The following is a 55,623-nucleotide window of genomic DNA, read 5'->3' on the forward strand; positions in this document are numbered from 1 at the left end:
GCAGCAGCAGCGCGACGGCGAGGTTCTGCCCGGGCAGGTGCGCGGCGACCACCTGACCGCCGGCCACGGCGCGGCGGACCACCGGCGGGAACCGGTACGGGCGAGCGGCACCCGGGCCGGGACGGACGGCGATCAGCGTCATGGGGTCTCCTCGGGCAGGTAGGTCAGGGTCACCCGGTTGGCGGCGTCCAGCACTTCGGCGGCGGCCTCGGCGATCTGCTCGGCGGTCACCGCGAGCCAGCTGGGCAGCCGGTCGGCGGCCCGGGCCGGGTCACCGAACTGGGTGGCGTACCGGCCGAGCGTGTCGGCGCGGCCGTCCACCGTCGACATCTGCCGCCACCACGCGGTGCTCAGCAACGCCTTGGCCCGGTCCAGCTCGGCGGCAGTGACCGGCACGGTGGCCAGTTCGTCGACGACCTCGGCCAGCCCTTCGGCCAGCCGCTCGGCGCTCACACCGGGGCGGGCGGTGGCGGTGGCGATCAGCGGCGCCGGGGCGTGCGCGAGGTCCACGCCGTACGCCCCGACCAGGTCCGGTTGGGCGATCCGCTCACCGTCGGCGAGCCGCTGGTAGAGGCGGCTGCCCCGGCCGCTGCCGAGCACGGTGGCGAGCACCGTGAGCACGTCGTACCCCGGGCTGCCGAACGGGTAGCCGCGGTGCGCCACGTACACCCGGGGGGCCGGCACGTCGGTGGTCACCGTCTCGGCGGCGGGTCGCCCGGTCGCCGGGACGCTCCGGCCGTCCGGGGCCGGCGGGATGTCGTCGCGGGCGGGCAGCGCGCCGAAGTACTTGTCGGCCAGCGCGAACACCTCGGCGGCCGCGGCGTCGCCGACCACGGTGAGCACCGCGTTGTTGGGCGCGTAGTACGTCTCGTGGAACGCCTGGAAGGTGGCGAGGGCGGCGGCGTTCAGGTCGGCCATCGAGCCGATCGTCGAGTGGTGGTACGGGTGCCCCGGCGGGTAGAGCAGCGGCAACAGCCGCAGCCACGCGTCACCGTACGGGACGTTCTCGTAACGCTGCCGGCGCTCGTTCTTTACCACGTCGCGCTGGTTGTCCAGGGTTTCCTGGGTGAGCGCGGGGACCAGGCCGCCCATCCGGTCGGCCTCCAACCAGAGCGCCAGCTCCAGGTGCTCGGCCGGGACCGTCTCGAAGTAGTTGGTCCGGTCCGGGTTGGTGGTGGCGTTGAGCGAGCCGCCCGAGCCCTGGATCAGCTTCATGTGCTCGGTCTTCGCCACGTTCACCGAGCCCTCGAACATCAGGTGCTCGAAGAGGTGGGCGAAGCCGGTCTGCCCTTCCGGCTCGTGCCGGGAGCCGACGTCGTACCAGAGGTTGACGGCCACGGCCGGCGCGGTGCGGTCCTCGCTCACCACCACGCGCAGGCCGTTATCCAGTCGGGACGTCTCGATGGGCCAGGGGTAACCGCTGTCGGGCATGGCACGACGCTATCCGATCTCGCGGGCGGAAAGGTGACGCGTGGTGGGTCGGCGAGCCGACCGCGCCACCGCGGCCCGGGGCGGACGCGCCGCGCCTGGTGCTCGCGGTCGCGTCCGCGTGGGCCGTGGCCGCCGGTCAGTCCGGCGGCTCGACGGCGACCACCGTCTGATCCGAGGTGCGGTGCTCCAGCACCGTGTCCGGGGCCGCGTTCTGGTCCGCCTCGCGAATATCCGACTCGGTGAGGATGGCCTCCGCCTGCGCCTCCGCGTCGTCGCTGCCAACCGCCGCCTCCTCGGGTAGGAGGTGCGCCCGGGACTCGACCCGGTCCTGATCGCTCTGCTCTTCTGTCATGGCACCCCTGTTACCCCCGCCTCGGCCCCGCCACGCGGTGATCGTCCAGCCTTCTGGGACGACCCGCTCAGCTTCACGGCCCGGTCGGGTACGCTGGGCCCGTGACGCGTTCGTATCGATGGTTTAGGCAGCCGGCTCGCACGCCGGTGACTTCACCATGATCTGACGTCACCACGGACCGAGCCGGCTGGGCAGGAGCTATCGTTCCTGCCCTTTTGCGTACGAGCAGCCGGCTCGTCCCGGGCACCGGCCCCGGGCACGGTCGGCGGAAGGATTCCCACCGTGACGACCCCGGAGACCGATCGGGTCAGCGATCAGCGGATCGACCGTGTCGTGCCGCTGACCACGCCCGCACTGCTGCACCACGAGCTGCCCCTGGACGCCCCGCTCGCCTCGGCCGTGCTGACCGGCCGACGCGCGGTGGGTCGCGTGCTGGACCGCGAGGACGACCGCCTGCTGGTGGTGGTCGGCCCCTGCTCGGTGCACGACCCGGTTGCCGCCCTCGACTACGCCCAGCGGCTGCGCGTCGCCGCCGACCGGGTCGCCGACGACCTGCTGATCGTCATGCGGGTCTACTTCGAGAAGCCGCGGTCCACGGTGGGCTGGAAGGGCCTGATCAACGACCCGGGGCTTGACGGCAGCGGGGACGTCAACACCGGCCTGCGGCGGGCACGGGCACTGCTGCTCGACGTGCTGCGCCTCGGCCTGCCGGTGGGCTGCGAGTTCCTCGACCCGATCACCCCGCAATACATCGCGGACACGGTGGCCTGGGGCGCGATCGGAGCGCGCACGGTGGAGAGCCAGGTGCACCGGCAGCTCGCCTCCGGCCTCTCCATGCCGATCGGCATGAAGAACCGCCCGGACGGCAGCATCGGCACCGCCGTGGACGCGATCCGCGCCGCCGGAGTCCCGCACGTCTTCCCCGGCATCGACTTCTCCGGCACCCCGGCGATCATGCACACCCGGGGTAACACCGACGGGCACCTGGTGCTGCGCGGCGGGGGTGGCCGGCCCAACTACGACGCGGAGTCGGTGGCCGGCGCGCTCGACCTGCTCCGCGCCGCCGGGCTGCCGGAGCGGCTCGTGATCGACGCCAGCCACGCCAACAGCGGCAAGGACCACCGCAACCAGCCGCTGGTCGCCGCCGATGTGGCCGCCCAACTGGCCGCCGGCCAGCGCGGGATCACCGGCGTGATGCTGGAGTCGTTCCTGCTGCCCGGCCGCCAGGACCTCGACCCGACCCGGGAGCTGGAGTACGGCCGCTCGGTCACCGACGCCTGCCTCGGCTGGGACGACACCGCCGAGGTGCTCGATCACCTGGCCACCGCCGTCCGGGCCCGGCGGGCCACCCTGCCGACCCCGGCCTGACCTGCCGGTCGCTGTGACGGCGACCACAGGAAAGGGCGGAACAGCGGTGGGGGTCCGCTCGTTGACTGGGGTGTCGGTGTGTCCAGTGTCCCCGGGCCTCACCTAAATAGCCTTCGCGGAATACCGTCCGGCTGGAGCCGCGTAGTGCCACTCGCCGAGAGGCGACCTGCACACCGACACCAGCGCCGCCCCCGGCCCAACCGGCCGGGGGCGGCGCTGTCGTATGCCCGCCACGGCCAAGCGCGGGGCCACCCGGCGCGACGTTTGACCGATTACCGCCCGGGTAGCTGATCGGCGTGACCGACGACGCATCCGTGGCCGGCGAGCCGGACACCCAGGCCCTCGACGACCTGCTCGACGACATCTACCGGGGTCAGGAACGGGTCACCCAGGCGGAGATCTACCGCCGGGCAGTGGCCGCCGAGCTCCCGCCGGACCTGCTGGCCCGAATCGACTCGCTGCCCGAGGGCGAGTACGCGGTGGACGAGGTCAGCGACCTGCTGGGCGGCTCCGTCGGGTGAGCGCGCCCGCCACCTCGCACCCCGACCCCGAGCGCGCCGACGACCTCTGGAGGGACACCGACATGACGCACCACGAGGACCACGACGAGAAGGTGGCGGCGCTGGCCCAACCGCCGAAGGGCAGGGACACCACGCCCGAACCGGACTTCGCCAACGAACATGACAAGACGGCGGTGGACCGGGACATCATCACCGGGGCCGACGAGGACGAACGGGAGCCGGAGTCGCCGCACGGCTGGTCCGGCATGCAGCGCTGACGCGCACGACAGCGGGGGCCGGCAACCGCCGGCCCCCGCTGCGCTTGTCACGGATCAGTCGTCGTCGTGCCCGCCCTCGGCGGCCTGCTGCGCCGTCGCGTACGCCATCTGGAGGAAGTCGGACGCGGCGACCGCGGTCAGCGCGGTGGCCACCAACCGGGTCAGCCGGGGCGCGAGCACCAGGCCCCCGGTCAGCCCGGTGGCGACCCAGACCGCCAGGCAGAACGGGCAGCTCAGCAGCTCCCCGATGGCGTGCCGGGTGGAGCTGCCCGAGTCGCGGACCTGCTCCATCACCTCGCCGCTACCGATCGGACGGTCGTACCGGGTGAACGGCGCCCGCAGCGGGCTGGTCACCGCGTCCTTGGACAGCAGCCGGCTGAGCTTGTGCGTGGCGATGGAGAGCAGCACCACGTCGGCCGGGGCGGGACGCTCTGGCACCGGCCGTCCGGTCGCCTTCACCAGGCCGGCGAGCGCCCCGGTAACCCCGGCATAGGTGCCCATCGCCACCAAGTAGCCGCCGAGCGGGCGGTGCTCGTGCGGCGCGTACGCCCGGCGCAGTCGCGCCGCCTTCTGTCGCAGGCCAGTGGGGGTCACCCGGTCTCCTCGCGTGTCGTGGTGGTGCGGGCTTGGCCGTCCCGCGCGGCTGGTCGGGGATCGCAGGCCCGCTGCCGGGGCGCCGGCCGGGTTCGGGCCGGCGGAGGTCTCAGCCGGCCTGGAGGTTGTCGGCGACCTCGCGGATCAGGTTGCTCAGCGCCTCGTCGGCCAGCTGGTCCGGCTCCGGCCCGCCCGACCTGTCAACCAGGTCGAGCTGGATCCGGGCGCCGCCGGAGTCCGCCGGCTCCACCCGGATCTCGGCGGACCAGGCGGCGTCGTCGCCGTCGCCCCAGCGGGCCCGCAGTTCCTCGCCACTGATCTCCGCTGCGGGGCTGCCGTCGCCGCGCAGCGGCTCCGGCAACCACGCCGACGCGCGGGCGGGGTCGGTGGCCGTGTTGAAGACCACCTCGGGTGGCGCGGACATGCCGCGCACCGCACGCGCCGGCATCACACGCCCCGCAGGCGGCTCGGGTCGATCTCCCGGCCCGGGTGGCGGGCCAGGTACTCGGTTTCGAGCTCCGCCGTACGCCGCAGGTGGTTGGCGAGCGCGGAGTCCGCCGCGTGTCGAAGGGTGTCCAGCCGGGTGCGGTGCAGGCTGTGCATCTCGCGGATCAGATCCTCGTCGGTCAGCTCCGTCGGGTCGACGCCGAGCAGGTCGCCGTCGGGATCCGGGCCGTCGCCCGTCGGGTCGGCGAGGTGGTCACCGCCCCACTCGGGCACCCGCTGCTCCGGGCTCATATCCCTGTTACCGCTGGACGGAAAGCCGTCCTCGCGTACCGATCCGGTCATCATCGCCCCCCTGGTCTCGTTTGGGCTGGCGTCTAGACGGATGCCCACACCGGGTAATGCCAAACCATCCCCCGCCGTGCGACAACTACGACACGGTGTCGGAGAGCGGCAGCGTGCCCGGTACCCTCGATGCCATGAGGTGGCTCTGGACCCCGGCGTGGATCGCGCGTCACGTGGCCATGGTCGTGCTGGTCGTGGGCTTCCTCGGGCTGGGCTGGTGGCAGATCAGCCGGGCCACCGCCGGCAACAGCATCAGCTGGGGGTACGCGGTCGAGTGGCCGATCTTCGCCGGCTTCGTGGTCTACGTCTGGTGGCGCGAGGTGCGGCTGGCCCACCGGGCCGCCGCAGCGGCCGACGCGCCGCCGGTTGACCCGGCCGCCGAACCTGAGCCGACCGTCACCGCCGGGTCCCGACCGGCGGTACGCCGACCTGTGCGGGTGTCCCGGGTGCCGGCCGGCGGCGAGGCCGTCGACGACTCGGACCTGGCCGCCTACAACCACTACCTGTCATGGTTGAACGCCAACCCGGGCGCTCGACCCGGTGACTATCCCGGCTGAGCCGGGCTCGGAAGGACGGACGAAGGTGGGCGCAGCCCTTACCCGGTACCGCGTGATCGCCTGGATCGTGGGCGTGGCACTGATCCTGCTGGTCGTGATCGGCATGCCGCTGAAGTACGCGTTCGACAATCCGGTCGTGGTCGAGACGGTGGGGCAGGCGCACGGCTTCCTCTACATGGTCTACCTGCTGGCCGCGTTCGACCTGAGCCGTCGGGCCGAGTGGCCGCTCAAGCGGATGCTTCTGGTGATGCTGGCCGGCACCGTGCCGTTCGTCTCGTTCTACGCCGAGCGCCGGGTCAGCGGCTGGCTGGCCGCACCGCGGCAGGAGCAGACCCCGGAGCCGGTTCTCCCCCGATGACGGTGCGCACGGCTTGACGGTCGGGATGTTCCGACCTTCACGCCGCGCGGCGGGTGAGCAGCCAGCCGGCCAGGGCCAGCGCGGCACCGACCGCAACCAGTAGGACCGAGTCGACCGCCACCAGTCCCACCAGAATCAGCAGCGCCCCCGCTACCGACAAGGCGTACGCCTTTGGGTTGCGGGCACCGGACGGTCGCCACCCACCTCGTTTGACCGGTTTCGTCATGTCATCTCCCTTTGTGGTCGGTGGGACGGTGCGTCTGGCTCCGCTTGTCGGATCTCACCAGGGCGAGCATCAGGCCGCCCACGATGACAAAGAGCACGCCGACCGGAACGAGGGACCAGGACATCAGGGGGAACAGCGAGCCGTCGGTCCGGTCGTTCTCCGCCACGAAGTGCTCCGGATCGCTCGGATCCACCCAGATGGTCAATGCCTGGGGCGGCTCGCTGCGGCAGGCTGCCAGCTTGGCGCAGGGGATCCAGTTGTGGTGCTGCTCCCCGTCGTACATGTAGTAGACCTCGATCCGGTCGATGCCGCTGCCTCGGGCACTGCCGCCGGCCCGGTCGGCGAGCGTGGCCGGGACCTGCACGCCCTCGACGCGCAGCCGGTCCGCCTCGGAGGAGTCCCACCACCGGTAGCCGAGCGAACCCACGGCCAAGCCCAGACCGACCAGGAACATGGCCAGCCCTCCGCGGGCCGTCTGTCGCCGGGCTGCTGCTTGCTCGCTGGATGGCGCGCCGGAAACCGGCCGCCGCTTCTTCGTCACGACATCCCCCGTCGACCATCCAGCCAAGGCCCACAACCTTCAATATCGAAGATCAGCGTATTCGACTGGATCAACAATCGAATTGCGGTCGGTTGGGGGTAACCGCTGCCCGCGCCGGATCAGCGGCTGGGCCGCCACGGGTCGGCCGAGGCGAGCGGGTCCACCCAGCCGCCGTAGCGGTTCACCTCCCGGGCGCGCAGCAGCGCCCGGGTGACCTGGCCGAACTGCCGCTCGTCGTCGGCGCTGAACAGCAGCACCTCGGCACCCCGGTGCCACCCCCACAACTCGTACGGCGGTGGCCGCCAGCGGTCGCCGACCAGGGCCAGCGCCGCCGGAAGCAGGAACACCGCACCGAGGATGAGGTACGCCCCGGCGGTCAGCCGCTGCAGGCCGCCGGTGAAGCCGAGCAGCAGCCCGACACCGCCGATCATGGCGGCGGTGATCGCGACGGCCCGGACGGCGATCCGGTCGTGCGGGCCCCGGGTGGTACGCAGATGGGTCAGGTCGGCGACCCGGTAACTCGTCCGGCCGACGGTGAACCGGTCGACGGTCACGATGATGCCGGGTCGCGCGTACAGCAGGGTCGACCTTGCGCCCGGCACCGTTCGCGGCGGTCGCGTCTTTGCGCCTTCACGATTCACGGTTCCTCCCGCGGGGCGGTTCGCCGGGCTGGCCTGCGGGTGAGGCATCGCTGCCTGTCGACGGGATTCCCGGCTCCGGCCTACATTGTGTTGTGGCGCCGCCAGCCCACCGGGCAAGTTACGGCCTCCCGACAGCTCACCCGGCCGGGGGACATCGTCGCGAAACAGCATCCATTTCAGGGTTTTATCGGTTATGGCGCACTGGTATCCGGCGTCATACGCCCGGAACGACGAAGGTCGTATATCCGTCAATCGACCCAGAAAGGGATCGCGCCGGAAGGCTCGTCGCGCGTCAGCAGCCCCGCTAAAGCCACCTGCCGCAGCGCTACTTCCCGCCACTTTGCCAACATTCGCCCCTGCTTCAACTGCGGGCGACATCCGTCCCGGGTTAGGTTGGGCGGGCCGGTCCGGCCCAGTGCCGTCCGCCCGGGTGGCCCCGGCCGGTGTCGCCGAGGGCATCAGCAGCCCCGTCGGCGGCCGTGGGAGAGGAGCCTTCCGCTCTTGTCATCCCTGAGAAACCTGCTGCGCACCGTGGCGCTGGTCGGCATGTCGGCCGCGCTGATCGCACCGACGGCGGCGGCATACGCCGAGCCGTCACCCGCTGACCTGACCCGCCGGATCGAGACGTCCTCGGCCGAGCTGGAGCGGGTCGTCGAGTCATACAACAAGCTCCGCGAGGAGATCAAGACCAACAAGACGGCAGCGGGCCGATTACAGGCCCGCATCGGCCCGCTCGAACAGCAGGCCGAGCAGAGCCGGGCTGACGTCGCCGAGCTGGCCACGACCGCGTACAAGAGTGGTGGTCTGCGGACCGCGGACGCGCTGCTGCGTCCCGGCGGCTCGGCGGCGCTGCTGGACCGGCTCGGCGCGCTCGATCAACTGACCCGCCAACGGCAGGAACGCATCTCGGGCTTCACCGCCACCCAGCAACGGCTGCTCGATGAGAAGAGCCGCCTGGACGCCACGCTGACCCGGCAGGCCGCGCAGGCCCGCCAGCTCTCGGCGGCCAAGAAGCAGATCGAGAAGGACCTGGCCAACCTGTACGAGCTGCGCCGGCAGGCGTACGGGGCGGCCACCGAGCAACCCGCGCCCAGGGCGGCGGCCACCGAGGCCGCGAACGTACCCGCCGTCGCCGGTGCGGCCGGCGTCGCGGTGCGCTACGCCTTCGGCGCGCTGGGCAAGCCGTACGTCTGGGCAGCCGACGGGCCGAACGGCTACGACTGCTCCGGGCTGACCTCGGCGGCCTGGCGGGCGGCTGGGAAGTCGCTGCCGCACAACACCCGGATGCAGTGGGGTGCGGTCGCCCACATCGGTCGGGGCGACCTAAGCCCGGGAGATCTGGTCTTCTACAGCGGGCTCGGGCACGTCGCCCTCTACGTCGGCGGCGGCCAGGTGATCGACGCACCGAGCGCCGGCCGCAACGTGCTCAAACGGGGCATGAACATGATGTCCATCCAGGGCTACGGCCGGGTCCGCTAGCCGGACCGGATACGGCGAACGGCCGGCGTCCCCCTATCGGACGCCGGCCGTTCGCCGTCATTACTAGCAGGTCAGGCTGCCTGCAGCCCCTCTGCCCGGGCCAGCTCACGGAGCCGGCCGAGGGCCTGGATCTCCAGCTGCCGGATCCGTTCGCGGGACAGGGAGAACCGGGACGCGACCTCGGTGAGCGAGTGCTCGCGGCCGTCCTCAAGCCCGTACCGGGCCCGCATGATGCCGGCCGACCGGTCGTCGAGGTGGTTCAGCAGCCCCTCGATGCGCTGCCGCTCCAGGCCGCTGAGGACGATGTCCTCCGGCGACGGCGCGTCACTGTCGGCGACCAGGTCACCGAGGTTCGTGTCGCCGTCGTCGCCCACCGGGGTGTCCAGCGAGACGGTGTCCTGCGACCAGCGGCGTAGCTCGTTGACCCGCTCGACGGTGACGCCGAGGGCGGCCGCGATTTGGTCCGGCTCCGGGTCGCCACCCAGCTCACGGGTGAGCTGCCGGGCCACGTTGCGCATCCGGTTGACGTCCTCCACGAGGTGCACCGGAAGACGGACCGTGCGCTCCTGCTGGGCGATCGCCCGGCTGATGGCCTGGCGGATCCACCAGGTGGCGTAGGTGGAGAACTTGTAGCCGCGCTCGTAGTCGAACTTCTCGACCGCCCGGACGAGGCCGGTGTTGCCCTCCTGGATCAGATCCAGCATGGGCATGCCCGAGCGCACGTAACGGCGGGCGATTGACACGACCAGTCGCAGGTTGGCGCGGATGAAGAGGTCCTTCGCGCGCTCCCCCTCGACGACCAGCCACTCCAGGTCAGCCCGGTCGACACCGGCGGGGACGCGGTCCTCGCCGAGCAGGTGCTCAGCGTAGAGGCCGGTCTCGATCGCCTTGGAGAGATCGACCTCCTTGGCGGCGTCCAGCAGTGGCGTCCGGGAGATCTCGTGCAGGTAGACGCCGACCAGGTCGCGCTCCTCGGCAACCTCGTCGGTGCGCATGCCGATGTTCTTGTCCACGTTGCCCACGGTCCCCTCGCTCGCGCCGGTTGCCCGGTTCCTTGCCGTCCCCACGTCCGTCAGCCCTTCCCCGGTAACCTTCTGTTGTGCCCACCGGTGCTGACACCTACACAACAGATGAGACGTGTCAGGGATTCCATGTCCAGAGTCGAAAGTGTCACGAATGCCTGAGTAGTAGCTGAGAGCACGGTCCACGTTTGCTGTCAGCACCCGCCGGGTGGCTCGCCTCTGGGCACCACGTACGGGTTGGCGGGTCGACGAATCGCCGAACGCCCGCAACTATGGCAACACCGCCCGCCGCGGGGGCACAGCGACCCGGGTCACCACCGAGCTGCGATCCTGGTCACTGCCAGATACGCACCGGTGGACCGGTCGGTTCATCTACGGAGGTGGTATTACCCCCCGGCCAGATGAACAATCCGGAGCCCCGTTCGCTTCCCATCCGTCGGTACGGGGTTTGGGGGCTAGGAGGCGAGCAGGGCCAGCGCGCCGCGAACCTGGTCGGCAGAGCGGGCCAGAGCGGCCCGGGCGGCGGCGACCTCGGCACCGGAGACCAGCGAGACCAGCGCGGTCTTCAGATCGCCGTCGGCCTCGTTGAGGGCCCGCCGGGAGATCTCCTCCGAGCAGCCGGTGGCCTCGACCAGGATCGAAATCATCCGCCCACGGAGTTTCGCGTTGGTGGCCACCATGTCGATCATGAGGTTCGAGTAGACCCGTCCCAGGCGCACCATGACGGCGGTGGAGAACGTGTTGAGCACCAACTTCTGCGCGGTGCCCGCCTTCATCCGGGTCGACCCGGTGACCACCTCCGGTCCGGTGTCCACCCCAATGAACACGTCGACCGACCGGGCGGCCTCCGCCTCCGGATTGGCGCAGAGCAGCACCGTCGAGGCACCCGTGGCGCGGGACGCGGCGAGCGCCCCGAGGACGTACGGGGTGCGTCCGCTGGCGGCCAGACCGACCACCAGGTCGCCGGCGTGCACACACCCGGCCGCATCGACCGCGCCGCCCCGCTCGTCGTCCTCGGCGTCCTCCACGGCCCGCCACATCGCGTCCGGCCCACCGGCGAGGTGGGAGCAGAACCAGTGCCGGGGCGAGTTGAAGGTCGGTGCCAGCTCGGCCGCGTCGAGCACACCCAGGCGGCCAGAGGTGCCGGCCCCGAAGTAGTGCACCCGATGGCCGCCACGCAGCGCCGCGACCGCCAGATCGACCGTTGCGGCGATCTCGTCGAGCACCGCGGCGACCGCCGCCGGTACCCGTCGGTCGGCCTCGTTGATAACGGTGAGCACGTCGCGGGTCGACATCAGGTCGAGGTCGACGCTCAGCGGGTTGCGCCGTTCGGTCGGGGCACCCACCCGGACCGTCGGGCGGGCGGGGCGTGCTGGCGTGTCCTCGTCGGGCTCCACGCCGGCCGTCATCCCCGCCTCCGGTTGGCGCCCACCCGGTGCGACTGGACCGCTTCCGCCGTCGCCTCGAGGGCCTTACGCGCCTTGGACCGATTGCGGGCGGCCACGCCCACGAAGAGGCAGTCGACCACCGTGAGCTGGGCCAGTCGGCTGGCCGTCGCGCCGGAACGGTAGGTGGTCTCGCGGGCGGCGGTGGTCAACACGAAGTCGGCCACGTCGGTGATCGGCGAGCGCGGGAAGTTGGTCAGTGCCACGGTGGCGGCGCCCCGCGTCCGCGCCTGCTCCAGCACCTCGATCACGTCGGAGGTGGTGCCGGTGTGCGAGATGCCGATCGCCACGTCGCCGCGACCGAGCAGGGCCGCCGAGGTCAGCGCGGTGTGCACGTCCGGGAAGTAGAAGGCGATCCGGCCAATGCGGTGCAGCTTCTGTTGGAAGTCGGAGGCGACGAACCCGCTGGCCCCGGCGCCGTAGATGTCGATCCGGCCGGCGTTGGCGATCGCCTCGACCACCTGCTCACAGACGGCCGGGTCGAGTTGCTCGGCAGTCTCCTCCACCGCGCGTGCGTCGTTGAAGGCGATGGTGGCGATGATCTGGGCGAGGTCGGCGCCGGGCGGGATGTCACCGCCAACCACCCGGGCGTCCGGCGGCTCGATCCGGCGCGCGGCCTCCGCGGCGAGCCGGATGCGCAGCTGCGGGTAGCCGTCCATGCCGACCGACCGGCAGAACCGGATGACGGTCGCCTCGGATGTCTCGGCCGCGGTGGCGAGGTCGGTGATGGTCCGCCGGGCGGCGGCGGCCGGGTCGGACACGACCAGACGGGCCACCCGCTGTTCGGCTGGCGACAGCGACGGAAGCAGGCCACTGATGTGGACGATCAGCCCACCGGGCTCGTGACTCGCGGAAATCTTCGGACTCTTCGCCACGGATGAAACTTACTTTCATGAGGCGTGAGCGTCAACCATGACTGGCCGTGATGGGAAAAGTACCGTCGATCGGGATCACCCGTCCTGCACAGCGTGCCACTCCCCCAGGAGCGCCGCCTCATCCGCCGGGTCCAGTCCGCCCTGCCGGACGGCGGCTGGTTGTGCGGCCATCCAGGTCGCGGTCGCCCGAACGGTGTCGGACAGCGGCCGGACCGCCAGTCCGGCGTCGAGCGCCGGTCGGACGTCCCGGTCCATCAGGCCGCCCCACTCCGGCAGCCGCACCCACAGCGGTAGTGCCCGCTCCCCCGACCACTCGCGTACGTCCCGGGCCAGCAGAAAATCCTGGTCGACCCAGGTGAGGAGCGGATCGGCGACGCCCAGCCCGGCGGCCACCCCGGCCAACAGTTCAGCCCGGGACAGCGCCGGGCCGCTGCCGTCGTACGTGCCGGTGAGGCGGGTGCCGGCGGCATGCAGTAGCCAGCCCGCCAGATCGGCGACGTCCACGAACTGCACGCGGTCGGTCGGGCGTCCGGGCGCGAGCACCTCCCCACCGGGCGACAGCCGCCGCACCCAGTACGGAAAGCGGTCGCTCGGATCTTCCGCCCCCACGATCAGCCCCGCCCGGCAGATGAACGAGCGGTCCTCGCCCATCCGCTCCCGGACCAGCCGCTCGATGCTCACCTTGCACTCGCCGTACCAGCGATTGTCCGCGCCGACCGGCCCGTCCACGTCCGGCGGGGCGGGTGCCAGCACCGGCGCGTCCGCCGCGTTCTGGCCGGGGGTGGTGTTGTCGGCGTACACCGAAACCGTCGACACGAACGACCAGTGGCCGACCTGGTTGGCCAGCGCGGCCAGCGCGTGCCGGGCATGACTGACCTGGCGGGTCACGTCCACCACCGCGTCGAAGCCCTCCCTGGCGAGCGGTGCCAGGCCGTCCGGGTCGTCCCGGTCGACCGGCACGAACCGGGCCTCGGCCGGGGCAGTACCGGAGACGCCCCGGGCGGCGCAGGTCACGTCGTGCCCCTGCGCGACGGCGAGCTGGGCCAGTGCCCGGCCGAGGAACCGGGTGCCACCGAGAATGAGGATCCGCATCCGCTGATGCTGCGCCGCTGGTGGGCTGTTCACCAAGCCGCTCTGCTCTCGGCAGAGCGCTCCCGCAGCCGGCCCGCAGCCGGCCCGCCGCCGGAGTGGCCGCTAGCGTGGGCGCATGGCAGATCGCAGTGTGCTGGTGACCGGAGGTACGGGCGGGCTCGGCGGGGCGGTCGTCGCCACCTTCTTGACGGCCGGCTGGCGGGTGGTCGTACCGGAACGGGAAGCCCGGCCCGGGTCGGAGCTGGCAGTGGACGGGCCGGTCCGGCTGGTCGCGGACCTGACCGACCCGGCCGGCGCGGCACGGGCGGTCGAGGCCGCCGCCGGTGAGCCGGCGGCGCCACTGCGGGCGGTGGTCAACCTTGTCGGGGGGTACGCCAGCGGCGGGCTGGTGCACGAGACACCGGTCGAGGAGTTCGAGCGGATGCTCACCGCCAACCTGCGGCCGACCTACCTGGTCACCCAGGCCGCGCTGCCGCACCTGGTGTCGGCTGGCGGCGGCGCGGTGGTCTGCGTCTCGGCCCGCGCGGCGGTCGCCCCGTTTCCCGGCGCGGCCGGCTATGTCACGGCCAAGGCGGCGGTGCTCGCCTTCGCCAACGCGGTCGCCGTGGAGTACCGGTCCCGCAATGTGCGCTGCAACACCATTCTGCCCAGCGTCATCGACACCCCGGCGAACCGGGCCGCGCAGCCCGACGCCGACCACTCCCGCTGGGTGACCCCGGCCGAGATCGCGCCGGTGATCCACTTCCTCGCGTCGGCGGAGTCCGCACCGACCAGCGGCGCCACCGTCCCGGTCTACGGGCGGGCCTGAGCCACCAGCGGCCCGGCGGGATAGCGACCGCTCTGCTCCCCCGCCGCCGGCTCGGCGGACGTGGTCACGACGGGTGGCGGCGACGCCGACGGCTCCGGCACGGACGGCTCAGGCGGCACGTCGGACGGCGGCGGGACGGCCGACGGACGGGCGGGGTCGGGACGGGCGTCGGGCGGCAGCCAGGTCGCCAGGTGCGCCTGGATCTGCTCGGTCACCTCCTCGGCCGGGCGGCCCGCGTCCACCAGCACGAAGGTCGGGTACTCGGGCAGGGCGCGGTAGGCGGTGTCGGCCGCGGTCAGCCAGCCCATCGTCTCGTGGTCGGTGCCGCGCTGTTCGATCCGTCGGTACGCCTCGGCCGGGTCGACGGCGAGCAGGAAGGTCACCTGGGGCGTCGGGAAGCACCGGTAGCCGGCCCGGGCCAGCCGCTCCCAGCGGTGCCCGCCATGGGCCCGGATGCTGGCGTACTGGCAGGCCGAGTACCGGTCCATCACCGCCGTCCGGCCGGTGAGCAGGCAGCTGAGCAGCGCGGCTGCGATGGCGAGCCAGCGCAGCACGGACTCCACCGCCAGCATGCCGTCGCGCCCGACAAGTCGCTGGGCGTCGGGGCGGCCGAACCGGTGGGCGACCCGGCCGAGCCAGCGGCGCCCGCTCGCGTTGCGCCGGTACTTGGCCGGGCGGCCAGCGGCGGTCAACGCGTCGGCCAGCCGGTGCGCCTGGGTGGTCTTGCCCGAACCGTCAATGCCGATCAGGGCGACGGTGCGCAACCGGGCCCTGCTGCGTCGCATCCCCGTTGATCTGGCCACCCTCGACAGGTTATCCGACCCGCGCTCCGACTCGGCGAGGTTTATGGTGCTTCATCCCGGTTGGCACCCGCCCGCGACCGGACCAGGTGTGGCCGACCGGAATGCCGGGTACGGGAGATTCAAATCCAACCGCCTGTCCACCCACCTGACCGACGGGAGAACCAGATGGCTGAGCGCGGGGACGAGAGTCTGGTGCACACCCTCAAGAAGGTCGCCGCCGTGCTCAAGCAGTCCGAGATCCCGTTCGCGCTCGGCGGCAGCTTCGCCGTCTACGCCCACGGTGGCCACTCCAGCGACCACGACGTCGACTTCCTGATCCGGGAGGCCGACGTCGAACGGTCGCTGGAGGCCCTGGTGGCCGCCGGCTTCGTCGCCGAGCGTCCCCCGGAGGACTGGCTGGTGAAGGTCTTCGACGACGGGCGGATGGTGGACCTGATCCACCGGCCGATCGAGACGCCGGTGACCGAGGAGACGTTCGGCGACACGGTCATCCGGCCGGTCGACGCGATTCACATGCCGGTTCTGTCCGCCACCCAGCTGATGGTGCACAAGCTGCTCAGCTTCTCCCAGCACTACTGCGACTTCGCCCGCGGCCTGCCGCTGGCCCGGTCGCTGCGGGAGCAGATCGACTGGGAACGGGTACGCAAGGAGACGCAGCACTCGCCGTACGCCGAGGCGTTCCTGGTGCTGCTGGACCGGCTGGAGGTGGTGCCGGAAGCCGGCACCCAGGCAGGAGAGGGGACACCGTGACCCACCATCGCGACAGCGGCGCCGGACCGCCGGACGAGTACGTCGAGGCGGAGATCCACCGGCTGCTGGCCGAGGACCCGGCCGTCGCCGAACAGGGGATCACCGTGGTGCGGCGGGAACGCGCCCTCGTGCTCTACGGCGAGGTGGAGAGCCCGCACCGGCGCGAGGAGATCCTGCGCCGGGTGGCCGAGCGTTTCCCGGACGTGCCGATCACCAGCGACATCGGGGTGATCCGTGTTCAGGCGCCCACGGAGATCGAGCAACTGCCCTGAGGGAGGTTCCATGGTGATCCGGATCGCCGCCGTGGGCGACGTGCATCTGGACGAGGACGTGGTCGGCCGGTTCCGCCCCGCGCTGGAGGAGCTGCCGGAGTGCGCCGACGTGCTGCTGCTGGCCGGGGATCTGACCCGGCACGGCACCGAGGCCGAGGCGCGCTGCGTCGCGCAGGAGTTCGGCGGGTTGGCCGTGCCGGTGGTGACCGTGCTGGGCAACCACGACCACCAGTGTGACCAGGTGCCGCAGGTGGTCAAGGTGCTCGAGGACGCGGGCATCACCGTGCTGGAGGGCAACGGCGTCGTACTGGACTGCGCGGGCGGGCGGCTCGGCATCGCCGGCGTCAAGGGGTTCGGCGGCGGGTTCGCCGGTCGGTGTGCGAGCGACTTCGGCGAGCCGGAGATGAAGGCGTTCGTCCAAACCACCAACGACAGCGCGGACCGGCTCGGTGACGCACTGCGCTCGCTGGACTGCGACATGCTAATCGCGCTCACCCACTACTCACCGGTGCCGGACACGTTGGCCGGCGAGCCGCTGGAGATCTACCCGTTCCTCGGCTCGTACCAACTGGGGCAGGCGATCGACTCGGCCCCCACCGCGCTCGCCCTGCACGGGCACGCGCACGCCGGCACGGAGCGCGGCACCACCCCCGGCGGCGTACGCGTACGCAACGTCGCGCACCCGGTGATCAAGCAGGCGTACAGCGTCTTCCACGTGGGCGATCAACTTGACACCGACCAGGTTTCCCCGATCGGCGGGTCGGGTAGTCAGAGGTCATGGAGCTGATTCTCTGGATTCTCGCAGTCGTACTCGTGGTCGCCGGCATTCTCGCGCTGTTCCGCCGGCAGATCCTGTGGGGCATCGTCCTCATCGTCGTCGGGCTGTTGGTCGGCCCGGGTGGTGTCAGCATCTTCAATTGACGTTCGTATCTCATAACACCGGGACCCGCCGGGGTCGCCGCGACCGGAGCTCCGTCCTCCCGACAGGAGCACCGCCCGCGGCGACCCCGGCGTTGTGCTGTCCGAGAGCGTTGTGCTGTCCGAGGGTCTGAGCATCCAGGGCGGAGGCGTCCAGCCCGCCGCCCCCTCCCGGGTGCCCCTTTCAGTGCCTGTCGAGCTGCCCCAGATATGGGGCGCCGGAGCCAGCACCAGTTACAGCATGTCCGCGCCAGTTGGCCGCCACGACGTGAGCGCACCTGTCGGGCCACGAGGCGTCCGCGCGCCCACCCGCGAGCCCCCGACCGCGCCGCAACGCCACCCGCACCGACCGGTTCGGCCACAACCGCGCCCCAACACCACCCCCACCCCCGGTTCAGCCACCACCGCGCCCCAACACCACCCCCACCCCCGGTTCAGCCACCACCGCGCCCCAACACCACCCCCACCCCCGGTTCAGCCACCACCGCCCCGCAACACCATCCCCACCCCCGGTTCAGCCACCACCGCCCCGCAAGACCATCCCCACCCCCGGTTCAGCTACGACCGCGCCGCAACGCCATCCGCGCCCACCGGTTCGGCCACGGCGAGGGCTGCACAGCGGTTCGGCCTTCGAGGGCGTATCCGCACGAGTACGGTCACGGCGCAGACTGGTCCAGATCTGGGGCAGCTCGACAGGACCGCGCTGGCGCGGGCACCGGCGGCGGCAACCTGGGCGCGAGCCCTGCCTGGGCCGGTGCAGCGTTTGACCGCCGACCAGACGGAAACATCTTGACCGTGAAGAGATCGCAGGACGTGCGTCCAACCTCCAACCGACGGTCGCGCTGGGCGCTGGTCGGCTTCGCGGCGGCCGTCTTCGTCGCGGCCGCGATCGGCGGGCTGGGGGTACAGGGCACCACCGAGGAGTACGCGAGCCTGCGGCAACCCAGCTGGGCACCGCCCTCGTGGCTGTTCGGCCCGGCCTGGTCGCTGCTCTACGCGCTGATCGCGGTGGCCGGCTGGCTGGTCTGGCGCCGGGTCGGCTTCTCCCCGCCGCTCTGGGCGTGGACCGCCCAACTGGTGCTCAACGCGATCTGGACCCCGCTGTTCTTCGGTGCGGGGCAGTACGGGCTGGCGTTCGCGGAGATCGTGGCGATGTGGCTGGCCATCGGGCTCACGGTGGTGTTGTTCGCCCGGGTCTCGCGGGTCGCGGCGGCGCTGTTGCTGCCCTACTGGGCCTGGGTCACCTTCGCTGCCGCACTGAACCTGTCGATCTGGCAGCTGAACACCTGACCTACCGGTCCCCGGCGGCGGCGCCCGCCGGGGACCGTGGCCGTTCCCCGGTCAGCAGCGGGGCACGTTCGGGATGTAGCCGTCGTGACCCGTGTACACGTACGCGTCGGCGATGTAGCGGCCACTGCCGATCCGGTCCCAGATCGAGCTGGTGCCGTAGGTGCCGGTGACCGTGGTGCCGCTGGTCTGGCAGGCGATGGTCACCCGGGTGCCGTCGGCGACGGTCCCCACCGAGGCGTACCCGGTGCCAGGGCCGGAGCGGACGGTCAGCGGGGTGCCGCTGGTGTCGACCGTGCCGGAACCGGCGCCCGAGCTGCAACCGTTGTCGCTGGTGTAGCTCCTGCTGCCCCAGTACAGCGCGAGGGTGCCGTTGAATCGGACCTGGATGTCGCTGCCGTTGAGGCGCTGCTCGTAGTGCAGGTGCGGGCCGGTCGAGCCGCCGGTGCTGCCGACCCAGCCGAGCACCTTTCCGTAGGCGACCGTCTGCCCGACCGAGACGTTGAAGCCGTTGAGGTGGGCGTAGTACGTGCTGTAACCGCCACCGTGGTTGATTCGGACGTACTTGCCGTAGCTGGTGCCGCCGAGGTCGGTCACCCGGTCGACGGTGCCGGGCGCGCTGGCTACCACCGGGTCACCGAGGTCGTCGGTGCGGTTGAAGTCGACGGCGTTCGCCGGGCTGTGGTTCGTCCGGGTCTGCCCGGTCCAGGACTGGCCGCACGGGAACGGCACTTTGAAGGTCGGCGCGGCCAGCGCCGGGCTCGCCGGGGCCAGGACTCCCCCGACGAGCAGACCCGTCACCAGCAGGCTGATCCACCGCTTACGCATACAGCTCCTCCTATGTCGAAAACCTTCGATGCGTGGTACTCAGCCTGACAGATATCGTCATCCTTCGAAAGAGTCGAAGATCTGGCGCGGGAGCGCGCCCACGAGGCAGCCCGGAGGTTTCCGGATTGTTACTCGCTCGTGTCTGACAGGGGCTGGACCGAACCCGATGCAAGCGCTTACATGTGTGCACGCCCATCGGGACCGGCGCCGGGCCTTTGAGCACGACCGCGCCGGCTAGAAAGGAGGACGGCATGGCGGTCTTTACCAGACCACGCCAGGCCTTCGCGATCGCCGGTGTACTCGGGCTGGCGCTCAGCGCCACCGCTTGCGGTACCGGCGACGACAAGAAGAGCGACAACGCGGGCTCCGCGGAGTGTGCCGCATACGACAAGTACGAGGGCCACGACGGCAAGAAGGTCTCCATCTACGCGTCCATCCGTGACGCCGAGGCCGACCTGCTGGAGCGGTCGTGGTCGCAGTTCACCGACTGCACCGGCATCGAGATCGACTACGAGGGCAACGCCGAGTTCGAGGCGCAGCTCCCGGTCCGGGTCGACGGCGGCAACGCGCCCGACCTGGCGTTCGTGCCCCAGCCGGGTCTGGTCAAGCGGTTCGCCGACGCGGGCAAGCTGAAGTCCCTCGGTGCCGACACCAAGACGATGGCCGAGCAGAACCTGCCGGCCGACTGGCTGAAGTACGGCACCGTCAACGGCACCCTCTACGGTGTGCCACTCGGCGCCAACGTGAAGTCCTTCGTCTGGTACTCGCCGAAGCTCTTCAAGGAGAAGGGCTGGGCGGTCCCGACCAGCTGGGACGACATGATCAAGCTCAGCGACACGATCGCTGCGAGCGGCGTCAAGCCGTGGTGCGCCGGCATCGAGTCCGGTGACGCCACCGGCTGGCCGGCCACGGACTGGATCGAGGACGTGCTGCTGCGGACGCAGACCCCCGAGGTCTACGACCAGTGGACGACCCACGCCATCCCGTTCAACGACCCGCGGATCGTCGACGCGGTCAACCGGGCCGGCACCATCCTGAAGAACGAGAAGTACATGAACGGCGGCTTCGGCGGCGTGAAGAGCATCGGCACCACCGCCTTCGGTGAGGCCGGCCTGCCCGTCACCACCGGCAAGTGCGCCATGCACCGGCAGGCGTCCTTCTACGCCAACCAGTTCCCCGAGGGCACCAAGGTGGCCGAGGACGGTGACGCGTTCGCGTTCTACTTCCCGGCCATCGACCCCGCCAAGGGCAAGCCGGTGCTGGGCGCGGGCGAGTTCGTCGTCGCCTACGCCGACCGCCCCGAGGTCCAGGCGGTGCAGACCTACCTCGCCTCCAGCGAGTACGTCAACAGCCGCGCGAAGCTGGGCAACTGGGTCACGGCGAACAACAAGCTGGACATCGCCAATGTCGCCAGCCCGATCGACAAGCTCTCCGTCCAGATCCTGCAGGACAAGAGCGGCGTCTTCCGCTTCGACGGATCCGACCTGATGCCGGCCGCGGTCGGCGCGGGGACGTTCTGGAAGGGCATGGTCGAGTGGATCAACGGCAAGGACACCGCACCGGTGCTCCAGGGCATCGAGAGCAGCTGGAAGTGATCTGAACGGTGGGCCGGTCCGCACCCGCGGGCCGGCCCACCGGCGGATCCGGACCTGGGAGGGTCGATGGAGTTCGACTTCGCGGAGGAACAGCCGAAGTTCCTCATGCTGATGTACGGGCTGATCGCTTTCGTCGCGGTGGTGGGCGGTCTGCTCCTGCTTCTCGACGTGGTGCCGGCCTGGTTCGCTCGGCGGCGGGAGGCGCAGTTGGTCGCCGCGTCCGTCAGCGGCACCCCGCTCCCCCGCCGGCGCAAGCAGGGGGAGGGACTCTTCGCGCTCTTCTTCCTGCTGCCCACGCTGCTGCTGCTCATGGTCGGGTTGGTCGTTCCGGCCATCCGCACCACACTGCTGTCCTTCATGGACGCGGGCAGCAACAACTGGGTCGGGCTGCGCAACTACGACTGGATGTTCTCCGACAGCTCGATCGTCCGGGTCCTGATCAACACCCTGGTCTGGGTGGTCCTGGTCCCACTGGTGGCGACCGCGTTCGGCCTGATCTACGCCGTCCTGGTGGACAAGGCCCGCTTCGAGGCGGTGGCCAAATCACTGATCTTCCTGCCGATGGCCATTTCCTTCGTCGGCGCCAGCATCATCTGGAAGTTCGTCTACGCCTACCGCGGCGACGGCGACCAGATCGGTCTGCTCAACCAGATCGTGGTCAGCCTCGGCGGTGAGCCCAAGCAGTGGCTGCTCGAATCACCGCTGAACACGCTGCTGCTGATCGTCATCATGATCTGGATCCAGGCCGGTTTTGCCATGGTGGTGCTCTCCGCCGCGATCAAGGCGATCCCCGGTGACATCGTGGAGGCCGCTCGGCTCGACGGCGTCAGCCCGTGGCAGATGTTCTGGCGGATCACTATGCCGAGCATCCGGCCGGCGCTGATCGTGGTGGCGGTGACCCTCACGATCGCCACGCTCAAGGTCTTCGACATCGTCCGGACCTCAACCAACGGCAACTACGACACCAGCGTGATCGCTAGCGAGATGTACAACCAGGCGTTCCGGTACGGCCAGAACGGGCAGGGCTCCGCGCTCGCGGTCTTCCTCTTCGTCCTGGTCATCCCGGTCGTGATCTACCAGATCCGCAACCTCCGTCAGCAGCGGGAGGGCTGAGATGACTACCGCAACGCCCACCGTCGCCGCCGGCGCCCAGAAGACCGACGGCACCACGCCCACCACCGCCGGGCGGGTCCGCAAGCGGCTGAACAGCCGTACCGCGACCCTTGTCTCGATCGTCATCGCGGTGGTCTGGACCATCCCGACCTTCGGCCTGTTCATCTCCTCCCTCCGGCCGGAGGACGAGATCAAGACCACCGGCTGGTGGACCGCCTTCACCAACCCGCAGTTCACGCTCGAGAACTACCAGCAGGTCCTGTTCGGGCGGTCGGCCTCATCCGGGCAGCTCGCCGGGTCCTTCATCAACTCCCTGGCGATCACCATCCCGTCGGTGCTCTTCCCGCTCGCCTTCGCGGCCCTGGCCGCGTACGCGCTGGCCTGGATCAAGTTCCGTGGCCGGGACTGGCTCTACATCGCGATCTTCGCGTTGCAGATCGTGCCGTTGCAGATGGCCCTGGTGCCGCTGCTGAAGTTCTTCTCCACCGGGGTCACCCTCGGCGGCGTCACCCTGATGCCGGCCTGGGATCTCGTCGACGAACAGAAGTTCGCGCAGGTGTGGTTCGCGCACACCTGCTTTGCACTTCCGTTCGCCGTCTTCCTGCTGCACAACTTCATCTCGCAGCTGCCGGGAGACCTGATGGAGGCGGCCCGGGTCGACGGGGCCAGCCACCCGAAGATCTTCCGTACCATCGTGCTGCCACTGATCATGCCGGCGCTGGCGGCGTTCGGCATCTTCCAGTTCCTCTGGGTCTGGAACGACCTGCTGGTCGCACTGATCTTCGGCGGCGGCGACGAGACCGCCCCGCTCACCGTTCAGCTCGCCGAGATGGCCGGCACTCGGGGCAACGAGTGGCAGCGGCTGACCGCCGGAGCGTTCGTCTCCATCGTCGTACCGCTCATCGTGTTCCTGTCCCTGCAGCGCTTCTTCGTGCGAGGTCTGCTCGCCGGCAGCGTCAAGGGCTGACCCGCATGCCCGCCGTCGCCTGGCCCCTCGGGCGGCGGCGGGCATGCGGGTAGGGAGCGGGGGAACCGTGACGAAGATTGATGATGTCGCCCGGCTGGCCGGAGTGTCCACAGCCACCGTTTCGCGGGCACTGCGGGGGCTGCCGACGGTCTCGGCCGCCACCCGGCGCCGGGTACTCGCCGCCGCCGAGCAGCTCGACTACGAGGTCTCGCCGAGTGCGTCCCGGCTCGCTGGCGGCCGGACCGGCACGGTCGCGGTGGTGGTCCCCCGGATCACCCGCTGGTTCTTCAGCACCATCGTCGAGGCGGTCGAGGAGTTCCTCCACCAGTCCGGCTACGACCTGCTGCTGTACAACCTGGGCGGCCGCGAACAGGTCCGCCAACGGGTGCTGCGCACCGCCAACCTGCACAAGCGGGTGGACGCGATCATGCTGGTCGCCACGCCGCTGCGGCCGGCCGACCTGACCGCGCTGGCCACCCTGGACCTGCCCGGTGTGACCATCAGCTCGGGGACCAGGGTGCCCAACTGGCCGTGCGTGCGGATCGACGACGTGGCCGCCGCCCGGACCGCCACCCGGCACCTGCTCGACCTCGGTCACCACCGGATCGCGCACATCTCCGGTGACCCCGACGACGAACTGGCCTTCACCACCCACCTGGACCGACGCCGGGGCTACCAGGCGGAGCTGCGGGCCGCCGGCCTGCGACCCGACCCGAGCCTGGACGTCGAGTCGACGTTCACCATCGACGGCGGCAACCGGGCCGCCGCCGAGCTGCTGGCCCGGGGCGAGCCGCCGACCGCGATCTTCGCGGCCTGCGACGAGATGGCGATGGGCGCGATGACCGCGCTGCGCGACGCCGGGCTGCGCGTACCGCAGGACGTCAGCGTGATCGGCATCGACGACCACGACCTGGCCGGCGTGCTCGGGCTCAGCACCATCGCCCAGCCCGCCGCCGAGCAGGGCCGGCTGGCCGCCCGGATGCTGCTCGACCCGCTCGGAGCCCGGAGCGTGGGCCCGATCGTCGGTCAGCGGACCGCCGGCTGCGAGACCCCGGTGATCCTGCCCACTCGGCTGGTGGTCCGGGACTCGACCGCACCACCCCGGGCACACTGAACAGACCCATCCGCCGCCGCCCGGCGGCTGGCAGCGACGTGGCCGGCAGCAGCACCGCCCGGCAGTCCACCCACAGCTCGACACGGGAGACGACCCTGAACACCGACCCGACGCAGCAGACCCCCTCCGGCGACCCGATCACCGGCTGGTGGACCGAAGCCGCCATCTACCAGATCTACCCCCGCTCGTTCGCCGACTCGGACGGCGACGGGGTCGGCGACCTGCCGGGCATCACCGCCCGCCTCGACCACCTGGTCGAGCTGGGCGTGGACGCGGTGTGGCTCTCCCCGTTCTACCCGTCGCCGCAGGCCGACGCCGGCTACGACGTGGCCGACTACCGGGACGTCGATCCGCTGTTCGGCACCCTCTCCGACGCGGACAAGCTGATCGCCGAAGCCCGCTCCCGCGGTCTGCGGGTGATCGTCGACCTGGTGCCGAACCACACCTCCTCGGCGCACCGCTGGTTCCGGGCCGCGCTGCCCACCGCACCCGGCAGCCCGGAGCGGGCCCGGTACATCTTCCGCGACGGCCTCGGCCCGGCCGGCGACCAGCCGCCGAACGACTGGCAGAGCGTCTTCGGCGGCCCGGCCTGGACTCGCACGGTCGACCCGGACGGGCAGCCCGGCCAGTGGTACCTACACCTGTTCGACACCGGTCAGCCCGACCTGAACTGGGACAACCCCGAGGTGCACGCGGAGTTCCTGGACGTGCTGCGGTTCTGGCTGGACCGTGGGGTCGACGGCTTCCGCGTCGACGTGGCGCACGGCCTGGTCAAGCAGGCCGACCTGGCCGACTGGCAGGAGCCACAGGAGATCCTCTCCGGCAACGAGGTGGACAAGCCGCGCCCACCGATGTGGGACCAGGAGGGCGTGCACGAGATCTACCGGCAATGGCGGCAGGTCCTGGACAGCTACCCCGGCGAGCGGGTGCTGGTCGCCGAGGCGTGGGTGGAGCCGGCCGAGCGGCTGGCCCGCTACGTCCGCCCCGACGAGATGCACCAGGCGTTCAACTTCGAGTACCTGCTCGCCTCCTGGACCGCACCGGCCCAGTACGCGGTGATCACCCGCTCGCTGGAGGCGACCGACTCGGTCGGCGCGCCGACCACCTGGGTGCTGTCCAACCACGACGTGGTGCGGCACGCCTCCCGGCTCGGCCTGCCGATCGGCGCCGGCCGGCCCAACGGCATCGGGATCGGCGACCCGCAGCCGGACGCCGCTCTCGGCCTGCGCCGGGCCCGGGCGGCCACCCTGCTGATGCTGGCCCTGCCCGGCTCGGCCTACCTCTACCAGGGCGAGGAGCTCGGGCTGCCCGAGCACACCACGATGCCCGACGAGGCCCGGCAGGACCCGACCTGGCTGCGTAGCGGGCACACCCAGCGTGGTCGCGACGGCTGCCGGGTGCCGATCCCGTGGGAGGCCGACGCCCTGTCGTACGGCTTCGGCCCGACCGACGCCAGCTGGCTGCCGCAGCCACCGCTGTTCGCGGAGTACGCCCTGGACCGGCAGCGCGACGTGCCCGGCTCGACGTACGAGCTGTACCGGACCGCACTGCGGCTGCGCCGCGAGCACGAGCTGGGCCGGGGCACGCTGCGCTGGCGGGAGTCCGGCGACACGGTGCTCACCTTCGACAACGGTGGGCTGACCGTGCTGACCAACTTCGGCCCGGCGCCGGTGCCGCTGCCGGCCGGCGCGGAGCTGCTGCACAGCAGCGCCCCGCTGACCGACGACGACGCGGTCGGAACCGACGTGACGGTCTGGTTCCGCGGCTGACGACCGACGAGGCCCCGGGCATGACCGCCCGGGGCCTCGTCACTCCTCCAGGCGTTCGGCGCGGCCATGCAGCAGGTCGTGCACGGCGGTGATGTCCCGCGGCGAGGTGCGCGAGGCCAGCCAGTACATGACCCCGGTGGGTATGAAGAAGAGCTGGAACGCGGCCAGCCCGACGGCGTAGTTCAGCGGCGGCGGAAACGCCGTCCGCAGGGCGTTGAACGCCACCGTGACCAGGCCGTTGCCGGCCGCTCGCCCGACCCCGTTGACCAGGTTGCCGAGGCTGTAGACGGTGCCCCGGTGCTCGGGCGGATTCACGTCGGCGATCAGGGCGAACCAGTTCGGCGAGTTGGCCGACGTGAGCGCCAGCGCGAAGAGCGCGGTCAGCAGGCTGATCCCGACCGTCGGCTCGGTGACCACGCTGGACAGTACCGCCCCGACCACCGCCCCGGTGCTGGCGCCGTCCGGCACGTCGATGCGGAACGGCACGAAGAAGAGCACCAGATAGAACGGCACCGCGGCGAGGACGCCGACCGCCGCGACCAGACCTCGCCCGCGCGGCGTACGCCGCTGGACGGCGTCGCCGACCAGCCCGCCCACGATCGAGAAGACCCCGCCGAGCTGGAAGAGGGTGGCGAAGACGCTGCCCACCACCACGGCGGTCGACGCCGAATAGCCCTGGTCCTCGGCCCGCTGGGTGAAGAGCACCGGCAGCCAGACCAGCGAGCCGAAGGCGGCCTGCGCGGTCAGCCCCTGGAGGATGAGCCAGCGGTTGGTCCGCCGGGCCAGGATCCGGGGCAAATCGGCCCGGCGGATCCGGTAGTCGTAGTCGGCGCCGCCGGCGAGCGCACCGGCCAGCTCCGGCTCGCTCTGCCCGCGCCGGATGTCGTACGTGAACAGGTAGGCCAGCGTGGCGGCCAGGCCGACCACGGTCAGCACCAGGAACGGCCGACGCCAGTCGATGCTGCCGAGCAGGCCGCCGACCAGCGTCCCGGTCAGCGTGCCGACCCCCTGGGAGAGCCCCCAGAAGCTCATCACCAGCCCTCGCCGGCGCGGCGAGATCAGGTCGGTGACCACGGAGAAGCCGACCGAGCCGACCGCGCCCAGGCCGACCGCCGCGATCAGTTGCGCGGCGAGGAAGGCCGAGTAGTTGCCGGCCAGCGCGCTGCCGCCGGTCCCGGCCGCCCAGATCAGCGTGCCGAGCATGAGCAGCGGCTTGCGGTGGCCCCGGTCACCGATGTACGCCCAACCGACCGCGGCCGCCGCGCTGACCAGGAAGCTCACCGCGGTGACCAGCCCGAGCAGCCGTTCCGGCACGGCGAACGCGTCGGCGATCGACCCGTACAGCGGCGGGACCAGCCCGATCGCCACGTTGTCCAGCGAGGCGAGCAGCACGAACACCACCACGCTGTACAGCCGGTGCGCCGGGCCGCCGCCCCGGGCCCGCGCCACCCCACCCCGGGTCAAGGTCATGCCGGCAGCCAACCAGAACCGCACGCCGATGTCCTCACCCGGGTGGCGGTCGGCCGTCGGCCCGCGGCTCGGCGACCGGGTGAGCCGATGGCGGTCAGCCGTCCGCCCGCAGCGCGGCGACCGGCTCGACCCGGGACGCCCGCCAGGCGGGATAGATCCCCGCCAGCAGCCCCACGGCGGCGCCCAGCAGCGCGCCGCCCGGGGTCAGCCACGGCTCCATGACGGGCGTCCACTGCCGCAGGTAGCCGACGCCGACCACGGCGAGGACGCCCAGCGCCGCGCCCAGGAGGCCGCCGAAGAGCCCGACCAACGCCGATTCCAGCATGAACAGCAGAGCGACGGATCCACGGGTGGCGCCCAGACTCCGCCGCAGTCCGATCTCCCCGACCCGCTGCAGCACCGAGACCAGCATGGTGTTGGCGATGCCGACCGCGCCGATGGCCAGGGTGACCGCCGCGAGCGCCAGAAACAGGGCCTGGGTGTCGGCGGCGACCTTCGCCCGGGTGGCAGCCGGCTCCGGCGGGCGCTGCGACACCAGGGCGTCCGGTTGCTGCGGTGCCAGCGCGAGCGGGGCCTGTCCGGCGACCAGCGCCGCCGCCCCGACGTCGGTCTCCACCACCACGGAGAGCGGCGCGGTCAGCCCGAACCGGGTACGGGCCGTGCCGTCGGGCAGGATCACCGCATCGAGCAGGCTGGGTGCGCGTTCCACGGCGTCCAGCACACCGATCACGGTGAACGCGCGGTCCCCGACGAACACAGCGGGCGACTGGCTCACGTCGGCCAGATGCAGCCGGGCCGCCAACCGGCCGCCGAGCACCACGACCGCGTCCCGACGGTCACTGTGCCCCTGGTCGTACCAGCGACCGGCGAGAAGCGACCCGCGTACCGCGTCGAGGAGTTCCGGCGAGGCCGCCACCAGCGGCGGCTGGGTGACGTCGCTGGCGAGCGGGTCCACCACCGCGGTCGCCCGTACGGGTGTGCCCGGCAGGTCCAGCGTGCTCATCGTCGCGGCCGCCACCACCCCGTTCAACCGCTCGACACGCTGCGGGGCGTCCCACGGGATGGCGCTCTGCGCCCGCTCCGGACCACCGTCGTTCGCCGGCACCACGGTCACCGAGGTGGCGGCGAGCTCGTCGAAGTGCGACACGATGCGGGCGCCGGCGGTGGTGGCGAGGCCGAGGGTGGCGACCAGGGCGGCGATGCCCACCACCACGCCCAGCGCGGTGAGCAGCGTGCGGTTCACCCGGGCCCGAATGCCGGCCAGCGCCTCCCCGACCAGGTCACGCATCGGCCGTCACCTCGCGGAGCGTCCCGTCGGTGATCTCGACGCGACGCCGGGCCCGCGCCGCGACCTGCTCATCGTGGGTGACCATGAGCACCGTCTGCCCCTCGTCGTTCAGCCGGACGAAGAGCGACAGCACCTCCTCCGCCGTCGCCGAGTCGAGGTTTCCGGTCGGCTCGTCGGCGAGGAGGAGCTGGGGGTGGATGGAGAGCGCGCGGGCGACGGCCACCCGCTGCCGTTCGCCACCGGACATCGTCGTCGGCATGGCGCCGGCCCGGTCGGCCAGCCCGACGCGGTCCAACGCCTCGGCCGCCCGCGCGACCCGCTGCCGGCGAGGGCAGCCGTGGTAAAGCAGGGCGACCGTGACGTTCTCCAGCGCCGACCGGTGGGCCATCAGGTGGAAGCTCTGAAACACGAAACCGATCCGGGAGGAGCGCAGCTTGGTGCGCGCCCGGTCGGAGAGGCCCGACACGTCCGCTCCGTCGAGCAGGTACGACCCCGACGTCGGCCGGTCGAGCAGGCCGAGGATCTGCAACAGCGTCGACTTGCCGGACCCGGAGCGGCCTGTGATGGCCACCCACTCGCCGGCCCGGACCGTCAGGTCCGTGGGGTGCAGCGCGGTCACCGGCCGGGTGGCGGGAAAGACCCGGCTGACGCCGCGCAGCTCGACCAGGGATGTCACGACCGCTCGCCGACGACGACCAGATCCCCCTCGGCGAGCGCCCCGCCGGTGGCCCGCACCTCGGCGAACCCGCCGGAGGAGAGGCCGACGGTCACCGGCACGTCGCGTCCGCCCGATGCGTCGGACACCCGTACCCGGGCCGCGCCGGAGGCGTCGGTGATCAGGGCGGCCAGCGGCACGGCGAGCACCGCGCCGTCGGTGCTGGAGATGGGGACCCGGATTCGCACGTCCCGGCCGTGCAGTTCGGCCGGAACGGCGCCGACCGGTCTGATCCGCAGCTCGTACTGCCCCTCGGAGGTGTCGCCCGTGCCCGCCTTCTCCGCGACGTGGGACACCTCGCCGGCGAAGGTGGCGACCCCGTCGCCCTCGTCGAGCTGCGCTCGCTGGCCCAGCTTGAGCAGCCCCCGCTCCTCCGCCGAGACGCCGCTGGTCACCTCCAGCGCCGCCGCCGTCAGGCTCATCACCGTGCCGCTCACCTCACGCCCGAGGGCCGTCTCCAGCTTGTCCACCCGGCGGGGCAGCGCCGGAACGAAGGCCACCTCGCCGCGTGGGAGCCGAACCCCGACGGCAGCCTGGAGCCGGCTCAGCGCGGTGCGCGCCTCGGCCTGCCGCCGGACCGCGGCGGTCACCGCCGCCTCCGCGGCGGACACGTCGGCGGAGCCGGTCAGCTCGGCCAGGTCGGCCCGGGCCAACTCCACAGCCACCCGAGCCGCTTCCACGTCCGCCGTGAGCCGGCCGATGGTAGCCTCCGAAGCGCCGTCCGCGATCGCTGCGTCCCGCGCCCGCACCGCGGCCTCGACGTCGGCCTCGGCGCTGCGCACCCGGGCCCGGGCCACGGTGAGCTCCGACGCCGGCGGCCCCTGCTCGGCGTTGCGCAGCGCGGCCCGGGCGGTGTCGAGGGCGCCGTCGGCCGCGGCGATCCGCTCGCGAGCCGCGGCCAGCTGCTGCTCCTGCTCCGCGGACGGCCCGACCGGCTCGTATCCGGCGGCCCGGTAGAGCCGTTGCACCGCGGCCGAGGTCCGGACGTCGTACGTGTCGTCCGGAAGCCCGGTGAAGTGGCCGAGCCGGGCCAGGGCCCGCTCCAACTGGCGGACGTCCGGGCCGGTGCTGCCGGGCGCCAGCGCGCGGTACATCGGGATGGCCCCGTCCATCAGGATCACCGGCCGGCCGGATACCTGGAGGGCCACGTCCCCCTCGTCCAGGCTGCTGCCCGGCTTCGGCACCCGGCCGGTGACCACGAGCTTGCCGAGCCGGCCGTCGCCGAGGTCGGCGTCCACGGTCAGCGCCTGCGGTTCGGCGAACCCGAGCGTGCCACGGACCACGACCGAGGTGGCGATCACCCGGCGCTCCACCGGCACCGTGATAGCGCCCGCCTCAGGCGGTGCGGCGTGCTGGGCGGCCTCCATCGGGGACTGGATGGATCGGCCCGCCCACCAGCCGACCGCCGCCGCCAGCACCGCCACCGCGACGAGTGTCGACAGTGCACCCGGGCGACGCGCGGACGCGGAGCGACGCAACGCCGCCAGCCGGGCCAGCACCCGGCGCCGAGCCGTTCCGGTCACAGCTCACCGGCCAGCGCCTTGTCCAGGTACTCCCGGTAGACCTGCTTGTAGAGGTCGTCGTACGGCCACTGGCAGGGTTCGGTCTGCCGCGCCTCGGCGATCTCCCGCTCCTGCAGCCGCTTGAGTTCGGCGAGTTCCGTGGCGGTGAAGACGCCCGCGAGGCGTAGCGCGGCGCTGTCCCGTCCGGCCTCGTCGGCCTCGGCGACGGCCCGCTCGAAGCCGTCGCGGAACTTCTCGGCCGCCTTCGCCAGCCGCAGCGACCGGGCGTCCCCGCTGTCGAAGCCCTTCTCCTCCAGGCAGGCGCGCCGCACCTCGCCGGCCCGGACGACCCGGGAATCGGCGTCGACCGCGCCGTAGATCCGGTCGCTGCGCGCCGACTGCTCGGGGCTGAGCCGGAGGTTGGCGACGTTCGGCGCCGGCCCGAACCGTCCGTCCGTCTCCTTGTGGCAGCGCTCGAGCCGACCACGCCAGCCGCCGACCTGCTCCGCGGTCATTGCGGCCAGCGCCTTGCGGTTGGGGTCGACCCGCCGGGTGCCGGGCGGCAGGTAGTCGATCAGCGTGGTCAGCCCGTACCCGTACTGCCGCACGAACTGCTCGCGGGTGAGCCCGAGCGCGATCCGGCGGTCGACCGCCCACTGGTCGATGAAGGGCTGGTAGTCGTAGCCCTCCGCCTTCATGCACTCGAGCAGCGCGCTGTTCACCTGGTCCCAGTAGGCGAGCGTCTCGTCCCGGTTATCGTCGCCCCGGTCGAGCGCCTCGGCCATCACCTTCTCCACCGGCTTCGCCGGTGCGGAATCGGCGGCCGGCCCGGAGGAGCAGCCGGCGGCGAAGGCGACCACGAGGGCCGCGCAGACGAGCCTGGACGCTTTCATGCACACCCCGTCAACTCGTTGGTTCCCGGGCCGACCCGCCAGGCGGGCCGGCCCGGAGAATCAGGTCAGTAGGCGCCGTTGAAGTAGTTGGTGCTCAGCGCCCCGGTGGCGGTGAGCTGACCGCGGAAGTCGGCCCAGTCGTTGCCGTTCTGGTCCCAGAAGGTGTAGTTGTAGCCGGCCGAGTCGCAGCTGGTGCCCTGCGTCCCGACGTAGCCGGGGTCGTAGTAGCGGACGGAGAGGCAGGAACCGTCGGTGTAGGTGTCGCTGATCTTGCCGTAGTAGACGCCGTTGCGGTTGCAGGTCTCCGGCGAGCGCAGCTGCTCCACGCCGCGCTTGACGCCGCCGATGTAGACCTGGACCGGCGAGCCGTAGTTGCTCTCGTAGCAGCCGGCCTGGGCCGGCGCGGCGATGGCCTGAACGGCGACGATCCCGCCGGCCGTCAGCGCGAGTGCCGCGACGGACGCCCGCAGTTTGCTTCCCGGTAGACGCTTCACATCGACTCCTCCCGTTGGGTGATCGAACGGTAGTCAGCCGGATCCGCTTTGCGCTGCCCCGTCCGACCGTCCATCATGGTCAGGCGGCGGGGACTGTCGCGCGCAGTCACCTTTCTGGATGCCGACCACCCGATCCCGGCCAACGCTTGGGACGGCGAGCTGCGTCGACGAGTGAGCCCCCGGTGGGGACGACCGGGGGCTCATGACCAACAGTTATCGTTGCAGATCGATAACGAGACGCCTCAGCGGTCGATCACGCGATCCCGGGCCTCCGCGTACCGGTCGCGGATCGCGGGGACGGGCTCGGCGTCGTACTCCTCGGTGCCGGCGGGGCTCCACTCCGGCGCCGCCGCGCCGCCCAGGGCGACCCAGGCGGCCTGGCGGGCCGCCCCGTCGGCGACGTACTCGCCGGGCGGCGGTACCACCACCGGGCAGCCGAAGACCTGCGGCGCGATCCGGCGCACCGCGACCGACCGGGCACCGCCGCCGACCAGGATCACCCGGCGAGCCTCCACCCCCTGTGCGACCACGGCCTCCAGCCCGTCGGCGAGCGCGCAGAGCATGCCCTCCACGGCCGCCCGGGCGAGATGCGCCGGGGTGGACGTCCGCAGGGTCAGCCCGTGCACCGCGCCGCTGGCCATCGGCCGGTTCGGGGTCCGCTCCCCTTCGAGGTAGGGGACCATCACCAGCCCGCCCGCCCCGGCCGGCGCGGAGAGGGCCAGATCGGCCAGCTCGTCCAGACCGACCCGGAGCATCGACGCCGCGGCGTTGAGTACCCGAGCCGCGTTGAGCGTGGCGACCAGCGGCAGGAACCGGCCGGTGGCGTCGGCGAAGCCGGCCACGGTGCCGGTGGGGTCGGCGGACGGGCCCTCGGCGACGCTGAACACCGTCCCGGAGGTGCCGATCGAGATCACCACGTCACCGGGGCCGGCGCCGACGCCGAGCGCGGCGGCGGCGTTGTCGCCGGTGCCCGGGCCGAGCAGTAGGCCACCGGCGGCGGACCCGCCGGGCACACTGTCGGTGGCCAGGGCGCCGGCGTGCAGCTCCCCGGCCGAGTCGGCCGGGCCGAGCACGGTCGGCACCTGGAGACGGCGGCCGAAGGCCCGCTCCAGCAGGTCGAACCGGTACTGCCCGGTGCTCGGCGACCAGTAGCCGGTGCCGCTGGCGTCACCGCGGTCGGTACGCAGCCCCGCCAGGTCGGTCGCCCCGCCCAGCCGCCAGGTGAGCCAGTCGTGCGGCAGGCAGACCGCGGCCACCCGGGCGGCGTTCTCCGGCTCGTGCCGGGCCAGCCAACGCAGCTTGGTGGCGGTGAAGCTGGCCACCGGCACGCTGCCCACCGCCTCGGCCCAGAACCGCCGCCCGGCCTCGCCGCCGCCGACCTCGTCGATCAGGTCGGCGGCGGCGCCGGCGGAGCGGGTGTCGTTCCAGAGCAGGGCGGGTCGGACCACCAGGCCGGCCTCGTCCAGCGCGACCATGCCGTGCTGCTGGCCGCCGACCGAGACGGCCGCCACGTCGGCCAACCCACCGGCGGCGTCGACCGCCGACCGCAGGGCCGTCCACCAGGCGGCCGGATCGACCTCGGTGCCGTCCGGGTGCGGCGCCCGGCCCGCTCGGACCAGGGCCCCGGTCTCCACATCCCGGATCACCACCTTGCTGGACTGGGTGGACGAGTCGACCCCCGCGACGAGCGGCATGGTGGCCCGCCTCAGCGCGCGCCGAGCAGGTGCTCGACGGCGAGCTGGTTGAGCCGGACGAAGCCGAAGCCCCGGGCGGCCACCGCGTCGACGTCGAACTCCTCGAAGGCGGACCGGTCGGCGAGCAGGTCGTCGTACCCCTCGCCCGCGTTCAGCGTCGGGGCGCTCAGCTCGCCGACCTTGCTGACGGCCAGCGCCTCGGCCACCTCGGGGTCGGCGCGGAACGCCGCAGCCCGCTCCTTGAGCAGCAGGTAGGTGCTCATGTTGGCCGCCGCCGACGCCCACACCCCGGCTATGTCCTCGGTGCGGGAGGGCTTGTAGTCGAAGTGCCGGGGCCCGTCGTACGCCGGCCCGCCGTTCGGGCCGCCGTTCTCCAGCAGGTCCACCAGGGCGAACGCGTTCATCAGGTCGCCGTGGCCGAAGACCAGGTCCTGGTCGTACTTGATGCCACGCTGGCCGTTGAGGTCCAGGTGGAACAGCTTGCCCTGCCAGAGCGCCTGGGCGATGCCGTGGGCGTAGTTGAGCCCGGCCATCTGCTCGTGCCCGACCTCGGGGTTGAGACCGACCAGCTCCGGGTGGGCCAGCTGGGAGATGAAGGCGAGCGCGTGCCCGACAGTGGGCAGCAGGATGTCGCCGCGCGGCTCGTTGGGCTTGGGCTCCAGCGCGAAGCGCAGGTCGTAGCCCCGGTCGATGACGTACTGGGTGAGCAGGTCGACCGCCTCGCGGTAGCGGTCCAGCGCGGCACGGACGTCCTTGGCCACGTCGTACTCGGAGCCCTCCCGGCCGCCCCACATCACGAAGGTGCTGGCGCCCAGCTCGGCGGCCAGGTCGACGTTGCGCAGCACCTTGCGCAGCGCGTACCGGCGGACGTCGCGGTCGTTGCTGGTGAAGCCGCCGTCCTTGAAGACCGGGTGGGTGAAGAGGTTGGTGGTGACCATTGGCACCACCAGGCCGGTCTCGTCGAGGGCCTTCCGGAATCGGGCGATGTGCTGGTCGCGGGTGGCGGCGTCGACCCCGAACGGGATCAGGTCGTCGTCGTGGAAGGTGATCCCGTACGCGCCCAGCTCGGCGAGCCGGTGCACCGCCTCGACCGGGTCCAGCTCGGCGCGGGTCGCGTCACCGAACGGATCGCGGGCCTGCCAGCCCACGGTCCAGAGCCCGAACGAGAACTTGTCGGCGGGGGTGGGACGGGGTGCCATAGGGACCTCCGGGGTGGTGTCGTCCACTATTTGTTCAACGATTGAATTATTTGCGTGGCCTATGGCACTGTCAAGGGGTGAGCCTTACCAACGCCCCGGCCGGTGCGGTCCGTCAGGGCAGCCTGCGCGAGCTCAACCTCGCCCTGGTGCTCGGCCGGATCGCCGCCGCCGACCGTCCTCCGTCCCGGGCCGAACTGGCCACGGCAACCGGCCTGACCCGGGCCACCGTCTCCGCGGTGGTCGAGGACCTGCTCTCCGGCCGGCTGGTCAGCGAGGCCGATCCGGCGCCCCGGGCCGGCGCCGGCCGCCCGGCCCGGGGCCTGGTGCTGGCCGACCAGGGGCCGGCCGGGCTCGGCCTGGAGGTCAACGTCGACTACCTGGCGGTCTGCGTGGTGGACCTCGCCGGCCAGGTCCGGCACCGAACCGTGCAGCGGGCCGATCTGCGCCCGGTCGAACCCGCCGACGCCCTGGCCCGACTGGTCGAGCTGGCCGGACGGGCCAGCGCCGACGCTGCCGAGCAGGGCCTCACCCTGGCCGGGGCCGCGCTCGCCGTGCCCGGCCTGGTCGACGACGCCGGGCTGGTCCGGCTCGCGCCGAACCTCGGCTGGCGGGACGTGCCGGTGCCCGCGCTGCTCGCCGGGCACCCGCCGCTGACCGAGCAGGTTGCCGGCGTACCGGCACTCGTGGTGGACAACGAGGCCAACCTCGCCGCGCTCGGCGAGCTGCACTCCCGGCCGCCCGGCCCGGCCAGCTTCCTGCACATCTCCGGCGAGGTCGGCATCGGCGCCGGGATCGTGCTGGACGGGGCACTGTTCCGTGGCGTCCGGGGTTGGAGCGGTGAGATCGGGCACCTCCCGGTCCACCCGGAGGGTCGTCCGTGCCGCTGCGGCGGGCGGGGCTGCCTGGAGCAGTACGCCGGGCAGGAGGCGATCGTGGCCGCCGCCGGGCTGGCCCGGGCGGAGCTTCCCGCGGACACCGCGACGGCACGGCTGGCCGAGCTGGCCGAGGCCGGCGACGCCGACGCGCTGCGGGCGCTGCACGACGCCGGTACCGCGCTCGGTGTCGCGGTGGCCGGCGTGGTCAACCTGCTGGACCTGGACACCGTGGTGCTCGGCGGCGGATACGCCCCACTGGCGCCCTGGCTGTGCCCGCCGGTGCTCGCCGAGATCGCCGGCCGGGTGCTCACCGCCGCCTGGTCGCCGGTCACGGTCCGGCCGGCGACGCTCGGCGCGGAGGCCGCCGTGGTGGGCGCGGCCGGCTCGGTGGTCCGCCAGATCGTCGCGCGGCCCGCCGGCTGGCTGGCCCGCTGCGGCTGAGCCGGGTCGTCCGCTCCGGGTGTCCTCCGGAGGGGCTCGGCACGCCTGCCCCTCAGGCAACGATCCCCAGGCGAGGAGCCAGGCGGTGCCCGCATCGGCGCCGGGGCGGCCCGACCGGCTGGATCAGGCGGTCCGCGCCACCGGGGGCTCGCCGGCTGGCCGTTCCGGGGAGGTGCCCACCGTCCGCTCCGGGCCACCCGAGGCGCCCGGCCACACCGCCCGGGTCGGCCGGTCCGGATCCTCCGACCAGTCCCCCGCCCGCCCGGTCGGCTGGTCCGGGTCGCCCGGCCCGCCCGGCGCCGGCACGCTTCGCTCCTGCTGCCGGCGAGCGGTCTCGTTGAACTCCCGCATCCCACGCAAGAGTGCGTTGCGGCCCGCCGAGGTCATCCCGGCCAGCACGACGGCGAGCTGCGCCTGACGGTCGGCCCGCAGCTCGACGAGGAGCCGGCGGGCCTCCGGGGTGAGGTGCAGGGAGATCTCCCGCCGGTCGAAGCGGCCCGGCTCCCGCTCCAGCATCCCGGCGGCGACCAACCGGTCGCAGAGCCGGCTGGCGGAGCTGAGCAGCATGTCGAGCCGGGTGGCGAGCCGGCGCAGGTTGATCCCGTCGTGTTGCTCCACGACCATCACGGCCCGTAGCTGGGCTCCGGAGACCCGGTTGGTGGTCCCCTCCCGGGCGGAATCCCACACGGTCAGTAGGGCAGCCGCCGCCGCGTCCAAAGCGGCAGCCATACTCGTCTCGGGGTCCGGCGGACCGTGCAGTTCGGCCATGGTGGCCCGAGACTACTCCGAACCCACTGGTGGTCGAGCTTTGATCTAGGGAGTGGTGATGGGCGAACCGGTCAATCGGGCACGACGTACCCTGAACGAGACACCCGCCGATCTGCTCGTCAACGGCGTCGAGGACGTTCTTGCACGCTCGTACCGGATCACCGAAGCCGAGCTGTTCCAGGTCGACTACCGACTCTCGGAGCTGTTGCCACTCACCGAGGGTGACGCCATCACGGGCCCGGGGCACCCCGCCTGGCGCTCCTTCGACCACCAGACGCCGGTGCTCGCCGATGGCACCGCCTGGTTACCGGTCAGCATGCGCGGCGAACGGCGGGGGGTGCTGCGACTGTCGCCGGTCCCGGACGACCCGGCCGTCCTCGGCGACGTGGCCGAGATCGCCACCGCGCTGGCCCACGAACTGAGCGCTGTCTCCGCCGGCACCGACGTCTACCGTGCGGCGCGGCGCAGCCAGCGGCTCACCCTGGCCGCCGAGATGCAGTGGGACCTGCTGCCCGGCCGCAGTCGGATCCGACCCTCATTCAGCCTCGCCGGGCAGCTGGAGCCGGCGTACACGGTGCGCGGCGACAGCTTCGACTGGTCCGACGACGGGCAGAGGCTCTGGCTGTCGACCATCAACGGCACCGGCGAGGGTGTGGCGGCTTCCCTGCTCACCTCGCTGGCCACCCACGCGCTGCGCAACGCCCGCCGGGGCGGGCTGGGCCTGGCCGACCAGGCCGCCCTCGCCGACCAGGCCCTCTACGACATGCACCGGGGTGAGCAGCACCTCTCCGCGCTGCTGATGGAGCTGGACCTGCGCTCCGGGGTGATGACCGTGGTCGACGCCGGCTCGCCTCGGCTGGTCCTGCTCCGCGGCGGGGAGGTCACCGAACAGCCGCTGGAGGCGCAGTTCCCGCTTGGCATGTTCGAGGCGACCGACTACCACGAACAGCGGTTCACGCTGGAGCGCGGCGACCGGGTCTTCGTGGTCAGCGACGGGGTGTTGGAGGCCACCGGGCAGCACGTGCGCTACGGCGAGACGGCGCTGGACCGGTTCCTGCGGCGGACCGGCCCGATGGAGCCGCTGGACGCCGTCCGGTCGCTGCTCGGTGACCTACGCGCGTTCGTGTCCGGCGACCTGGTCGACGACGCGGTGGTGGTCTGCCTGGACTGGACCGGCCCGCAGCCGTAACCGGCCCGGCCCGGTGCGCCGCCGGTGGGGATCGCCGCCGCCGGCGGTCAGTACGCGCCGCGGCTGTTCAGCACCGCGCCGAAGGTCTTCCAGAGGATGGTGAGGTCGGCGGCGAGGGACCAGTTCTCCACGTAGTAGAGATCGAGCCGGATGCCGTCCTCCCAGCTCAGGTCGGACCGGCCACTGACCTGCCACAGACCCGTCATTCCTGGCTTGACCAGCAGCCGCCGGGCCACATCACCGTCGTAGCGGGCCACCTCGGACGGCAGCGGCGGGCGCGGCCCGACCAGGCTCATCTGCCCCAGCAGCACGTTGACCAGCTGCGGCAGCTCGTCCAGCGACCACTTCCGCAGCAGCCGGCCAACCCGGGTGACCCGGGGGTCGTCGCGCATCTTGAACATCAGACCGTCGGTCTCGTTGCGGGCGGCCAACTCACCGAGCAGTACGTCGGCGTTCACCACCATGGTGCGGAACTTGAACACGCCGAACTCCTGCCCGCCCCGGCCGACCCGGACCTGCCGGAAGAGCACCGGGCCCCGGCTGTCCAGCTTGATGGCCAGCGCGATGACCGCGATCAGGGGCAGCAGCGCCGCCAGCGCCATCGATGAGACGGACCGGTCGACAAAGCCCTTCACCAGCTTCCGCGCGCCGCGGAACTCGGGCGCCTCGACGTGGATCAGTGGCAGCCCGGCGACCGGGCGGGTGTGGATCCGCGGGCCGGCCACGTCGGTCAGCGCGGGCGCCACCACCAGGTCGATACCGGTCCCCTCCAACTGCCAGCCGAGTCGGCGCAGCCGGGTGGCGGTCAGCTCACCGGAGGCGGTGACCGCGACGGTGTCCGCGCCGATCGCGGTCGCGGCCTCCGGGATGCCACGGAACGATCCCACCACCGGCACGTCACCCAGCCGCTGGGCCACCGGCGCCAGCAGCGCGTCGGGGATGCACGCGCCGACCACCTGATAGCCCGCGTACGGCTCCCGGCGCAAGGTCTGCACCAGTTCCAGCACGTGCGCGGTGCCGCCGACCACCAGCACTTTCCGGGACCAGCCGGCGCCCCGCGAGCGGGCCCGGTGCAGGCGCTTGCGGGCGGCGAAGCGGACGACCTCCAGCCCGACGGTGCCCACCGCGAAGGACATGCCGAGGAAGCCTCGGGACACCTCGACGTCGGCGATGTACCCGGCGATGGCGATCGCACCGGCCAGCCGCAGGCTGGCCGTGCTGACCCGCCGGTACTCGTCCGCGCCGTAGCCGATCACCCGGTCGTCGTAGCAGCCGAGCGCCTTGAGTGAGACCAGCCAGGCCAGCACCAGCCCCGGGGCCACCAGCACGTACGGGATCTTCGAGCCGCTCGGCTCCTCGTTACCGAAGCGGGAAACGTACCCGATGAGCAGCGCGAGGATGAGGACGGTGGTGTCCAGCACCACCAGGATCCGGATGTAGGACCGTTCGTCGGCGCGCGCCACCAGCCCGGCCGGACGGCCTTCCGGCTTCGCCGACGTGCTGGCGGGGGTCAACAGTGTCGCAGCGGTCACCGGCCCTCCCACTCCGCTCAGGACGGCCCCGGCCGACGGGTCGGACCGGAGGCGGGCCGACATTGTCGGACACGTCGACATCCTGCCCCGACAACTGTGGTGACCGATTACTTCCGACGCATTGCCGTCACTTTTCTTCAGCGTTGAGGGCGAAAAAGGGCCCGCCGTACCGGATTGCGGTACGGCGGGCCCTTTCGTGCTGTGCGTCGACTCAGCGCGGCGCTGGGGGGCGGAGCGCGATGGCGTTGAGGAAGATGGAGCCGATCTCGGTCGGGTCCTTGGTGACGAAGCTGCCGCCACCGGTCACCTTCGTGATCGACTCCAGCTCGGCCTTGCTGACGCCCTCACCGATGCCGATCATGACGACCTGGACCGGCCGCTCCGGGTCGGCGAGCCGCTTCAGCTGGGCGAGCAGCTCGGCCTGGGAGATGCCGTTGTCGTCCTCGTTCTTGCCGTCGGTGAAGAGCACCACCGAGTTGACCCGGCCGGGCTGCCAGTCCGCCTGCACCGTCTTGTAGGCCGCGAGCATCGTGTCGTAGAGGCCGGTGTCGCCGTCGGATGGCTTGATGTTGCCGAGCGCCGCCTCCAGCTGGGCCCGCTGGCCGGAGAGCGGGGCGATGCCGACCAGCTCGCGGTAGTCCCGGTTGCCGACCAGCTTGGTGGAGAAGGTCCACAGACCGATCGACCAGGAGTCGTCGAAGAGGCCGAGGCCGCGGCGGGCCGCGTCCACGGTGACTTCCTCCCGGCTGCGGTTGTTGGCGCTGGGCACCTCGTCCTTCATCGAGCCGGACACGTCGATGACGCAGAGCATCCGACCCGACTGGGTGGCGACCGACCAGGTGGTGACGACGCGCTGGATGGCGGCCGGGTCCAGGCCACCCGCGGCGGTGCCGCCGGTCGCCGGCGCGGTCGACGCGCCGCCGGCCGGGCTCGGTGCACCCTGCGGCGCCTTGAAGCCGGAGCCCCAGTTGCCGTCCGGCGCGCGCAGCGACTGCGCCGCGAGCCGGTTGCGGAAGGTCGGGGTGGTGAGCAGCTCGAACAGCACCCGGGCCGCGGACGCCTTGGACGGCTCCAGGCCGGGCAGCACCGCGTACGGGTAGTCCAGCGGCATCGGCGCCGGCTCCATGTAGAGCGCGGCGAGCTTGACCGGCGGCTCCTTGCTGTTGTACGCGATCACGTCTTCTTCGGACAGGGCCGCCGCGCCGAGACCACTGGCGATGGACGTCGCGTCCTTGGAGGTCGGGAAGCGGGCCAGCAGGTCGTTACGGAGCGAGGAACGGCCGGTGGCCAGCGCACGCAGCGCGCCGACGGTGTTGCGCTGGGCGTCGCCGCCAGCCGCGCTGGCGGCCGTGGTCAGCGAGAGGAGACCGGACAGGCCGGCCGCGTCCCGGGTGGGCTCGACGATCCCGGTGCGCAGCGGCTTGCTGCTGTTGAGCTGCTTGAGCAGATCCGTCCAGGTGAACTTGCCATTGGGCCAGCCGAGCCGGGTGGCCGCCACCGGCTCGGGCATCGCGACCACGATGGGGCTGCGCGCGATGGAGGCGCCGTTGGTCGGAGCGAACGCGGTCGCGTCCTTCTTCAACCGCAGCAGCCACGTCGAGGAGTCCGGCACCCAGACGTCCGGGGTGACGGCGGTGCCACTGGCCTGTCCCACGCCGGCCAGGATGACACCGTGCTTGGCCGCCACCACGGCGGCCACGTCGACCGGGTCGGACGCTGAGACGTCCACCCGGATGCAGGTGCCGCCTACCGCGGCGCCGTCCTTGACCCACTGGGACGCGGCGGCGTCCACCGCTGGCGCGAGCTCGGCCGCGACTGCCACCGAGAGCCGGATCTCGCCCGAACAGTTGGGCTGGATCAGCTCTCGATAGCCGAACCAGACACCGGTCGTGACGACGAGAACCGTCGCCGTCGCGGCGGCGGCGGCTAGATGGAGTTTCGAACGCATGCGATGGCGGCCTGCTGACACGGTGACCATCTTGCGTACAAGATGCCGTCCTTGCCACAACCGTTCGGACTAAAGTTACGCAGGAGAAACAGTTGATCACTGTTTAGCGACTCACAGTGATGATGCGGCCCCGTCGTGTTGCCAAACCCGCGTCGCCCTCGCATCCCGTCCATCGATGCCGCGGCTCACGGCAGCACGCAGGTCGGGCTCGGCACCAGCACGGGCTCCCCGACGGGCGCCGGGACGCCGGTGTCGGCGTCCCGCCGGAAGACCCGCACCATGTCCGCCCGCTCATCGGCGACGTAGAGGTGGTCCCCGACCAGCGCGAAGTGCCGGGGCCACTCGCCACCGGTGTCCACTTCGGCCACCAGCTCGGGCAACTCGCCGGCCAGGGTGAAGACGGCGAGGGTGCCCACCCCGCGGTTGGCGACGTAAAGGAATCGACCATCCGGGGCGACCGCCACCTCCGACGGCTGGACGTGGCCGGTCCGCTCGCTCGCCTCGACCCGACCACGCTGGTGCAGCGCGCCGTCGTCGGTCAGCTCGTACGCGACGACCGAGGCGTCCAGCTCGCCGACGAGATAGCAGCGCCGTCCGTCGGGGTGGCGGGCCAGGTGCCGGGGCCCGGTGCCGGGCGCCGTCCGGATCCGTGGCCTGCGTGGGACCAGCCGCCCGCTCGCGCCGTCCAGGTCGTACCGGTAGACCGAGTCGGTGCCGAGGTCCACCGCGAGCAACGGCCCCCGGCCCGACCCCGGGGAGACCATGTGGGTGTGCGCCCACTCCTGGCGCTCCGGGTCCGGGCCGTGACCCTCGTGCACCACCAGGTCGGTGCGCTCGCCGGGCGAACCCTGCGGGTCGAGCGGGAAGACCGCGACGCTGCCGCCGCCGTAGTTGGCCGCCACCAGGTGGGCGCCGTCGGGCAGCACGGCCAGGTGGCAGGGCTCGGCGCCGCCGGTCGACTGGCTGCCGAGCGGGTCCAGCGCGCCGTCCGGCCCGACCCGCCAGGCGCTGATCTCGCCGTCCGTCAGCTCGTTGACCGCGTAGAGCACCGGCTGGGTGGGATGCCGAACCAGGAAGGAGGGCGACGGGGTGAACGCCACCGTGCCGAGCGGAGTCAGCGCCCCGGTGGCCGGGTCGCGGCGGGCCGCCACGATGCCACTGCCCCGCCCGCCGCTCTGCGCCGTGTAACCCCCGATGTGGACGATCTCGCCCTGACCACTCACGTCCAACCCCTCCGCCGGCATCCTCCGTCGATCCAACCAGAGGCTGCCCGCGATGCCGGCCCGTTAACCGGCTTTCCGGCGGCGGATCGGCATCGTCGACGCCTTCGCCCACGGCATCGGCGCTGCCGGACGCGGGCGGCGCCCCGCTCAGGCGGCCGGCACCGGCTCCCCGCGCTGCCGGGCAACATGCTCGACCAGGGAGATCAACACCAACTTGCCGGACTGCCGGTCCCGGGCGTCGCAGAGCACCATCGGCACGTCCGGGTCCAGGTCGAGCGCCCGGCGTACGGTCTCCAGGTTGAACCGGCGGGAGTCGTCGAAGCAGTTCACGCCGACCACGAACGGGATGCCGCGCTGTTCGAAGTAGTCGATGGAGGGGAAGCAGTCGGCCAGCCGCCGGGTGTCCGCGAGGACCACCGCACCGAGCGCGCCGAAGGCCAGCTCGTCCCAGAGGAACCAGAACCGGTCCTGGCCCGGGGTGCCGAACAGGTAGACCTGAAGGTCCTCGGTGATGGTGATCCGTCCGAAGTCCATCGCCACCGTGGTGGTCGACTTCCCCTCCACCCCGGAGACGTCATCGGTGCCGATCCCGGCACCGGTCAGCACCTCCTCGGTCTGCAACGGCCGGACCTCGCTGAGCGCGCTCACCAGCGTCGTCTTGCCTGCCCCGAAGCCTCCGGCGATGAGGATCTTCAGTGCCAGCGGGATGGTGGTGCCAGATCCCGCATGGTCATAGCGCACGGAGTCCACTGACCACCGCCTTGAGGATGTCGTCGTCGGGAAGGTTGCCGGCGGCCGGCGGTTCGTGCACCGCGACCAGGCCCTGGGCGAGGAGGTCACCGAGCAGCACCCGGACCACCCCGACCGCGAGGTCCAACTCGGCCGCCAACTCGGCCACCGAAACGGGTTGGCGGGCCAGCTCGACCAGCCGCCGGTGCTCCGGAAGCAGCCGCGGGTCGCCCGCCGGATCGAGGTCCGAGCCGGCCAGGACGAACGCGACCAGGTCAAAACCGTCGACGGCGGAGCGTACCCGGCCGCCGGTGAGTGTGTACGGGCGCACTACCGGGCCGGCGTCGCCGTCCAGCCACTCGTGCTGCGGCCCGGGCGGCTCAGCCCGCATCACCGGCACCGGCCGACGATCGGGCTGGCGCGGTGAGGTTCTCCCCCACCCGGATCACCAGCATCGCCATCTCGTACGCGACCAGCCCGATGTCCGCGTCGACATCGCTCACCACGGCCAGGCAGGCGCCCTGCCCGGCGGCGGTGACGAAGAGGTACGCCGACTCCATCTCCACCACGGTCTGCCGGACCGGGCCACCGTCCACGTGCCGGCTCGCGCCCCTGGCCAGGCTGGAGAAGCCGGCGGCGAGCGCGCAGAGGTGCTCGGCGTCGGAGCGCTCCAACTCGGCCGACGAGCCGAGCAGCAGCCCGTCGGCGGAGAGCACCACCGCCTCCCGGGCGGCCGGTACCCGTACAACCAACTCGTCGAGCAGCCAGTCGAGGCCGGCGCTCTGCTTCGTCGAATGCCGCACTAGGCGTCCCTCTCACTCGCGGTCAGGGGTTCGGGGGCCGCCGCCGGTCCGGGCGAGGCGGCGGGCGAGGGCCCAGGGTCGGCGGCCGGCCCGGTACGGGGGTCCGCGCCGACCGGGCTGGCCGGAGTCACCGGCGCGGCCGAACTCACCGGAGCCGCCGCATCCGCCGGAGCGGCCGGGCTGACCGGAGCTGCCGGGGTCGCCGGAGCTGCCGGGCTCGCCGGGGTGGCCGGGGTGATGACGGTGGCGCGGCCCCGGGCGGTGCCGGCCTGGAGGGCTGACATCACCCGGCGTACCTCCTCCGGCGATCGGGGCGTCGCGGTGTCGGCGACGGTCGACCGGGGCCGGGTGGTGGGGGTACGCCGCCGCACCCGGCGAGGCAGCCCGTCCAGCTCGTCCACCGACTCGTCAGCGGGTGGCACCCGGTCGGCGACACCGTCACCTGGCCCATCGACCGCGGCCGGCGCGGTGACCGGCGACCCGTGATCGCCCAGCTCGGTGGCGTCCGACCCGATCGCGGGAGGCACGGCCGGAGCCGGGCTGCCCGGAGCCGGGGTGCCGGTGGCTGGAGCGGACGGGGCACCGGCGGCGGGCGCCGCGGTGGTCGGTCGACTGCGGCCCATCCGGGGCCGGGGCACGGCGCCCCGACGGCTGGTCCGGGTCAGCCGCCGGTCCGGGCCGGCCGGCGCGGCACCCGGTGCGGCAGGGTCGGGGCCGGCCGGAGGCTCGGCGGTGACCAGGTCGGTGGGAATCAGCGCCACGGCGGTCACCCCGCCCTCCCCGGACGGGCGTAGCCGCACCCGCACGCCGTGCCGAGCGGCCAGCCGCGCCACCACGAACAGGCCGAGCCGGGCGCTCTGCGCCGGGTCGAACTCGGGCGAGCTGGCCAGCCGGGTGTTGGCGGTCTCCAACGCGGCGGCGGACATCCCCAGCCCACGGTCGGTGATCTCCAGGGCGTAGCCGTTGGCCACCTGCTCCCCGGTCACGGTGACCCGGGTGTCCGGCGGGGAGAAGGCGGTGGCGTTCTCGATCAGCTCGGCGAGCAGGTGGATGACGTCGCCGACGGCCCGGCCCAGCACACCGGCCGGCTGTACAGAGGTGATGTCCACCCGGTCGTACGCCTCGACCTCGGAGATCGCGCCGCGGACCAGGTCGACCATCGCGACCGGGTTGCGCCAGCCCCGGCCCGGCGCGGAGCCGGCGAGGATCACCAGGTCCTCGGCGTGCCGGCGAAGCCGGGTGGCGAGGTGGTCCACCTGGAACAGCTCGGCCAGCTCGTCCGGGTCCTCGGCGCGTCGCTCCATCCGGTCCAGCAGGTGCAACTGCCGGTGCACCAGGCTCTGGCTGCGCCGGGCGATGTTGAGGAAGACCTCGTTGAGCCCACGGCGCAGGGTGACCTCGTCCACCGCGGCCTGGACCGCGGTGCGCTGCACCTCGGTGAAGGCTCGACCGACCTCGCCGATCTCGTCGTGGCCGTACTCCAGTGGTGGTGCCTCCCGGGCGACGTCGACCTGCTCGCCTCGGCGCAGCCGGGTCACCACGTCCGGGAGCCGGTGCTCGGCCAACTCCAGGGCGGCGGTGCGGACCCCGCTGAGCCGTTGGACCAGCGTGCGGCCGACCCGCACCGCCACCAGCACCGAGACCACCACGGCGACGAGCCCGAGCACCCCGGCGGCGGCCAGGCGGATCAGGATCCGGACCGCCATCGGCACCGAGCGGTCGGTGAGCCCGTCGGCCTCGGCCAGCTCGAAGTCACGCAACTGCTGCTGCACCGCGTCGTGGCTGGCCTGCCAGCTCGCCGCGTCCACCTGTGGCCGGCCGGACCGGTCGGCCACGACCAGCGCGTCCTGCATGGTGCGCAGCTGGGTGAACGCCTCGCTCTCGGTCAACCGCTGGTACGCGGCCCGGCCGGCCTCGGGCAGGTCGGCCACCGCGCTCTCGGTGAGCCACCGCTGGTTGCCGATGGCCTGCACGAGCTGGGTGTGCTCCCCCTCGGCGTACCGGCCGGCGGTCAGCGCGCCGGCCAACAGGGCGTCGGTCTGGCCGAGCAGCTCGCGGGAGCGGCCCAGCGCGGTGAGCGCCAACGCCTGCCGGTTGAGGTCGGGGTCGGCCAGGGTCGCCATGCCGGCGAACGCCTGGAAGGCCGAGGAGATCATGCCGCTGTAGAGGCCGATCGCGCCGGCCCGGTCCACCTTCCGGTCGTCGATGAAGCCCCGGCCGGCCGGCAGCGCTGCCAGGGCGGTGACCAGCTGGTCGACCCGGGTGTCGAGCAGGTCGTTGGCGGCGTCGCGCAGCTCCTCCCCGTCGACCCGGCGGCGCAGCTCGGTGACCGCCCGATCGGTGCGCTGCCGTTGCTCGGTCAGCGCGGGCAGCTCGGTGGTGCCGGCGAGTTGGACCACCGAGAGCCGGCGTTCCCGTTGCAGCTCGGTGACCACGACTTCACCGGGGCGACCCAGGTCGTACAGCAGGGTCCGGGCGGAGAGCAGGTTCAGGGCGGGACCGAAGGTCAGCGTGGTCGCGAAGATCCATAACGCCAGTAGCGCGGTGACCGGCGCGACGACCAGCGCGGTCAACTTCGAACGGATCGGCCAGTCGCGGGTTCTCATCAGACCTCGCCCGTACAGGGGTGGCAGGAGGGGCGCCGGCACCGCCGGGCAACGCGCCGGCCGGCTGCGCCCGGCCAGGACGCCGGGCACCGGCGCGGGCGCCTTGGGCAGGATACGTAATCGCGGGCCGTTGCACTACCGCCTGTCGCGCCGAGATCGACGCTCCGGAATGCACCCCGAGCGGTACGACGAGCGCCCCGCCGGCGGACCGGCGGGGCGCTCGTGGTGGTGCGGGTACGGGTCAGGCGTTGGCGGAGATGCCAAGTCCTTCGGCGACCCGACGGCCGTAGTTCTCGTCGCACTGGCTGAAGTGCCAGACCATCTTCTCCTGGATGTGCTTGTCGCACTGAGCCAGCAGCGTGGTCAGGTTGAGGATCAGGTCGTCGCGCTCCCAGTCCGCCATCTCGCGGAAGCGGCGGCCCGCCTGGGAGTAGTTGTTCTGCCGCTCGATCGGGGCCTTCATGACCTGCCCGGAGACGAACGGCCGGTACTCCCGGTAGGACTCGTCGGCCTCCTGGAGGCCGGCGACCGAGGACGGCTCGAAGTTGATGTGCGGGTTACCGCCCCGGTTGTCCACCCCGTACGACATCTGGCCGCCACCCTGGTTGGTGCTGACCTGGACGTCCTCGCGCGGCCGGTTCACCGGCAGCTGGAGGTAGTTCGGGCCGACCCGGTAGCGCTGGGTGTCCGAGTAGGAGAAGGTCCGGCCGACCAGCATCTTGTCGTCGGAGAAGTCGATGCCGTCGACCAGCACGCCGGTGCCGAAGGCGATCTGCTCGTTCTCGTTGTGGTGGTCGGTGATGTTGCGGTTGAGCGTCATCATGCCGACCGGCAGGTAGGGGAACTGCTCCTCCGGCCAGATCTTGGTGTCGTCGAGCGGGTCGAAGTCCAGCTCCGGGTGCTCGTCGTCGCTCATCACCTGCACGTTGAGCTCCCACTGCGGGTACTCACCGCTCTCGATGGCCTCGTAGAGGTCCTTGGAGGCGTGGCCCAGCTCGGTGGCCTGGATCGCGTCCGCCTCGGCCTGGGTCAGGTTGTGCTCGCCCTGCTGGGTGATCCAGTGGAACTTGACCAGCACGCCCTCGCCCTGGGCGTTGACGAGACGGTAGGTGTTCACCCCGGAGCCGCGCATGGTGCGGTAGTTCTTTGGGATTCCGTACGGGGAGAAGAGCCAGGTCAGCATGTGCATCGACTCCGGCGTGTTCGACATGAAGTCGAAGATCCGGTTCGGCTCCTGGCGGAAGGTCACCGGGTCCGGCTTCAGCGAGTGGATCACGTCGGGGAACTTGATCGCGTCGCGGATGAAGAAGACCTGGAGGTTGTTGCCCACCACGTCCCAGTTGCCGTCCTCGGTGCGGAACTTGACCGCGAAGCCGCGCGGGTCGCGGGCGGCCTCGGAGGAGTCCCGGCCGCCGATGACGGTGGAGAACCGGATGGTGACCGGGGTCTTCCTACCCTTGGTCTGGAACAGCTTGGCGCGGGTGTACTTCGCCGCCGGCTCGTCACCGATCGTCCCGTACGCCTCGAAATCGCCGTGCGCGACGAAACCGCGCGCGTGCACGACCCGCTCCGGGATCCGCTCCCGGTCGAAGTGGCTGATCTTCTCCAGGAAGTGGTAGTTCTCCAGCGTCGCGGGGCCGCGCGAGCCGACCGTCCGCTGCTGCTGGTTGTTGTTGACAGGGTGACCCTGCCGGGTGGTGAGGATCGGCTTGTTGGCCTGGTCGCTCATCGCTCTCCTCCAGGTGGCTGGTGCGGCGCTTCTGATCGGTGCTGGGACTGACAGTCGGGGCAGCGGCCCCAGTAGGTGACCTCGGTGTAGTCGACCTCGAACGCGGCGGCTCCCGGGTCCAGGCAGGGCCCGGGGGCGGCGCTCCGGCCGGTGTCGACGATCGCCCCACATTCCCGGCAGACGAGGTGGTCGTGGTCGTCCCCGCCCACCTCGTACCGGGCCGGTCCGCCGGCCGGGGTGAACCGGCGCAGCAGACCCGCGTCGGTCAGTGCGTGCAGGACGTCGTAGACCGCCTGGCCGGAGACCCGGTCGAGGCGGACCCGGGTCCGCCGGGTGATCGTGTCGGCATCCAGGTGTGGCCGCTCACGCACCGTCGCGAGCACCGCGAGGCGAGGCTGCGTGACCCGCAGCCCAGCGGCCCGCAGGCGTTCGACGTCGGTTCCGAGCGGCATCACCCCACCCAAGCTCGTTTTCTGGAATGAGTCAAGTTTTAGTCGGGTGCGGCACTGTGTGCCTCGTCATCGCCGGGAGGAATCCCGACATCGGACGCGGGCCGGCAAGGAAAGTGCCCCGGATGGGGATTGGCGATCAGTACGCGGAGGGAATACCGGGTAACGAAGGAGGAGCCCATGTCGCCCACGCAGATAATCGTCATCGTGCTCGTCGTGCTGGTGATCGCGGCACTGGCCGTGGCCGCCCGGTCGCTCATCCGGCGCCGCGAGCTGCGCAGCCGGTTCGGGCCGGAGTACGACCGGGTGGTTGCCGAGCAGGACAGCCGGTCTGCCGCGGAGCGCGAACTGCGCGACCGGGAACGCCGGCACGCCGAACTCGCGCTCACCCCGCTCAGCCCGGAGTCCCGGGCCCGCTACGCCGCCGCCTGGGAGGAGCTCCAGGTCCGCTTCATCGACTCGCCGAGCGAGACCGTGGGTGACGCGGATGAACTGGTCACCCGGCTCATCGAGGAGCAGGGCTACCCGACCCGGGACTTCTCCGACCAGACCGCCCACCTCTCCGTCGACCACGCCCGCACGCTGGCCAACTACCGGGACGCGCACGAGATCCACCTGCGCAACTCCCGGGGCGAGGCCAGCACCGAGGAGCTGCGCCAGGCGGTCGTGCACTACCGGGCACTCTTCGCCGACCTGCTCGGCGAGGAGCCGGTCGGCCACCATCCGCCCGAGCAGCGCCATCCGGACACCCCGCACGACGCCACGAGCCGCTGAGGAGGCCACCGATGCGCCAGGAAGAGCAGCAGGTGAGCAACGACCACCCGGAGGCCGTCCGGTCCGCGCCGGTCCCGGTGCCGCCGGCCGGTGACCGGGCCGGCCGCTCGGACATACCCGAGGACGCCCTGGACGACCGGGGCACGTTCGACGACCCGTCCGTCGCCGACGAGCGGGCCGACGGGTCCCGGCGCGACCGGCCGGACGACCGGTCCGCCGACCCGGACGACCGGTCCGCCGACGAGGGCGGGTTCCACGAGCCGGGGCCGCTGCCGACCACGTTCGGTGCCACCACGGTGGCCGACGCGGTGGCGGCTTCCGCGCTGGCCAGCCCGCGCCCGCAGGACAAGCCGGACCCCCGGGGCGAGCGGACCGCCCAGCCGGGCGACGGTGCCGAGGACGGCGAACGCGAGGGTCTGCGCGCCGACCCCACGGCCGAGCTGCATCGCCGAAACACCGACGCGGACGAGGACGCGGACACCGACGACGACTGGCGGGCCGACGCGGACACCTCGCGGACCGTCGTACCGCCGGGAAGCACGGACGGTGCGCCCGAGCGGCGCAGCGATCTGACCGCGGCCGGTGGCGATCCGGACGCGGCCGCCTACGGCAGCGCGACGCCGGAGATGGTCGACCCGGACGCGGTCTCGCCGGACGCCGACCCGGTGCTCGCCGGACGTGGCGCCGGCACCTCGCTGGAGTCCGCTGGGACGTCGCGACCGGCCGGCTCGACCGTGGCGGCCGAGGCGGCCGCGCTCCTCGATGCGGACACGGCACAGGCGTTCCGGGACCGCTGGCGGGACGTGCAGCTGCGCTTCGTGGACGATCCGCAGGCCGCGGCCGCCGAGGCGCAGGCGCTGGTGGAGGAGGCCATCCAGGCACTCGCCTCGGCGCTGGCCGCGCAGAAGACCACCCTGGGCGGATGGCAGGACGCCGGCTCGGCGGACACCGAGCACCTGCGGGTGGCGGTGCGCCGCTACCGGGACTTCCTGGACCGCGTGCTGGGTCGCTGAGCGACGACAAACCACGGGCGCCCCGGCCGACCGGCCGGGGCGCCCGCGCACATCCGTCGAAGCGCCCGCGGCACCCTCCGGGCGGGCGAAGCCGGGTGGGATCGCCCGAGCCGGCCCGAACACGCCGCACCTGACCTGGAGGCATGAAACCCGACGTCGGGGGTAGTACGGCGCGCGCGTAACCGGCCCGGGTGGCGGACGAGGGTGATCGGGATGGGCGACGGCGGCGGTCTGCGGCTCAACATGAACGGCCTGGACTACCTCATCCTGGCGCTGTACTTCGTCACCGTCCTCGGGGTCGGCTTCGCCGCCCGCCGCGCGATCCGGACCAGCGTCGACTTCTTCCTCTCCGGCCGGTCCCTGCCGGCCTGGGTGACCGGTCTCGCCTTCGTCTCGGCGAACCTGGGCGCGCTGGAGATCATCGGGATGGCCGCGAACGGCGCCCAGTACGGCGTGATGACGGTCCACTACTACTGGATCGGCGCGGTGCCGGCGATGGTCTTCCTGGGCATCGTGATGATGCCCTTCTACTACGGCTCCAAGGTCCGCAGCGTGCCGGAGTACCTGCGGCTGCGGTTCAACCGCCCGACCCACCTGCTGAACGCGCTCAGCTTCGCCGTCGCCCAGGTGCTGATCGCCGGGGTGAACCTCTACGCGCTGGCCCTGGTGATGCAGGCGCTGCTCGGCTGGCCGCTCTGGACCGCGATCGTGGTCGGCGCGGCGATCGTGCTGGCGTACATCACCATCGGTGGTCTGTCCGGGGCGATCTACAACGAGGTGCTCCAGTTCTTCGTCATCCTGGCCGGTCTCATCCCGGTCACCGTGATCGGCCTGGTCAAGGTCGGCGGGGTGAACGGGCTGATGGACGCGGTCCGCGAGTCCAAGCTCGGCGAGGCGGGTCTGCACGCCTGGCAGGACACCGCCAGCACGGACAACCCGCTCGGCGCGCAGTGGATCGGCATCGTCTTCGGCCTCGGATTCGTGCTCTCCTTCGGCTACTGGACGACGAACTTCGCCGAGGTGCAGCGGGCGCTGTCGGCGAAGAACATGAGCGCCGCCCGCCGTACGCCGATCATCGCGGCGTACCCGAAGCTGGTCATCCCCCTCGTCACGGTGATCCCCGGCCTGGTGGCGCTGGTCACCGTGAAGGGGCTCGGCGCGGAGAGCGGCGACCTGCAGTACAACAACGCCATCCCGCTGCTGATGCGCGACCTGCTCCCCAACGGCGTGCTCGGCGTCGCGGTGACCGGCCTGATCGCCTCGTTCATGGCCGGCATGGCGGCCAATGTGAGCGGCTTCAACACCGTGTTCACCTACGACATCTGGCAGTCGTACGTCCGGCGGGACCGGCCGGACGACTACTACCTGAGGGTCGGCCGGTACGCGACGGTCGCCGCCGTGGTGTTCGGCATCGGCACCGCGTTCATCGCGTCCGGCTTCAGCAACATCATGAACTACATCCAGGCGCTCTTCTCGCTGTTCAACGCACCGCTGTTCGCCACCTTCATCATCGGCATGTTCTGGAAGCGGATGAGCCCGCTGGCCGGCTTCTGGTCGCTGCTGACGGGCACCCTGGCGGCGCTGGCCACCTACCTGCTCTACAAGGGCGGCGTGATCCACTTCAACTCGGACCTGGAGGAGAGCTTCTGGGGCGCCGGCATCGCCTTCGTCACGGTGGCGGTCGTCGCCGCGGTCCTCACCCCGCTCACCGCGCCCAAGCGTGACGAGGAACTGCGCGGGCTGGTCTACGGCATGGGCGGCATCGACCTGAAGGGCGACGTGCTCACCGGGGACGCCGTCTGGTATCGCTCCCCCGTGCTGCTCGGCGTGATCGCCGTCGCGCTCGCCGCCCTCTTCTACATCCCCGTCTTCTAGGAAAGGGGTTCGGCAGATGGACAACCAAGGCCAGCCGGCAGAGGACCCGCTGATCGACGAGACGCTGGCTGAGCAGCGCCGTTCCGCCGCCGCACGGCTGTTCGACATCCGCCGGGTGATCGGTGGCCTCTTCGTGGCGTACGGGGTCATCGTGGCGCTGATCGGCGTCTTCGACGGCCGGGCGCAGATCGACAAGGCCCAGGGCCTCCGGATCAACCTGTGGGCCGGCCTGGTGATGCTCGTCTTCGGCCTGCTCATGCTGCTCTGGCAGCGGCTGCGCCCGGCGGAACCACCCGCCCCCAACGAGGAGGAGCCCGGTCGCTGACCATCGGCCGCGCACCGGTGTACGCCGGTGCGCGGCGGCGCGGGGCATGAGCGCGGCCCGAGGGGGTACGCGAGGGGGATCAGGCAACGTGTCGGACACAGGAGGCAGCACCATGACCGATCGCGATCGCCGACCGCCGCTGGAGGACAGCCCGGAGGTGGCCTCTGCGGTGGACGATGACAGCACCGTCCCGGAGCTGCGGACCGGCGGCGGCCCCGACCGGGACACCCCGGCCTTCGCCGAGCCCCGCGACCGGCCGGACGACCTCGCGCCGGACACCGACGACCTGATCGGCGACCCGTACGCGGCGGGCACCGGAGCGACCGGGACGGGTACCGGCGCCGGCGGGGACAACATCCGGACCGGGGCGGAGCAACCCTGGGAGCCGGAGGATCTGGTGATGGCCCGCGGGCAGGACCTCACCCCGGAGAACCTGGACAAGGCCCGCCGCGATCTGGCCGAGCAGGGTCGGGCGGCGATCGAACGCACCGTGCCCTGATCCCGGCCCACGAGGGGCGGGTCCCCGGCCCGACCGCAACGGTCGGACCGGGGACCCGGGGGGAACCTGCCGCCGGCAGTGCCTCACCTACTGCCGGCGGCGGGTGGGTGCGGGAGCGAGCCGGTCAGAGCGCCGGGTACGCGTTGCGCATCAACTCCTGGAACTGGGCGGAGAACCAGGCACCGGAGATCGGCGCGTTCGGCAGGGCACCCGTCGCGCTGTTGCCGTTGCGGGGGTTGCCGCCGTAGGTCGGGTCGCACATCCGGTCGAAGCCCTTGCCCTCGTCGTTCGGGATCAGCTCGCTGGAGCCGTCCGACTCGCCCGGAGGCTTCACCCAGACGTACGCGTCGATGCCGGACTCCGGCGCCGACCGGGGCCGCTCGCCGAGGCCCGCACCGGACTGGTTGCACCAGTTGCCGGCGTGGATCCGGCGGTCGATCCGACCCCCGTTGACGTAGGTGTCCACGCTGGTCGTCGCGCCCGGTCCGGTGGGCCGCGCGGAGCCGCCCCAGCCGTTGCGGGAAGTGTCGATCAGCATGCCGATGTTGGCGTCGAAGCCGACCTGGACCAGCTTCTGCCGGAACGCCTGGGCGAAGGACAGCTCGTCGACGTAGAAGTTCCAGTCGACCCACTTGGACTGCCGCACCGACTGGCCGTTGACCGAGTCGGTGATCTTGACGTACGGCTCGCGGAGAGCCGAGTAGTTGGCCGTGTTGACGATGAAGCCGTGCACGTTCGCCACCGTGCTGCCGGAGGCGACCGCGGCGCTCTTGAGCATGTCGGCGGTCGGGCCGAAGTTGCTGTCCCAGCCGATCCAGCCGTGGTGCGCGGCGTCGATGTAGTTGTAGACGTTGCCGAGCGCGCCCAGCTTCGTCAGGGCGTAGCCGACGCCGTTGACGTACGCGCCGTTGGCCTTGACCGTGTCGCACATGGCCGTACCGCCCGGCTGTCCCGAGGTGTTGGTCACCAGGTTCGGCAGCGAGTCGATCTCAATGATGTTGATGATGCGTAGGTTCCGGTACTTCGGGTCGGCCTGGATCGCGGCGATCGGGTCGATGTACTCGGCCTTGTAGCGGGGCAGGTCGTTCGGGCCCAGCTCACCGTTGGAGGCGAGCGCGGCGCAGTCCCGGCCGGGCAGGTTGTAGATCACGAACTGGATGTAGCCGGCGCCCTGGCGCAGCGCCTCCTCCAGGTGGTCCCGCACCCCGAAGGCGCCGTTGGAGCTGCTGTCCGGGGTGCCGTTGATGGCGGCGATCCGGTCCAGCCAGACGGCGGTCGGGTTGTTGGAGATCCGGCTGCCACCCGCCTCGGCGTCCGCCTTGGCCTTCCACTCCGGGTTCACATACCCCCGCGCCCCGGCGTACGGGTTGTCCACCTTGCTGCCGGCGGGCGGCGGCGTGGTCGGGGGTGGCGTGGTCGGGGGTGGCGTGGTCGGCGGCGGGGTGGTTGGGGGCGGCGTGGTCGGCGGCGTGGTGCCGCCGTTGCAGGTCACCCCGTTGAGGGTGAACGACGTCGGCTTGGGGTTGCTGCCACTCCACGCGCCGTTGAAGCCGAGGCTGATCGAGGCACCGGTGACGAGGCTGCCGTTGTAGGACAGGTTGCGTGCGGTGACCTGGCTGCCGGACTGGGTGAACTCGGCCGACCAGCCCTGCTGAACCCGCTGGCCCGCGTTCGGGAAGGTCCAGCCGAGGGTCCAGCCGTTGACCGGGTCGCCGAGGTTCTTGAGGGTGATGCTCGCGGTGAAGCCGCCGGGCCAGTCGTTCGTCGTGTAAGCGACGTCGCACTGCGTCGCGGCGTGCGCCACGGTGACCGGAATGG

At 72.0% G+C, this 55,623-nt stretch carries 58 protein-coding genes (2 of these 58 running past the window's edge); 24 read left to right on the top strand and 34 right to left on the bottom strand.

The genetic code is table 11. The features are described 5' to 3' along the window. From OG470_RS00570 to OG470_RS00580, 3 genes are all read right to left on the bottom strand, one after another. Positions 1–142: the 5' end (the start) of a M16 family metallopeptidase gene (locus OG470_RS00570; protein WP_328419663.1), read on the bottom strand. Its footprint begins 1,202 nt before the window's first position; 142 of the gene's 1,344 nt are visible here — the first part of the coding sequence; it begins with the start codon at positions 140–142; its stop codon lies beyond the left edge, outside the window. Continuing rightward, complete coding sequence (locus OG470_RS00575) at positions 139–1,431, bottom strand: M16 family metallopeptidase (protein WP_328419665.1); 1,293 nt, start codon at positions 1,429–1,431, stop codon at positions 139–141. The genes OG470_RS00570 and OG470_RS00575 overlap by 4 nt, the downstream gene beginning before the upstream one ends. A gap of 136 nt (positions 1,432–1,567) precedes the next feature. Continuing rightward, a complete protein-coding gene (locus tag OG470_RS00580) occupies positions 1,568–1,783 on the bottom strand; it encodes a hypothetical protein (protein ID WP_328419667.1) in 216 nt (71 codons plus the stop codon). Positions 1,784–2,056: 273 nt separating this feature from the next. Here OG470_RS00580 and OG470_RS00585 point away from each other — a divergent pair, with 273 nt between their 5' ends. The 3 genes from OG470_RS00585 (at position 2,057) to OG470_RS00595 (ending at position 3,929) form a co-directional block, all read left to right on the top strand. Beyond that, the gene (locus OG470_RS00585; protein WP_328426049.1) at positions 2,057–3,151 is read left to right on the top strand and encodes a 3-deoxy-7-phosphoheptulonate synthase; all 1,095 of its coding nucleotides are present in this window, start codon (positions 2,057–2,059) and stop codon (positions 3,149–3,151) included. A gap of 287 nt (positions 3,152–3,438) precedes the next feature. Beyond that, positions 3,439–3,672: a hypothetical protein gene (locus tag OG470_RS00590; protein ID WP_386988444.1), complete on the top strand. Its 234-nt coding sequence runs from the start codon at positions 3,439–3,441 to the stop codon at positions 3,670–3,672. 62 nt (positions 3,673–3,734) lie between these two features. Beyond that, positions 3,735–3,929, top strand: coding sequence for a hypothetical protein (locus OG470_RS00595; RefSeq protein WP_328426051.1), 195 nt, complete (start codon positions 3,735–3,737; stop codon positions 3,927–3,929). A gap of 54 nt (positions 3,930–3,983) precedes the next feature. Here the strand turns inward: OG470_RS00595 and OG470_RS00600 are convergent, their stop codons facing one another. The 3 genes from OG470_RS00600 to OG470_RS00610 all read right to left on the bottom strand — a co-directional run bounded on the left by OG470_RS00600 (position 3,984) and on the right by OG470_RS00610 (position 5,315). Further along, positions 3,984–4,523, bottom strand: coding sequence for a DUF1360 domain-containing protein (locus OG470_RS00600; RefSeq protein WP_328419671.1), 540 nt, complete (start codon positions 4,521–4,523; stop codon positions 3,984–3,986). A gap of 109 nt (positions 4,524–4,632) precedes the next feature. Beyond that, positions 4,633–4,971, bottom strand: a complete 339-nt coding sequence (locus OG470_RS00605; protein ID WP_328419673.1) for an SRPBCC family protein — start codon at positions 4,969–4,971, stop codon at positions 4,633–4,635. Next, positions 4,971–5,315 (bottom strand): DUF6158 family protein, encoded by a 345-nt coding sequence (locus OG470_RS00610; RefSeq protein ID WP_328419675.1) that lies wholly within the window; start codon positions 5,313–5,315, stop codon positions 4,971–4,973. The genes OG470_RS00605 and OG470_RS00610 overlap by 1 nt, the downstream gene beginning before the upstream one ends. Before the next feature lie 131 nt (positions 5,316–5,446). On the opposite strand from OG470_RS00610, the gene OG470_RS00615 reads away from it, so the two are divergent. Next, positions 5,447–5,869, top strand: coding sequence for a hypothetical protein (locus OG470_RS00615; protein WP_328419677.1), 423 nt, complete (start codon positions 5,447–5,449; stop codon positions 5,867–5,869). Positions 5,870–5,894: 25 nt separating this feature from the next. Next, the gene (locus tag OG470_RS00620; protein ID WP_328419679.1) at positions 5,895–6,227 is read left to right on the top strand and encodes a DUF3817 domain-containing protein; all 333 of its coding nucleotides are present in this window, start codon (positions 5,895–5,897) and stop codon (positions 6,225–6,227) included. A 37-nt stretch (positions 6,228–6,264) separates the two neighbouring features. Here OG470_RS00620 and OG470_RS00625 read toward each other — a convergent pair whose 3' ends face one another. From OG470_RS00625 to OG470_RS00635, 3 genes are all read right to left on the bottom strand, one after another. Further along, positions 6,265–6,453 carry a hypothetical protein gene (locus tag OG470_RS00625; RefSeq protein WP_328419681.1) on the bottom strand — a complete coding sequence of 63 codons (189 nt, stop codon included), beginning with the start codon at positions 6,451–6,453 and terminating at the stop codon, positions 6,265–6,267. A 1-nt stretch (position 6,454) separates the two neighbouring features. Then, positions 6,455–6,994, bottom strand: coding sequence for a DUF3592 domain-containing protein (locus OG470_RS00630; RefSeq protein ID WP_328419683.1), 540 nt, complete (start codon positions 6,992–6,994; stop codon positions 6,455–6,457). A 119-nt stretch (positions 6,995–7,113) separates the two neighbouring features. Next, positions 7,114–7,596, bottom strand: coding sequence for a DUF6232 family protein (locus OG470_RS00635; RefSeq protein WP_328419685.1), 483 nt, complete (start codon positions 7,594–7,596; stop codon positions 7,114–7,116). 540 nt (positions 7,597–8,136) lie between these two features. Between OG470_RS00635 and OG470_RS00640 the strand changes: the two genes are divergently transcribed. Further along, entirely contained in the window at positions 8,137–9,114 is a 978-nt protein-coding gene (locus OG470_RS00640) for a C40 family peptidase (protein WP_328419687.1), read from the top strand. Positions 9,115–9,185: 71 nt separating this feature from the next. On the opposite strand, the gene OG470_RS00645 is transcribed toward OG470_RS00640, so the two are convergent. From OG470_RS00645 to OG470_RS00660, 4 genes are all read right to left on the bottom strand, one after another. Beyond that, the gene (locus tag OG470_RS00645) at positions 9,186–10,136 is read right to left on the bottom strand and encodes a sigma-70 family RNA polymerase sigma factor (protein WP_328419689.1); all 951 of its coding nucleotides are present in this window, start codon (positions 10,134–10,136) and stop codon (positions 9,186–9,188) included. A 455-nt stretch (positions 10,137–10,591) separates the two neighbouring features. Next, complete coding sequence (gene murQ, locus OG470_RS00650) at positions 10,592–11,545, bottom strand: N-acetylmuramic acid 6-phosphate etherase (protein ID WP_328419691.1); 954 nt, start codon at positions 11,543–11,545, stop codon at positions 10,592–10,594. Continuing rightward, positions 11,542–12,456, bottom strand: a complete 915-nt coding sequence (locus OG470_RS00655) for a MurR/RpiR family transcriptional regulator (RefSeq protein WP_328419693.1) — start codon at positions 12,454–12,456, stop codon at positions 11,542–11,544. Before OG470_RS00655 ends, murQ begins: the two co-directional genes overlap by 4 nt. A gap of 75 nt (positions 12,457–12,531) precedes the next feature. Further along, a complete protein-coding gene (locus tag OG470_RS00660) occupies positions 12,532–13,548 on the bottom strand; it encodes an NAD-dependent epimerase/dehydratase family protein (RefSeq protein ID WP_328419695.1) in 1,017 nt (338 codons plus the stop codon). A gap of 115 nt (positions 13,549–13,663) precedes the next feature. Between OG470_RS00660 and OG470_RS00665 the strand changes: the two genes are divergently transcribed. After that, complete coding sequence (locus OG470_RS00665) at positions 13,664–14,356, top strand: SDR family NAD(P)-dependent oxidoreductase (protein ID WP_328419697.1); 693 nt, start codon at positions 13,664–13,666, stop codon at positions 14,354–14,356. Here the strand turns inward: OG470_RS00665 and OG470_RS00670 are convergent. Further along, the gene (locus OG470_RS00670) at positions 14,341–15,141 is read right to left on the bottom strand and encodes a dTMP kinase (protein ID WP_328426053.1); all 801 of its coding nucleotides are present in this window, start codon (positions 15,139–15,141) and stop codon (positions 14,341–14,343) included. The two genes, OG470_RS00665 and OG470_RS00670, sit on opposite strands and share 16 nt — an antisense overlap. Positions 15,142–15,282: 141 nt before the next feature. On the opposite strand from OG470_RS00670, the gene OG470_RS00675 reads away from it, so the two are divergent. From OG470_RS00675 to OG470_RS00695, 5 genes are all read left to right on the top strand, one after another. Beyond that, the gene (locus OG470_RS00675; protein ID WP_328426055.1) at positions 15,283–15,909 is read left to right on the top strand and encodes a nucleotidyltransferase family protein; all 627 of its coding nucleotides are present in this window, start codon (positions 15,283–15,285) and stop codon (positions 15,907–15,909) included. After that, on the top strand, positions 15,906–16,181 hold the full coding sequence (locus tag OG470_RS00680) for a hypothetical protein (RefSeq protein ID WP_328419699.1): 276 nt from the start codon (positions 15,906–15,908) through the stop codon (positions 16,179–16,181). The genes OG470_RS00675 and OG470_RS00680 overlap by 4 nt, the downstream gene beginning before the upstream one ends. Positions 16,182–16,191: 10 nt before the next feature. Beyond that, positions 16,192–16,968, top strand: a complete 777-nt coding sequence (locus tag OG470_RS00685; protein ID WP_328419701.1) for a metallophosphoesterase family protein — start codon at positions 16,192–16,194, stop codon at positions 16,966–16,968. After that, the gene (locus tag OG470_RS00690) at positions 16,959–17,102 is read left to right on the top strand and encodes a GPGG-motif small membrane protein (RefSeq protein WP_007464364.1); all 144 of its coding nucleotides are present in this window, start codon (positions 16,959–16,961) and stop codon (positions 17,100–17,102) included. The genes OG470_RS00685 and OG470_RS00690 overlap by 10 nt, the downstream gene beginning before the upstream one ends. A 792-nt stretch (positions 17,103–17,894) precedes the next feature. Next, positions 17,895–18,389 carry a TspO/MBR family protein gene (locus OG470_RS00695; RefSeq protein ID WP_328419703.1) on the top strand — a complete coding sequence of 165 codons (495 nt, stop codon included), beginning with the start codon at positions 17,895–17,897 and terminating at the stop codon, positions 18,387–18,389. A gap of 51 nt (positions 18,390–18,440) precedes the next feature. Here OG470_RS00695 and OG470_RS00700 read toward each other — a convergent pair whose 3' ends face one another. Continuing rightward, a complete protein-coding gene (locus tag OG470_RS00700; RefSeq protein WP_328419705.1) occupies positions 18,441–19,214 on the bottom strand; it encodes a peptidoglycan DD-metalloendopeptidase family protein in 774 nt (257 codons plus the stop codon). 251 nt (positions 19,215–19,465) lie between these two features. On the opposite strand from OG470_RS00700, the gene OG470_RS00705 reads away from it, so the two are divergent. From OG470_RS00705 to OG470_RS00725, 5 genes are all read left to right on the top strand, one after another. Next, positions 19,466–20,809, top strand: coding sequence for an ABC transporter substrate-binding protein (locus OG470_RS00705; RefSeq protein ID WP_328419707.1), 1,344 nt, complete (start codon positions 19,466–19,468; stop codon positions 20,807–20,809). A gap of 66 nt (positions 20,810–20,875) precedes the next feature. Beyond that, entirely contained in the window at positions 20,876–21,922 is a 1,047-nt protein-coding gene (locus OG470_RS00710) for a carbohydrate ABC transporter permease (RefSeq protein WP_328419709.1), read from the top strand. Between the two features lies 1 nt (position 21,923). Beyond that, on the top strand, positions 21,924–22,889 hold the full coding sequence (locus OG470_RS00715) for a carbohydrate ABC transporter permease (RefSeq protein ID WP_328419711.1): 966 nt from the start codon (positions 21,924–21,926) through the stop codon (positions 22,887–22,889). 67 nt (positions 22,890–22,956) lie between these two features. After that, positions 22,957–24,003, top strand: a complete 1,047-nt coding sequence (locus tag OG470_RS00720) for a LacI family DNA-binding transcriptional regulator (RefSeq protein WP_328419713.1) — start codon at positions 22,957–22,959, stop codon at positions 24,001–24,003. A 95-nt stretch (positions 24,004–24,098) separates the two neighbouring features. Further along, on the top strand, positions 24,099–25,772 hold the full coding sequence (locus OG470_RS00725) for a glycoside hydrolase family 13 protein (protein ID WP_328426057.1): 1,674 nt from the start codon (positions 24,099–24,101) through the stop codon (positions 25,770–25,772). Between the two features lie 39 nt (positions 25,773–25,811). On the opposite strand, the gene OG470_RS00730 is transcribed toward OG470_RS00725, so the two are convergent. From OG470_RS00730 to xylA, 8 genes are all read right to left on the bottom strand, one after another. Continuing rightward, positions 25,812–27,242 carry an MFS transporter gene (locus OG470_RS00730; protein WP_328419715.1) on the bottom strand — a complete coding sequence of 477 codons (1,431 nt, stop codon included), beginning with the start codon at positions 27,240–27,242 and terminating at the stop codon, positions 25,812–25,814. A gap of 94 nt (positions 27,243–27,336) precedes the next feature. Next, entirely contained in the window at positions 27,337–28,530 is a 1,194-nt protein-coding gene (locus tag OG470_RS00735; RefSeq protein ID WP_328419717.1) for an ABC transporter permease, read from the bottom strand. Then, positions 28,523–29,206 carry an ABC transporter ATP-binding protein gene (locus OG470_RS00740; protein WP_328419719.1) on the bottom strand — a complete coding sequence of 228 codons (684 nt, stop codon included), beginning with the start codon at positions 29,204–29,206 and terminating at the stop codon, positions 28,523–28,525. The genes OG470_RS00735 and OG470_RS00740 overlap by 8 nt, the downstream gene beginning before the upstream one ends. Next, complete coding sequence (locus OG470_RS00745; protein ID WP_328419721.1) at positions 29,203–30,768, bottom strand: peptidoglycan-binding protein; 1,566 nt, start codon at positions 30,766–30,768, stop codon at positions 29,203–29,205. Before OG470_RS00745 ends, OG470_RS00740 begins: the two co-directional genes overlap by 4 nt. Further along, positions 30,765–31,640, bottom strand: coding sequence for a hypothetical protein (locus tag OG470_RS00750; protein ID WP_328419723.1), 876 nt, complete (start codon positions 31,638–31,640; stop codon positions 30,765–30,767). The genes OG470_RS00745 and OG470_RS00750 overlap by 4 nt, the downstream gene beginning before the upstream one ends. A gap of 65 nt (positions 31,641–31,705) precedes the next feature. Next, positions 31,706–32,134, bottom strand: a complete 429-nt coding sequence (locus tag OG470_RS00755; protein WP_328419725.1) for a hypothetical protein — start codon at positions 32,132–32,134, stop codon at positions 31,706–31,708. Positions 32,135–32,376: 242 nt separating this feature from the next. Continuing rightward, a complete protein-coding gene (xylB, locus tag OG470_RS00760; protein WP_328419727.1) occupies positions 32,377–33,828 on the bottom strand; it encodes a xylulokinase in 1,452 nt (483 codons plus the stop codon). 11 nt (positions 33,829–33,839) lie between these two features. Next, the gene (gene xylA, locus OG470_RS00765; protein ID WP_328419729.1) at positions 33,840–35,027 is read right to left on the bottom strand and encodes a xylose isomerase; all 1,188 of its coding nucleotides are present in this window, start codon (positions 35,025–35,027) and stop codon (positions 33,840–33,842) included. A 77-nt stretch (positions 35,028–35,104) separates the two neighbouring features. Between xylA and OG470_RS00770 the strand changes: the two genes are divergently transcribed. Further along, a complete protein-coding gene (locus OG470_RS00770) occupies positions 35,105–36,343 on the top strand; it encodes an ROK family transcriptional regulator (RefSeq protein ID WP_328419731.1) in 1,239 nt (412 codons plus the stop codon). Positions 36,344–36,466: 123 nt separating this feature from the next. Here OG470_RS00770 and OG470_RS00775 read toward each other — a convergent pair whose 3' ends face one another. After that, entirely contained in the window at positions 36,467–37,111 is a 645-nt protein-coding gene (locus OG470_RS00775; protein WP_328419733.1) for a MarR family winged helix-turn-helix transcriptional regulator, read from the bottom strand. 58 nt (positions 37,112–37,169) lie between these two features. Between OG470_RS00775 and OG470_RS00780 the strand changes: the two genes are divergently transcribed. After that, positions 37,170–38,300 carry a PP2C family protein-serine/threonine phosphatase gene (locus OG470_RS00780; RefSeq protein ID WP_328419735.1) on the top strand — a complete coding sequence of 377 codons (1,131 nt, stop codon included), beginning with the start codon at positions 37,170–37,172 and terminating at the stop codon, positions 38,298–38,300. A 47-nt stretch (positions 38,301–38,347) separates the two neighbouring features. On the opposite strand, the gene OG470_RS00785 is transcribed toward OG470_RS00780, so the two are convergent. The 9 genes from OG470_RS00785 to OG470_RS00825 all read right to left on the bottom strand — a co-directional run bounded on the left by OG470_RS00785 (position 38,348) and on the right by OG470_RS00825 (position 49,322). Further along, positions 38,348–39,832 (bottom strand): sugar transferase, encoded by a 1,485-nt coding sequence (locus OG470_RS00785; protein WP_328419737.1) that lies wholly within the window; start codon positions 39,830–39,832, stop codon positions 38,348–38,350. A gap of 211 nt (positions 39,833–40,043) precedes the next feature. Next, on the bottom strand, positions 40,044–41,801 hold the full coding sequence (locus OG470_RS00790) for a substrate-binding domain-containing protein (RefSeq protein ID WP_328419739.1): 1,758 nt from the start codon (positions 41,799–41,801) through the stop codon (positions 40,044–40,046). 164 nt (positions 41,802–41,965) lie between these two features. Beyond that, the gene (locus OG470_RS00795) at positions 41,966–43,003 is read right to left on the bottom strand and encodes a lactonase family protein (protein ID WP_328419741.1); all 1,038 of its coding nucleotides are present in this window, start codon (positions 43,001–43,003) and stop codon (positions 41,966–41,968) included. A gap of 147 nt (positions 43,004–43,150) precedes the next feature. After that, positions 43,151–43,753, bottom strand: coding sequence for a GTP-binding protein (locus tag OG470_RS00800; RefSeq protein ID WP_328419743.1), 603 nt, complete (start codon positions 43,751–43,753; stop codon positions 43,151–43,153). Continuing rightward, complete coding sequence (locus OG470_RS00805; protein ID WP_328419745.1) at positions 43,734–44,123, bottom strand: DUF742 domain-containing protein; 390 nt, start codon at positions 44,121–44,123, stop codon at positions 43,734–43,736. Before OG470_RS00805 ends, OG470_RS00800 begins: the two co-directional genes overlap by 20 nt. Continuing rightward, on the bottom strand, positions 44,113–44,535 hold the full coding sequence (locus OG470_RS00810) for a roadblock/LC7 domain-containing protein (protein ID WP_328419747.1): 423 nt from the start codon (positions 44,533–44,535) through the stop codon (positions 44,113–44,115). The genes OG470_RS00805 and OG470_RS00810 overlap by 11 nt, the downstream gene beginning before the upstream one ends. Next, positions 44,535–47,141 (bottom strand): sensor histidine kinase, encoded by a 2,607-nt coding sequence (locus tag OG470_RS00815; RefSeq protein WP_328419749.1) that lies wholly within the window; start codon positions 47,139–47,141, stop codon positions 44,535–44,537. The genes OG470_RS00810 and OG470_RS00815 overlap by 1 nt, the downstream gene beginning before the upstream one ends. 241 nt (positions 47,142–47,382) lie before the next feature. Beyond that, positions 47,383–48,870, bottom strand: a complete 1,488-nt coding sequence (locus OG470_RS00820) for a catalase (protein WP_328419751.1) — start codon at positions 48,868–48,870, stop codon at positions 47,383–47,385. Beyond that, positions 48,867–49,322 (bottom strand): Fur family transcriptional regulator, encoded by a 456-nt coding sequence (locus tag OG470_RS00825; protein ID WP_328419753.1) that lies wholly within the window; start codon positions 49,320–49,322, stop codon positions 48,867–48,869. The genes OG470_RS00820 and OG470_RS00825 overlap by 4 nt, the downstream gene beginning before the upstream one ends. 177 nt (positions 49,323–49,499) lie before the next feature. Here OG470_RS00825 and OG470_RS00830 point away from each other — a divergent pair, with 177 nt between their 5' ends. The 5 genes from OG470_RS00830 (at position 49,500) to OG470_RS00850 (ending at position 53,805) form a co-directional block, all read left to right on the top strand. Next, entirely contained in the window at positions 49,500–50,093 is a 594-nt protein-coding gene (locus OG470_RS00830) for a hypothetical protein (protein WP_328419755.1), read from the top strand. 11 nt (positions 50,094–50,104) lie between these two features. After that, positions 50,105–51,106: a hypothetical protein gene (locus OG470_RS00835; protein WP_328419757.1), complete on the top strand. Its 1,002-nt coding sequence runs from the start codon at positions 50,105–50,107 to the stop codon at positions 51,104–51,106. Between the two features lie 213 nt (positions 51,107–51,319). Further along, positions 51,320–52,981 (top strand): sodium:solute symporter family protein, encoded by a 1,662-nt coding sequence (locus tag OG470_RS00840; protein WP_328419759.1) that lies wholly within the window; start codon positions 51,320–51,322, stop codon positions 52,979–52,981. A gap of 16 nt (positions 52,982–52,997) precedes the next feature. Then, entirely contained in the window at positions 52,998–53,306 is a 309-nt protein-coding gene (locus OG470_RS00845) for a hypothetical protein (protein WP_328419761.1), read from the top strand. Positions 53,307–53,418: 112 nt separating this feature from the next. Next, a complete protein-coding gene (locus OG470_RS00850; RefSeq protein ID WP_328419762.1) occupies positions 53,419–53,805 on the top strand; it encodes a hypothetical protein in 387 nt (128 codons plus the stop codon). Positions 53,806–53,929: 124 nt separating this feature from the next. Here OG470_RS00850 and OG470_RS00855 read toward each other — a convergent pair whose 3' ends face one another. Further along, on the bottom strand, positions 53,930–55,623 hold the 3' portion of the coding sequence (locus OG470_RS00855; protein ID WP_328419763.1) for a glycoside hydrolase family 6 protein. 85 nt of this gene lie beyond the right edge of the window; the window shows 1,694 of its 1,779 coding nt (coding positions 86–1,779); its start codon lies beyond the right edge, outside the window — the gene reads right to left on this strand; its stop codon occupies positions 53,930–53,932.

The sequence above is a fragment of the Micromonospora sp. NBC_00389 genome (genome assembly GCF_036059255.1).
GTDB lineage: Bacteria > Actinomycetota > Actinomycetes > Mycobacteriales > Micromonosporaceae > Micromonospora.

Excerpts from the sequence above, each read along its gene's own strand:
- OG470_RS00575 (WP_328419665.1), bottom strand. The coding sequence starts at position 1,431 with ATGCCCGACAGCGGTTACCCCTGGCCCATCGAGACGTCCCGACTGGAT.
- OG470_RS00580 (WP_328419667.1), bottom strand. The coding sequence starts at position 1,783 with ATGACAGAAGAGCAGAGCGATCAGGACCGGGTCGAGTCCCGGGCGCAC.
- OG470_RS00595 (WP_328426051.1), top strand. The coding sequence starts at position 3,735 with ATGACGCACCACGAGGACCACGACGAGAAGGTGGCGGCGCTGGCCCAA.
- OG470_RS00605 (WP_328419673.1), bottom strand. The coding sequence starts at position 4,971 with ATGCCGGCGCGTGCGGTGCGCGGCATGTCCGCGCCACCCGAGGTGGTC.
- OG470_RS00610 (WP_328419675.1), bottom strand. The coding sequence starts at position 5,315 with ATGATGACCGGATCGGTACGCGAGGACGGCTTTCCGTCCAGCGGTAAC.
- OG470_RS00615 (WP_328419677.1), top strand. The coding sequence starts at position 5,447 with ATGAGGTGGCTCTGGACCCCGGCGTGGATCGCGCGTCACGTGGCCATG.
- OG470_RS00625 (WP_328419681.1), bottom strand. The coding sequence starts at position 6,453 with ATGACGAAACCGGTCAAACGAGGTGGGTGGCGACCGTCCGGTGCCCGC.
- murQ (WP_328419691.1), bottom strand. The coding sequence starts at position 11,545 with ATGACGGCCGGCGTGGAGCCCGACGAGGACACGCCAGCACGCCCCGCC.
- OG470_RS00660 (WP_328419695.1), bottom strand. The coding sequence starts at position 13,548 with ATGCGGATCCTCATTCTCGGTGGCACCCGGTTCCTCGGCCGGGCACTG.
- OG470_RS00665 (WP_328419697.1), top strand. The coding sequence starts at position 13,664 with ATGGCAGATCGCAGTGTGCTGGTGACCGGAGGTACGGGCGGGCTCGGC.
- OG470_RS00670 (WP_328426053.1), bottom strand. The coding sequence starts at position 15,141 with ATGCGACGCAGCAGGGCCCGGTTGCGCACCGTCGCCCTGATCGGCATT.
- OG470_RS00685 (WP_328419701.1), top strand. The coding sequence starts at position 16,192 with ATGGTGATCCGGATCGCCGCCGTGGGCGACGTGCATCTGGACGAGGAC.
- OG470_RS00690 (WP_007464364.1), top strand. The coding sequence starts at position 16,959 with ATGGAGCTGATTCTCTGGATTCTCGCAGTCGTACTCGTGGTCGCCGGC.
- OG470_RS00700 (WP_328419705.1), bottom strand. The coding sequence starts at position 19,214 with ATGCGTAAGCGGTGGATCAGCCTGCTGGTGACGGGTCTGCTCGTCGGG.
- OG470_RS00705 (WP_328419707.1), top strand. The coding sequence starts at position 19,466 with ATGGCGGTCTTTACCAGACCACGCCAGGCCTTCGCGATCGCCGGTGTA.
- OG470_RS00710 (WP_328419709.1), top strand. The coding sequence starts at position 20,876 with ATGGAGTTCGACTTCGCGGAGGAACAGCCGAAGTTCCTCATGCTGATG.
- OG470_RS00715 (WP_328419711.1), top strand. The coding sequence starts at position 21,924 with ATGACTACCGCAACGCCCACCGTCGCCGCCGGCGCCCAGAAGACCGAC.
- OG470_RS00730 (WP_328419715.1), bottom strand. The coding sequence starts at position 27,242 with ATGACCTTGACCCGGGGTGGGGTGGCGCGGGCCCGGGGCGGCGGCCCG.
- OG470_RS00735 (WP_328419717.1), bottom strand. The coding sequence starts at position 28,530 with ATGCGTGACCTGGTCGGGGAGGCGCTGGCCGGCATTCGGGCCCGGGTG.
- OG470_RS00750 (WP_328419723.1), bottom strand. The coding sequence starts at position 31,640 with ATGAAAGCGTCCAGGCTCGTCTGCGCGGCCCTCGTGGTCGCCTTCGCC.
- xylB (WP_328419727.1), bottom strand. The coding sequence starts at position 33,828 with ATGCCGCTCGTCGCGGGGGTCGACTCGTCCACCCAGTCCAGCAAGGTG.
- xylA (WP_328419729.1), bottom strand. The coding sequence starts at position 35,027 with ATGGCACCCCGTCCCACCCCCGCCGACAAGTTCTCGTTCGGGCTCTGG.
- OG470_RS00775 (WP_328419733.1), bottom strand. The coding sequence starts at position 37,111 with ATGGCCGAACTGCACGGTCCGCCGGACCCCGAGACGAGTATGGCTGCC.
- OG470_RS00780 (WP_328419735.1), top strand. The coding sequence starts at position 37,170 with ATGGGCGAACCGGTCAATCGGGCACGACGTACCCTGAACGAGACACCC.
- OG470_RS00805 (WP_328419745.1), bottom strand. The coding sequence starts at position 44,123 with ATGCGGGCTGAGCCGCCCGGGCCGCAGCACGAGTGGCTGGACGGCGAC.
- OG470_RS00815 (WP_328419749.1), bottom strand. The coding sequence starts at position 47,141 with ATGAGAACCCGCGACTGGCCGATCCGTTCGAAGTTGACCGCGCTGGTC.
- OG470_RS00820 (WP_328419751.1), bottom strand. The coding sequence starts at position 48,870 with ATGAGCGACCAGGCCAACAAGCCGATCCTCACCACCCGGCAGGGTCAC.
- OG470_RS00825 (WP_328419753.1), bottom strand. The coding sequence starts at position 49,322 with ATGCCGCTCGGAACCGACGTCGAACGCCTGCGGGCCGCTGGGCTGCGG.
- OG470_RS00830 (WP_328419755.1), top strand. The coding sequence starts at position 49,500 with ATGTCGCCCACGCAGATAATCGTCATCGTGCTCGTCGTGCTGGTGATC.
- OG470_RS00835 (WP_328419757.1), top strand. The coding sequence starts at position 50,105 with ATGCGCCAGGAAGAGCAGCAGGTGAGCAACGACCACCCGGAGGCCGTC.
- OG470_RS00840 (WP_328419759.1), top strand. The coding sequence starts at position 51,320 with ATGGGCGACGGCGGCGGTCTGCGGCTCAACATGAACGGCCTGGACTAC.
- OG470_RS00845 (WP_328419761.1), top strand. The coding sequence starts at position 52,998 with ATGGACAACCAAGGCCAGCCGGCAGAGGACCCGCTGATCGACGAGACG.
- OG470_RS00850 (WP_328419762.1), top strand. The coding sequence starts at position 53,419 with ATGACCGATCGCGATCGCCGACCGCCGCTGGAGGACAGCCCGGAGGTG.